The 56,119-nt window shown below is 70.2% G+C and carries 55 protein-coding genes (1 of these 55 running past the window's edge); 24 read left to right on the top strand and 31 right to left on the bottom strand.

The genetic code is table 11. The features are described 5' to 3' along the window. Window positions 1-338 carry the start of an ATP-dependent 6-phosphofructokinase gene (locus ABTX60_RS20855; protein ID WP_352098476.1) on the bottom strand. Its footprint begins 688 nt before the window's first position, so the window shows 338 of its 1,026 coding nt (coding positions 1-338); its start codon is at window positions 336-338; its stop codon lies off the left edge, out of view. Window positions 339-559: 221 nt separating this feature from the next. On the opposite strand from ABTX60_RS20855, the gene pta reads away from it, so the two are divergent. From pta to pyk, 3 genes are all read left to right on the top strand, one after another. Continuing rightward, window positions 560-2,662 (top strand): phosphate acetyltransferase, encoded by a 2,103-nt coding sequence (gene pta, locus ABTX60_RS20850; protein WP_352098475.1) that lies wholly within the window; start codon window positions 560-562, stop codon window positions 2,660-2,662. Next, window positions 2,659-3,873, top strand: a complete 1,215-nt coding sequence (locus tag ABTX60_RS20845; protein WP_352098474.1) for an acetate kinase — start codon at window positions 2,659-2,661, stop codon at window positions 3,871-3,873. The genes pta and ABTX60_RS20845 overlap by 4 nt, the downstream gene beginning before the upstream one ends. 74 nt (window positions 3,874-3,947) lie before the next feature. Next, entirely contained in the window at window positions 3,948-5,375 is a 1,428-nt protein-coding gene (pyk, locus tag ABTX60_RS20840; RefSeq protein WP_352098473.1) for a pyruvate kinase, read from the top strand. A gap of 105 nt (window positions 5,376-5,480) precedes the next feature. Here pyk and ABTX60_RS20835 read toward each other — a convergent pair whose 3' ends face one another. From ABTX60_RS20835 to ABTX60_RS20820, 4 genes are all read right to left on the bottom strand, one after another. Further along, window positions 5,481-6,854: a hypothetical protein gene (locus tag ABTX60_RS20835; RefSeq protein ID WP_352098472.1), complete on the bottom strand. Its 1,374-nt coding sequence runs from the start codon at window positions 6,852-6,854 to the stop codon at window positions 5,481-5,483. Beyond that, entirely contained in the window at window positions 6,844-7,407 is a 564-nt protein-coding gene (locus ABTX60_RS20830) for a DUF6114 domain-containing protein (protein WP_352098471.1), read from the bottom strand. The genes ABTX60_RS20835 and ABTX60_RS20830 overlap by 11 nt, the downstream gene beginning before the upstream one ends. Before the next feature lie 118 nt (window positions 7,408-7,525). Then, the gene (locus ABTX60_RS20825; RefSeq protein ID WP_352098470.1) at window positions 7,526-8,158 is read right to left on the bottom strand and encodes a DUF6230 family protein; all 633 of its coding nucleotides are present in this window, start codon (window positions 8,156-8,158) and stop codon (window positions 7,526-7,528) included. Between the two features lie 621 nt (window positions 8,159-8,779). Next, the gene (locus tag ABTX60_RS20820; protein ID WP_352098469.1) at window positions 8,780-9,754 is read right to left on the bottom strand and encodes a tetratricopeptide repeat protein; all 975 of its coding nucleotides are present in this window, start codon (window positions 9,752-9,754) and stop codon (window positions 8,780-8,782) included. Between the two features lie 236 nt (window positions 9,755-9,990). Between ABTX60_RS20820 and ABTX60_RS20815 the strand changes: the two genes are divergently transcribed. After that, window positions 9,991-10,602: a TetR/AcrR family transcriptional regulator gene (locus ABTX60_RS20815; protein ID WP_352098468.1), complete on the top strand. Its 612-nt coding sequence runs from the start codon at window positions 9,991-9,993 to the stop codon at window positions 10,600-10,602. A gap of 28 nt (window positions 10,603-10,630) precedes the next feature. Here the strand turns inward: ABTX60_RS20815 and icmA are convergent, their stop codons facing one another. The 5 genes from icmA to ABTX60_RS20790 form a co-directional block, all read right to left on the bottom strand. After that, window positions 10,631-12,331, bottom strand: a complete 1,701-nt coding sequence (gene icmA / locus ABTX60_RS20810; protein ID WP_352098467.1) for a coenzyme B12-dependent isobutyryl-CoA mutase large subunit — start codon at window positions 12,329-12,331, stop codon at window positions 10,631-10,633. 115 nt (window positions 12,332-12,446) lie between these two features. Next, window positions 12,447-12,785: a DUF3817 domain-containing protein gene (locus ABTX60_RS20805; protein WP_352098466.1), complete on the bottom strand. Its 339-nt coding sequence runs from the start codon at window positions 12,783-12,785 to the stop codon at window positions 12,447-12,449. A gap of 43 nt (window positions 12,786-12,828) precedes the next feature. Further along, window positions 12,829-13,338, bottom strand: a complete 510-nt coding sequence (locus ABTX60_RS20800) for a MarR family winged helix-turn-helix transcriptional regulator (protein WP_352098465.1) — start codon at window positions 13,336-13,338, stop codon at window positions 12,829-12,831. Between the two features lie 97 nt (window positions 13,339-13,435). After that, the gene (locus ABTX60_RS20795; protein WP_030854324.1) at window positions 13,436-13,729 is read right to left on the bottom strand and encodes an MTH1187 family thiamine-binding protein; all 294 of its coding nucleotides are present in this window, start codon (window positions 13,727-13,729) and stop codon (window positions 13,436-13,438) included. After that, on the bottom strand, window positions 13,726-14,070 hold the full coding sequence (locus tag ABTX60_RS20790) for a DUF3817 domain-containing protein (RefSeq protein WP_352098464.1): 345 nt from the start codon (window positions 14,068-14,070) through the stop codon (window positions 13,726-13,728). Before ABTX60_RS20790 ends, ABTX60_RS20795 begins: the two co-directional genes overlap by 4 nt. 227 nt (window positions 14,071-14,297) lie before the next feature. Here ABTX60_RS20790 and ABTX60_RS20785 point away from each other — a divergent pair, with 227 nt between their 5' ends. The 4 genes from ABTX60_RS20785 (at window position 14,298) to ABTX60_RS20770 (ending at window position 16,972) form a co-directional block, all read left to right on the top strand. Continuing rightward, entirely contained in the window at window positions 14,298-14,930 is a 633-nt protein-coding gene (locus ABTX60_RS20785; RefSeq protein WP_102911820.1) for an AIM24 family protein, read from the top strand. Between the two features lies 1 nt (window position 14,931). Further along, window positions 14,932-15,582 (top strand): AIM24 family protein, encoded by a 651-nt coding sequence (locus ABTX60_RS20780; RefSeq protein ID WP_352098463.1) that lies wholly within the window; start codon window positions 14,932-14,934, stop codon window positions 15,580-15,582. Next, entirely contained in the window at window positions 15,579-16,379 is an 801-nt protein-coding gene (locus tag ABTX60_RS20775) for an AIM24 family protein (RefSeq protein WP_352098462.1), read from the top strand. Before ABTX60_RS20780 ends, ABTX60_RS20775 begins: the two co-directional genes overlap by 4 nt. A gap of 116 nt (window positions 16,380-16,495) precedes the next feature. Next, entirely contained in the window at window positions 16,496-16,972 is a 477-nt protein-coding gene (locus ABTX60_RS20770; RefSeq protein WP_352098461.1) for a MarR family winged helix-turn-helix transcriptional regulator, read from the top strand. A 14-nt stretch (window positions 16,973-16,986) separates the two neighbouring features. Here the strand turns inward: ABTX60_RS20770 and ABTX60_RS20765 are convergent, their stop codons facing one another. Further along, window positions 16,987-18,396, bottom strand: coding sequence for a sensor histidine kinase (locus ABTX60_RS20765; protein WP_352098460.1), 1,410 nt, complete (start codon window positions 18,394-18,396; stop codon window positions 16,987-16,989). Then, the gene (locus ABTX60_RS20760; RefSeq protein ID WP_352098459.1) at window positions 18,393-19,061 is read right to left on the bottom strand and encodes a response regulator transcription factor; all 669 of its coding nucleotides are present in this window, start codon (window positions 19,059-19,061) and stop codon (window positions 18,393-18,395) included. Before ABTX60_RS20760 ends, ABTX60_RS20765 begins: the two co-directional genes overlap by 4 nt. Window positions 19,062-19,177: 116 nt before the next feature. On the opposite strand from ABTX60_RS20760, the gene ABTX60_RS20755 reads away from it, so the two are divergent. Next, entirely contained in the window at window positions 19,178-19,828 is a 651-nt protein-coding gene (locus tag ABTX60_RS20755; RefSeq protein WP_352098458.1) for a PepSY domain-containing protein, read from the top strand. Between the two features lie 520 nt (window positions 19,829-20,348). Here ABTX60_RS20755 and meaB read toward each other — a convergent pair. Together meaB and ABTX60_RS20745 are read right to left on the bottom strand one after the other, a co-directional pair. After that, window positions 20,349-21,305 (bottom strand): methylmalonyl Co-A mutase-associated GTPase MeaB, encoded by a 957-nt coding sequence (gene meaB / locus ABTX60_RS20750; protein WP_248504863.1) that lies wholly within the window; start codon window positions 21,303-21,305, stop codon window positions 20,349-20,351. 34 nt (window positions 21,306-21,339) lie between these two features. Then, complete coding sequence (locus ABTX60_RS20745; RefSeq protein ID WP_352098457.1) at window positions 21,340-22,554, bottom strand: acetyl-CoA C-acetyltransferase; 1,215 nt, start codon at window positions 22,552-22,554, stop codon at window positions 21,340-21,342. A gap of 148 nt (window positions 22,555-22,702) precedes the next feature. On the opposite strand from ABTX60_RS20745, the gene mce reads away from it, so the two are divergent. The 7 genes from mce (at window position 22,703) to ABTX60_RS20710 (ending at window position 32,588) form a co-directional block, all read left to right on the top strand. Then, window positions 22,703-23,143, top strand: a complete 441-nt coding sequence (gene mce / locus ABTX60_RS20740; RefSeq protein ID WP_031107947.1) for a methylmalonyl-CoA epimerase — start codon at window positions 22,703-22,705, stop codon at window positions 23,141-23,143. A gap of 233 nt (window positions 23,144-23,376) precedes the next feature. After that, on the top strand, window positions 23,377-27,324 hold the full coding sequence (gene scy, locus ABTX60_RS20735; protein WP_352098456.1) for a polarized growth protein Scy: 3,948 nt from the start codon (window positions 23,377-23,379) through the stop codon (window positions 27,322-27,324). Window positions 27,325-27,519: 195 nt separating this feature from the next. Further along, the gene (locus tag ABTX60_RS20730) at window positions 27,520-28,455 is read left to right on the top strand and encodes a coiled-coil domain-containing protein (protein WP_031140747.1); all 936 of its coding nucleotides are present in this window, start codon (window positions 27,520-27,522) and stop codon (window positions 28,453-28,455) included. An 85-nt stretch (window positions 28,456-28,540) separates the two neighbouring features. Continuing rightward, window positions 28,541-29,500 (top strand): ABC transporter ATP-binding protein, encoded by a 960-nt coding sequence (locus ABTX60_RS20725; protein WP_352098455.1) that lies wholly within the window; start codon window positions 28,541-28,543, stop codon window positions 29,498-29,500. A 3-nt stretch (window positions 29,501-29,503) separates the two neighbouring features. Next, window positions 29,504-30,274, top strand: a complete 771-nt coding sequence (locus tag ABTX60_RS20720; protein WP_344458817.1) for an ABC transporter permease — start codon at window positions 29,504-29,506, stop codon at window positions 30,272-30,274. 119 nt (window positions 30,275-30,393) lie between these two features. After that, a complete protein-coding gene (locus tag ABTX60_RS20715; RefSeq protein ID WP_352098454.1) occupies window positions 30,394-31,710 on the top strand; it encodes an ABC transporter ATP-binding protein in 1,317 nt (438 codons plus the stop codon). Beyond that, window positions 31,707-32,588, top strand: a complete 882-nt coding sequence (locus tag ABTX60_RS20710) for an ABC transporter permease subunit (protein WP_352098453.1) — start codon at window positions 31,707-31,709, stop codon at window positions 32,586-32,588. The genes ABTX60_RS20715 and ABTX60_RS20710 overlap by 4 nt, the downstream gene beginning before the upstream one ends. Window positions 32,589-32,594: 6 nt before the next feature. Here the strand turns inward: ABTX60_RS20710 and ABTX60_RS20705 are convergent, their stop codons facing one another. Continuing rightward, window positions 32,595-32,927 carry an Rv1322 family protein gene (locus tag ABTX60_RS20705; protein WP_352098452.1) on the bottom strand — a complete coding sequence of 111 codons (333 nt, stop codon included), beginning with the start codon at window positions 32,925-32,927 and terminating at the stop codon, window positions 32,595-32,597. A gap of 267 nt (window positions 32,928-33,194) precedes the next feature. Between ABTX60_RS20705 and ABTX60_RS20700 the strand changes: the two genes are divergently transcribed. Then, window positions 33,195-34,223: an LLM class flavin-dependent oxidoreductase gene (locus ABTX60_RS20700; protein WP_352098451.1), complete on the top strand. Its 1,029-nt coding sequence runs from the start codon at window positions 33,195-33,197 to the stop codon at window positions 34,221-34,223. 84 nt (window positions 34,224-34,307) lie between these two features. Here ABTX60_RS20700 and ABTX60_RS20695 read toward each other — a convergent pair whose 3' ends face one another. After that, window positions 34,308-34,700 carry an SCO5389 family protein gene (locus tag ABTX60_RS20695; protein WP_352098450.1) on the bottom strand — a complete coding sequence of 131 codons (393 nt, stop codon included), beginning with the start codon at window positions 34,698-34,700 and terminating at the stop codon, window positions 34,308-34,310. A gap of 256 nt (window positions 34,701-34,956) precedes the next feature. Here ABTX60_RS20695 and nucS point away from each other — a divergent pair, with 256 nt between their 5' ends. Continuing rightward, window positions 34,957-35,628 carry an endonuclease NucS gene (nucS, locus tag ABTX60_RS20690; protein WP_030854272.1) on the top strand — a complete coding sequence of 224 codons (672 nt, stop codon included), beginning with the start codon at window positions 34,957-34,959 and terminating at the stop codon, window positions 35,626-35,628. Window positions 35,629-35,695: 67 nt separating this feature from the next. Here the strand turns inward: nucS and ABTX60_RS20685 are convergent, their stop codons facing one another. The 4 genes from ABTX60_RS20685 to ABTX60_RS20670 all read right to left on the bottom strand — a co-directional run bounded on the left by ABTX60_RS20685 (window position 35,696) and on the right by ABTX60_RS20670 (window position 40,554). Then, window positions 35,696-38,197 carry an ATP-binding protein gene (locus tag ABTX60_RS20685; RefSeq protein WP_352098449.1) on the bottom strand — a complete coding sequence of 834 codons (2,502 nt, stop codon included), beginning with the start codon at window positions 38,195-38,197 and terminating at the stop codon, window positions 35,696-35,698. Between the two features lie 266 nt (window positions 38,198-38,463). Next, window positions 38,464-38,787 carry an STAS domain-containing protein gene (locus ABTX60_RS20680; protein ID WP_030246483.1) on the bottom strand — a complete coding sequence of 108 codons (324 nt, stop codon included), beginning with the start codon at window positions 38,785-38,787 and terminating at the stop codon, window positions 38,464-38,466. Between the two features lie 151 nt (window positions 38,788-38,938). Continuing rightward, window positions 38,939-39,787 (bottom strand): 3-hydroxyacyl-CoA dehydrogenase family protein, encoded by an 849-nt coding sequence (locus tag ABTX60_RS20675; protein ID WP_352098448.1) that lies wholly within the window; start codon window positions 39,785-39,787, stop codon window positions 38,939-38,941. Window positions 39,788-39,912: 125 nt separating this feature from the next. Continuing rightward, window positions 39,913-40,554, bottom strand: a complete 642-nt coding sequence (locus tag ABTX60_RS20670) for a TetR/AcrR family transcriptional regulator (RefSeq protein ID WP_352098447.1) — start codon at window positions 40,552-40,554, stop codon at window positions 39,913-39,915. 79 nt (window positions 40,555-40,633) lie between these two features. On the opposite strand from ABTX60_RS20670, the gene ABTX60_RS20665 reads away from it, so the two are divergent. Genes ABTX60_RS20665 through ABTX60_RS20655 form a run of 3 tightly spaced genes read left to right on the top strand, consistent with a single transcriptional unit; the run spans window position 40,634 to window position 42,784 of the window. Beyond that, a complete protein-coding gene (locus ABTX60_RS20665) occupies window positions 40,634-41,416 on the top strand; it encodes an ABC transporter ATP-binding protein (protein WP_352098446.1) in 783 nt (260 codons plus the stop codon). Window positions 41,417-41,448: 32 nt separating this feature from the next. Continuing rightward, on the top strand, window positions 41,449-42,192 hold the full coding sequence (locus ABTX60_RS20660) for an ABC transporter permease (protein ID WP_352098445.1): 744 nt from the start codon (window positions 41,449-41,451) through the stop codon (window positions 42,190-42,192). Window positions 42,193-42,211: 19 nt separating this feature from the next. Next, a complete protein-coding gene (locus tag ABTX60_RS20655) occupies window positions 42,212-42,784 on the top strand; it encodes a cob(I)yrinic acid a,c-diamide adenosyltransferase (RefSeq protein WP_352098444.1) in 573 nt (190 codons plus the stop codon). Between the two features lie 94 nt (window positions 42,785-42,878). Here the strand turns inward: ABTX60_RS20655 and ABTX60_RS20650 are convergent, their stop codons facing one another. After that, a complete protein-coding gene (locus ABTX60_RS20650) occupies window positions 42,879-43,457 on the bottom strand; it encodes a hypothetical protein (protein ID WP_352098443.1) in 579 nt (192 codons plus the stop codon). A 152-nt stretch (window positions 43,458-43,609) separates the two neighbouring features. Between ABTX60_RS20650 and ABTX60_RS20645 the strand changes: the two genes are divergently transcribed. The 3 genes from ABTX60_RS20645 (at window position 43,610) to ABTX60_RS20635 (ending at window position 47,407) form a co-directional block, all read left to right on the top strand. Then, a complete protein-coding gene (locus ABTX60_RS20645; protein ID WP_352098442.1) occupies window positions 43,610-44,800 on the top strand; it encodes a sensor histidine kinase in 1,191 nt (396 codons plus the stop codon). Then, entirely contained in the window at window positions 44,797-45,447 is a 651-nt protein-coding gene (locus ABTX60_RS20640) for a response regulator (RefSeq protein WP_352098441.1), read from the top strand. The genes ABTX60_RS20645 and ABTX60_RS20640 overlap by 4 nt, the downstream gene beginning before the upstream one ends. 133 nt (window positions 45,448-45,580) lie before the next feature. Further along, complete coding sequence (locus ABTX60_RS20635) at window positions 45,581-47,407, top strand: glycosyl hydrolase family 18 protein (RefSeq protein WP_352098440.1); 1,827 nt, start codon at window positions 45,581-45,583, stop codon at window positions 47,405-47,407. Between the two features lie 100 nt (window positions 47,408-47,507). On the opposite strand, the gene ABTX60_RS20630 is transcribed toward ABTX60_RS20635, so the two are convergent. From ABTX60_RS20630 to ABTX60_RS20585, 10 genes are all read right to left on the bottom strand, one after another. Further along, window positions 47,508-47,954 (bottom strand): DUF2550 domain-containing protein, encoded by a 447-nt coding sequence (locus tag ABTX60_RS20630; RefSeq protein ID WP_352098439.1) that lies wholly within the window; start codon window positions 47,952-47,954, stop codon window positions 47,508-47,510. A 130-nt stretch (window positions 47,955-48,084) separates the two neighbouring features. Further along, on the bottom strand, window positions 48,085-48,462 hold the full coding sequence (locus ABTX60_RS20625) for a F0F1 ATP synthase subunit epsilon (protein ID WP_033312984.1): 378 nt from the start codon (window positions 48,460-48,462) through the stop codon (window positions 48,085-48,087). Window positions 48,463-48,573: 111 nt separating this feature from the next. After that, the gene (atpD, locus tag ABTX60_RS20620; RefSeq protein ID WP_352098438.1) at window positions 48,574-50,010 is read right to left on the bottom strand and encodes a F0F1 ATP synthase subunit beta; all 1,437 of its coding nucleotides are present in this window, start codon (window positions 50,008-50,010) and stop codon (window positions 48,574-48,576) included. Continuing rightward, window positions 50,011-50,928, bottom strand: coding sequence for a F0F1 ATP synthase subunit gamma (locus tag ABTX60_RS20615; RefSeq protein ID WP_351629907.1), 918 nt, complete (start codon window positions 50,926-50,928; stop codon window positions 50,011-50,013). A gap of 20 nt (window positions 50,929-50,948) precedes the next feature. After that, window positions 50,949-52,538 carry a F0F1 ATP synthase subunit alpha gene (gene atpA / locus ABTX60_RS20610; RefSeq protein WP_352098437.1) on the bottom strand — a complete coding sequence of 530 codons (1,590 nt, stop codon included), beginning with the start codon at window positions 52,536-52,538 and terminating at the stop codon, window positions 50,949-50,951. A 126-nt stretch (window positions 52,539-52,664) separates the two neighbouring features. Then, on the bottom strand, window positions 52,665-53,480 hold the full coding sequence (locus ABTX60_RS20605; RefSeq protein WP_352098436.1) for a F0F1 ATP synthase subunit delta: 816 nt from the start codon (window positions 53,478-53,480) through the stop codon (window positions 52,665-52,667). Beyond that, window positions 53,477-54,025: a F0F1 ATP synthase subunit B gene (locus ABTX60_RS20600; protein ID WP_031140689.1), complete on the bottom strand. Its 549-nt coding sequence runs from the start codon at window positions 54,023-54,025 to the stop codon at window positions 53,477-53,479. The genes ABTX60_RS20605 and ABTX60_RS20600 overlap by 4 nt, the downstream gene beginning before the upstream one ends. A 39-nt stretch (window positions 54,026-54,064) precedes the next feature. Further along, window positions 54,065-54,301 carry an ATP synthase subunit C-like protein gene (locus ABTX60_RS20595; protein ID WP_010040161.1) on the bottom strand — a complete coding sequence of 79 codons (237 nt, stop codon included), beginning with the start codon at window positions 54,299-54,301 and terminating at the stop codon, window positions 54,065-54,067. Between the two features lie 79 nt (window positions 54,302-54,380). Next, window positions 54,381-55,196: a F0F1 ATP synthase subunit A gene (gene atpB, locus ABTX60_RS20590; RefSeq protein WP_502992358.1), complete on the bottom strand. Its 816-nt coding sequence runs from the start codon at window positions 55,194-55,196 to the stop codon at window positions 54,381-54,383. Between the two features lie 225 nt (window positions 55,197-55,421). Further along, window positions 55,422-55,859, bottom strand: a complete 438-nt coding sequence (locus ABTX60_RS20585) for a Cg1360 family ATP-synthase-associated protein (protein ID WP_352098435.1) — start codon at window positions 55,857-55,859, stop codon at window positions 55,422-55,424. Window positions 55,860-56,119: the final 260 nt, after the last annotated feature.

Raw genomic sequence — 56,119 nt, 5'->3', positions numbered from 1 at the left:
CTCAGCATGCGCGCGGCCGTCAGTGTGCCCTCGCCGCCGATCGGGATCAGCGCGTCGATGCCGAACTGGTGGATCATGTCGGAGGCGTTCTCGCAGGCCTCCCGGAGCCGGTCGCGCTCCAGCCGGGACGAGCCGAGGATCGTGCCGCCACGGGCCAGGATGCCGCTGACGGACTCCAGGTCGAGGCTCCGGTAGCGGCCGTCGAGCAGGCCTGCGTAGCCGTCCTCGAAGCCGATGACCTCGTCGCCGTAGTTGTCGACCGCCCGGTGCACGACCGACCGGATCACGGCGTTCAGGCCGGGGCAGTCGCCGCCTGCGGTGAGAACTCCGATACGCATCGTGCTGTGTCTCCTGCTCGCTGTTGACACCGGTGAGCCACTGCCGATTGTTTCACGCCCCACAGCCCCCTGTGGAACCCCTACGCTGACGGGCGCCTTATCCAGCGGCAGAGGTATTGTCAAGATGGTTCTGCTCACCTCGGTGGGCGATTTTTGTGCCCCGCGGCTGGAAAGCCGTGGGATGAGGCCTCCCCCCACTCCAGACGAAACGGAGAGCGCGCGTGACCCGCAGCGTGTACGTGACCGGCATCGACCGCGGCGACGGACGCCAGGTCGTCGAACTGGGGGTCATGGAGCTCCTCACCCGGCAGGTCGACCGGGTCGGCGTGTTCCGCCCCCTGGTCCACGACGGGCCCGACCGCCTCTTCGAGCTGCTGCGCGCCCGCTACCGGCTCACCCAGGACCCGGCGACCGTCTACGGCATGGACTACCACGAGGCCTCCGCCCTGCAGGCCGAGGCCGGCACCGACGAGCTGGTGTCCACCCTCGTCGACCGCTTCCACCTGGTCGCCCGGGACTACGACGTCGTCCTGGTCCTGGGCACCGACTACGCCGGCACCCAGCTCCCGGACGAGCTGTCGCTCAACGCCCGGCTGGCGAACGAGTTCGGCGCGTCCGTGATCCCGGTCGTCGGCGGCCGCAAGCAGACCGTCGAGTCCGTGCTCGCCGAGACGCGCAACGCCTACCGCGCCTACGCCACCCTGGGCTGCGACGTCCTGGCCATGGTCACCAACCGGGTGGCCCGCGAGGACCGCGACGAGATCGCCGGCCAGCTCGACTCCCGGCTGCCCGTGCCCTGTTACGTGCTGCCCGACGAGCCCGCGCTGTCCGCGCCGACCGTCTCGCAGATCGGCCACGCCCTGGGCGCCAAGGTGGTGCTGGGCGACGACTCGGGGCTCGCCCGGGACGTGCTCGGCTTCGTCTTCGGCGGGGCGATGCTGCCGAACTTCCTGAGCGCCCTGACCCCGGGCTGCCTCGTCGTCACCCCGGGCGACCGCTCCGACCTGGTCGTCGGCTCGCTCGCCGCGCACAGCGCCGGCACCCCGCCGATAGCGGGCGTACTGCTCACCCTGGACGAGGTGCCCGGCGACCACATCCTCACCCTCGCCGACCGCCTCGCCCCCGGCACCCCGGTGCTGTCCGTGGCCGGCACCAGCTTCCCCACCGCCGAGCAGCTGTTCTCCCTGGAGGGCAAGCTGAACGCGGCCACGCCGCGCAAGGCCGAGCGGGCCCTCGGCCTGTTCGAGCGGTACGCCGACACCGCCGACCTCGCCCGCCGGGTCTCCGCGCCGAGCAGCGACCGCGTCACGCCGATGATGTTCGAGCACAAGCTGCTGGAGCAGGCCCGTTCCGACCTGCGCCGGGTCGTCCTGCCCGAGGGCACCGAGGAGCGGGTGCTGCACGCCGCCGAGGTGCTGCTGCGCCGGGGCGTGTGCGAGCTGACGCTGCTCGGCCCGGTCGACCAGATCCGCAAGAAGGCCGCCGACCTCGGCATCGACCTCGGCGAGTCCCGGCTGATCGACCCGGCGACCTCCGAGCTGCGGGACACCTTCGCCGAGCAGTACGCGGCCCTGCGCGCCCACCGGGGCGTCACCGTGGAGCTGGCCTACGACGTCGTCTCCGACGTGAACTACTTCGGCACGCTGATGGTCCAGGAGGGCCTCGCCGACGGCATGGTGTCGGGCTCGGTGCACTCCACGGCCGCGACCATCCGCCCCGCCTTCGAGATCATCAAGACCAAGCCGGACGCCGACATCGTCTCGTCCGTGTTCTTCATGTGCCTGGCCGACAAGGTCCTCGTCTACGGCGACTGCGCGGTCAACCCGGACCCGAACGCCCAGCAGCTCGCCGACATCGCCATCCAGTCGGCGACCACGGCCGAGCAGTTCGGCGTGGAGCCGCGCATCGCGATGCTGTCGTACTCCACCGGCACCTCCGGCTCCGGCGCCGACGTCGACAAGGTGCGCGAGGCCACCGAACTGGTCCGCTCCCGCCGGCCCGACCTGAAGATCGAGGGCCCGATCCAGTACGACGCCGCCGTGGAGCCGTCGGTCGCGGCGACCAAGCTGCCCGGATCCGAGGTCGCCGGGCAGGCGAGCGTGCTGATCTTCCCCGACCTGAACACCGGCAACAACACCTACAAGGCCGTGCAGCGCTCGGCCGGCGCGATCGCCGTCGGCCCGGTGCTCCAGGGTCTGCGCAAGCCGGTCAACGACCTGTCCCGGGGTGCCCTGGTCCAGGACATCGTCAACACGGTCGCCATCACGGCGATCCAGGCCCAGTCCCCCGCCCCGTCCCCGAGCGAGAAGGCGACCGCCCAGTGAGTCCCACCCGTGTCCTCGTCCTCAACTCCGGCTCCTCGTCGGTGAAGTACCAGCTGCTCGACATGCGCGACAGCAGCCGGCTGGCGGTGGGCCTGGTCGAGCGCATCGGCGAGCAGACGTCCCGGCTGAAGCACACCCCGGCCGGCGGCGAAAGCCGGGAGCGCGGCGGGGCGATCGCCGACCACGACGCCGCCCTGAAGGCCGTCGCGGAGGAGCTCGCGAAGGACGGCCTCGGCCTGGACTCGCCCGAACTGGCCGCGATCGGGCACCGGGTGGTGCACGGCGGGAAGCAGTTCACCGAGCCGACCGTCGTCGACGACGCGGTGCTCGCCGAGATCGAACGCCTCATTCCCGTGGCGCCGCTGCACAACCCGGCCAACCTCACCGGCATCCGCACGGCCCGGGCGCTGCGGCCCGACCTGCCGCAGGTCGCCGTCTTCGACACCGCGTTCCACACCACGATGCCGGAGTCGGCCGCCCGCTACGCGATCGACGTCAAGACCGCCGACGAGCACCGCATCCGCCGCTACGGCTTCCACGGCACCTCCCACGCCTACGTCTCCCGGGCCACCGCCGAGCTGCTGGGCAAGGACCCCGCCGAGACGAACGTCATCGTGCTGCACCTGGGCAACGGGGCGTCCGCCTCGGCCGTCCGGGGCGGTCGCTGCGTGGACACCTCCATGGGCCTGACGCCTTTGGAGGGGCTCGTGATGGGTACGCGCTCGGGAGACATGGACCCGGCCGTCATCTTCCATTTGATGCGTGTTGGTGGAATGTCCGCCGACGAGATCGACACTCTTCTCAACAAGAAGAGCGGTCTGATCGGTCTGTGCGGCGACAACGACATGCGGGAGATCCGCCGTCGCGTCGACGAGGGAGACGAGCAGGCGGAGCTGGCGTTCGACATCTACATTCACCGCCTGAAGAAGTACATCGGTGCCTATTACGCCGTCCTCGGACGGGTGGACGCGGTCGCCTTCACCGCCGGTGTGGGCGAGAACGCGGCTCCCGTGCGGGCGGCAGCCCTCGCGGGCCTGGAGGAGCTGGGCCTCGGCGTGGACGACGAGCGCAACGCCGTCCGCGGCGACGAGGCACGGCTGATCTCGCCCGAGGGCGCCCGGGTCGCCGTGGCGGTGGTGCCTACTGACGAGGAATTGGAGATCGCGACACAGACCTACGCGCTGGTAATTGGTTCGGGGAATCACACCTGAGCGGCATCCCGCCCTTTTGTATTTTCCGCCAGACGGAATATTCCCTTGCGAAACAAACCGATAGGATCGCCCCCATGCGCCGTTCGAAAATCGTCTGTACTCTCGGCCCCGCGGTCGACTCCCACGATCAGCTTGTCGCGTTGATCGAAGCCGGCATGAACGTGGCCCGCTTCAACTTCAGCCACGGCAGCCACGCCGAGCACCAGGGCCGGTACGACCGGGTCCGTGCCGCCGCCAAGGAGACCGGCCGGGCCATCGGTGTCCTCGCCGACCTCCAGGGCCCGAAGATCCGTCTGGAGACCTTCGCCGAGGGTCCCGTGGAGCTGGTGCGCGGTGACGAGTTCACCATCACCACCGAGGACGTCCCGGGCGACAAGACGATCTGCGGGACGACCTACAAGGGCCTGCCCGGCGATGTCACCAAGGGCGACCAGGTCCTCATCAACGACGGCAACGTCGAGCTGAAGGTCACCGAGGTCGAGGGCCCCCGGGTGAAGACGATCGTCATCGAGGGCGGCGTCATCTCCGACCACAAGGGCATCAACCTGCCCGGCGCGGCCGTCAACGTGCCCGCGCTGAGCGAGAAGGACATCGAGGACCTCCGCTTCGCCCTCCGGATGGGCTGCGACCTGGTCGCGCTGTCCTTCGTCCGGGACGCCAAGGACGTCCAGGACGTGCACCGAATCATGGACGAGGAGGGCCGCCGCGTCCCCGTCATCGCCAAGGTGGAGAAGCCGCAGGCGGTGCAGAACATGGAGGACGTCGTGATGGCGTTCGACGGTGTGATGGTCGCCCGCGGTGACCTGGCCGTCGAGTACCCGCTCGAGAAGGTCCCCATGGTGCAGAAGCGCCTGATCGAGCTCTGCCGGCGCAACGCCAAGCCGGTGATCGTGGCGACCCAGATGATGGAGTCGATGATCACCAACTCCCGTCCGACCCGCGCCGAGGCCTCCGACGTGGCCAACGCGATCCTGGACGGCGCCGACGCGGTCATGCTGTCCGCCGAGTCGAGCGTGGGCGCGTACCCGATCGAGACCGTGAAGACGATGTCGAAGATCGTCGCCGCGGCCGAGCAGGAGCTGATGTCCAAGGGCCTGCAGCCGCTGGTGCCGGGCAAGAAGCCGCGCACGCAGGGCGGTTCGGTGGCCCGGGCCGCGTGCGAGATCGCCGACTTCCTCGGCGGCCGGGGCCTGGTGGCCTTCACGCAGTCCGGCGACACCGCCCGCCGTCTCTCGCGCTACCGCGCGGTGCAGCCGATCATCGCCTTCACCACCGACGAGGGCACGCGCAACCAGATGGCGCTGAGCTGGGGCGTGGAGCCGTACGTGGTGCCGTTCGTGAACAGCACCGACGAGATGGTCGACCTGGTGGAGCAGGAGCTGGTCAAGCTCAACCGCTTCAACGACGGCGACATCGTGGTCATCACCGCCGGTTCGCCCCCCGGCGTGCCCGGCACCACCAACATGGTGCGGGTCCACCACCTGGGCGAGGCCAAGGGCTGATCCGCACGGGCTCCGTGAGGGCCCGTACACGGCACCGAGGGCGCCCCCTGGGATCCAGGGGGCGCCCTCGGTGTGTGCGGCTCCCGAAAGGGCTCTGAGGGGCGCTCAGCCGGTGACGAAGTTGTGCAGCCCCGGCACGTGCAGGGTCCCGCCGAACTGGCCGGCCTGCTGGACCTTCACGTTGGTGAAGTAGATCAGCGGGATGTTCAGCGGCGGCGGGTGCTCCGGGTCGAACGTGATCGGTATCAGCCCGAGCAGGTTGCCCGAGATGCTCTCGGTGTACATCACGGTGTCGCCGTCGCGGATCGTGGACGTCGAGCCCTTGGCCGCCTGCACGTGGTAGGTCTTGCCGGACTGCTTGTCCTGGACGGTCTGGTGCAGGTCGCCGATGTCGGTGCCGCCGGATATGACGTACTTGAGCACCTTCTTGACGGTGCCGTTGGCGGTGCGCACCTCGACGACGCCCTTGTAGTCGGCGCCCTTCAGCGTCAGCGAGCTGGCGTTGAGGAACCACGGGTCGTCGGGCAGCGGCACCTTGTTGTCGACGCCGCCCTCGGCGTCGGTGGCGGCCGGGCAGTCGTCGGCGTCCGTGGTGGCGCTCGGGGAGGGGCTGGGCGAGGCGGTGGCCTCCTTCGCCTTCGCCGCCGCGTCCTCGGCGGCCTTCTCGACGGCCTTGGTGGTGTCCTCCACCGTCTTGCCGGTGTCCTTCACCGTGTCGGACGCCTTGCCGGTGGTGTCCTTGACGGTGTCCTCGACCGTGCCGGCGGCCTTGTCGCTCGTGTCCTGGTCGGCCCCGGAGGTGTCCTCGGCCGGCTTCTCGGTGCTCTCCGACGCCGAGGCGGACGGGGTCGGGCCGGGACTCTCCTCGGCCTTGCTCCCGCCGTCGAAGATGCCGCCGATCGCGTCGCCGATGTCCTCCAGGACGTTGCCGCCGCTCTCGGAAGGCGAGGGGGACGGCGTGGCCTCCTCCTCGTCGCCCGCGGCGGGCGCGCTCGTGGACGGGGACGGCTTCGGCTCGGCCTTGTCGTCGGAACCTGAATCCGACGAAGAAGAACCGCCGTTGTTCGCCTCCGTACCGCCCGAGGGGGACGGCTCGGGGGCGGTGCCGCCCTGGTCGTCCTTCTCGTCCGTCGCGCCGTCGCTCGCCGAGGGGGACGGCGTGGGCGAGGCGGAGTCGTCGCCCTTGGAGTCCTCGGCCTTGTCGGCGTCCTCGAGGGCCGCCACACAGTCCTTGTACTCGTCGGCCGTCAGGCTCTTGGAGGTCGGCGCCGCCGGGGTGTCGCTGTCGGCTATGGCGAGCGTCGACGTGAACCCCATGCCCATGAGCACCGCCGTCGGCATCGCCGCCATGGCTATCGCCTTGCCGGTCGGCCTGCTGAACCTGGTGAACAGCGGCTTCTTGGGTGCCGCGTGGCGCGGCCCGGTTCTCACACGGAACGCCTCCACATCAGCCCCGTGGGTCACCTCGTCAGCCGGCACTGTGCCTCCCGTTCGCCCCGTTGGCCGGGTTCGTTCCTGAAAGATCGTTCGGCTCGTCCGCCCCGTCCACGGCCTTGAGCACCGTGGTGTCGTGGTCCGTGGCCCCGGGAGTCCCGCCCATGCCCGTGCTGGCCATGGCGGCGGGCTGTCCCGCGGGCGGTGCGCCCGGCGCCCAGGCCACGGCCATCGCCCCGCCCACGAGGGCGAGGAGGAAGCCGATGAGGAAGCCGCCGATGTTGGACACGGGGAGGGACACCAGCGCCAGCAGGATCGCCGCGACTCCCGCGAAGACGCGGACGTGCTTCTGGAACCAGAGGCTCACGCCCAGTACGACGAGCAGCACGCCGATGATCAGGGACCCGGCACCCGCGGTGGTCGCCATCGCCAGCGTCAGGTGGCCGATCTGGAGGTTCGCGTACGGGAAGTAGGCGATGGGCAGTCCACCGAGGAGGACGAACATCCCGGCCCAGAACGGCCGCTCACCCCGCCAGGCGCGGAACTGCTGCCTCCGGACGGTGAACTGGCCGGTGGCGGCAGGAGTCTCGGCGCTCATGGAAAAACAGCTCCCTGGTACAGCGTTGCTGTGGTGGTGATGTGGGCCCCGCGTGAAGGCGCGGCCGGAAGGTGGACGGGCGGGGGCGCCACCGGCTCCCCCGCCCGTCAGTGAGTGCTTAGTAGCACTCCTTGACACCCGTCGACAGCGACATCTTCAGGCCGCTGAGCTTGAAGGTTCCGGCGGTGGTCGCCCACGCCGTCTGCTTCACGTCGGTCAGGGTCGCCTTGTCCGCCTGCTGGGCGAAGCCGAACGGGTTCGCCGTCTCGCCCTTCCGCATGGCCGGACCCTTGTTGGCGTCCTTGGCGGCCACACCGATGTCGATGTTCTCGAACGTCGCGTCGGCGCTGAGATCGGCGACATCGATGTAGAGGTTCTGGGCCTTGACCGGCTCCGCACCCTGACCCGCACGCAGGATCAGGCTGACGTTCCCGAGCACCGGAATGTTCGGGGTGACGACCGACTGGCACAGGTTCTTGATCGTCGCCGACTTGAACGACGAGACGGCGACCGGGTGGACGGCCTTCTTGCCGTCCATCGTGTATCCCTCGTCGAGGGCGCCGTACTGCGAGAAGCCCTCACCGACGAGCTGGTCGGTCGTGACCTTGAACGACTGGCCGGAGACACTGAACGACGCGGCGAGAGCGCCCTGCGCGAGGGCGACACCTATCGCAGCCGTGGCGGCGACGCTGGGCACCATGACCACAGCGAACCGCTTCCATCTGGTCCCGCCACGCACCTGGGACTCCATATTTCCTCCTTCTCGGACGTACATCTCCTGTCCTGGCTCGCACCGATTGGCGGCTCAGCCGGGCAGGGATGGGAGAAGTGCTACGTCCTCGGGAAGGAGAGCGCCTGCACTCGGCGGCGCAACTGCGCCCGAATCACCGGCGATCACCCCCGAGCGACAACCACTGGTCGCGCCTGACACGCATCACGCACAACCCTGCTGGACAGGCTTCGCCGGAAGGACGAAGACCCCCCTGTCCAAGAGCCGGCGCCACTGCCGCCGGCTCTGCTCGGTGGGGACCCACGTTGTCCCGTGACCCAACCGGCTGCCGGGGTACGGGAATGGACCGAGCGTGGCCGATCGTGGTGCATTCTCGCCGCCCGCACAAGGGGGTTCGTTACTCGCTAGTAACGGCCGGATAACCGAACAACGACCCATCGGTCTCGGACGACGACTCAGGGTGGTGCCGGACGGCGGTACAAAGCTGTTGATCGATGGACAGAATCCGACAGATCAACGCCCGTGACTTACTCCTAGTAACAGCGGCCGCGATTACCAAGTTTTGGTAAAACGCGGCCGCAGTGACCTGCTGTGGGCAAACTTTTCACGCGGGCACCACATGCCCGCATGTTTAACGACTGGTCAGAACAGGGCGCGCGCCAGGGCCCTGCGGGCCGCGATCACGCGAGGATCGTCGGGTCCGACGACCTCGAACAGCTCCAGCAGCCGCATCCGCACGGTGTCCCGGTCGTCACCCACCGTGCGCTGCACGGTCTCGATGAGCCGGCCGAACGCGTCCTCGACATGGCCGCCCACCAGATCCAGATCGGCGGCGGCGATCTGCGCCTGCACATCGGCCGGCTTGTCGGCGGCGTCCCGGCGCACCTGCTGCGGGTCGACACCCTGCACCCGCTGGAGCAACTCGGCCTGCGCGAGACCCAGTTTGGCCTCCTCGTTGCCCGGGTCCTCGTTCAGCACGTTCCTGTACGCCTGGACGGCACCGGACAGATCGCCCGAGTCCAGCGCCTGCACCGCGGCTTCGAGGAGCCCGTCGTGCGGGCCGGCCGGCCGCTCGGGAGCCGCCTGAGCACCGCCCGCATCGGCCTCGGGGTCGACGGTGAGACCGGTCAGGCCGAAGCGCTGCTCGCCGACCTGTACCAATTGGTCGAGGGTCTGCCGGATCTGCGCCTCGCCCGCCGCTCCCTGGAAGAGCGGCAGCGCCTGTCCCGCGACGACCGCGAACACCGCGGGGATTCCCTGGATGCCGAACTGCTGCATCAGCATCTGGTTGGCGTCGACGTCGACCTTGGCGAGCAGGAAGCGGCCGTTGTACTCGACGGCCAGTCGCTCCAGGACCGGGCTGAGCTGCTTGCAGGGCTCGCACCACTCGGCCCAGAAGTCGATGACGACGGGGACCTCGGCGGAACGCTGCAGGACGTCCCTCTCGAACCCCGCCTCATCGACGTCGATGACGAGATCGGCCGGGGAGATCGCCCCCGTCCCGCCCTCCCGGGCTGCTTGCGCGCGCGCCTGCTCCGCCTTCGCCTTGGCCTCCTGGGCCGCCTTCACCGCGGCGAGGTCGACGACTCCGCTCATGGACATGTTCCGTGGCTGCATGCGCCTATCCTCCCCCGTCCCGCGCGCGTGTGTGAAAAACGGTGTGAAAGCAAGGCCGGTCCGTGCCTTTCGGCGCCGGGTCCCCACCCCACGCCGGGTGTACCGAGGCCCGTGTACGTCCCTCACGGGCTTTCGCTACGAGTCGTAGCGTAATGCCACACCGTACCGCCGGGACACCACCCCCCGGTGATCTCCCTCACGGCGCCCCGCGGGAATGGCCGGTTTATGGTCGGGAGATGGAGAGCCGCAGCCCAGCCAGCCGCACCGGGCGCCCGCGCAGCGCCACGGCGGACGCCGCGATCCTGGCCGCGACGCGCGAGGCGCTCGTGGAACTGGGCTGGTCCAAACTCACCCTCGGAGACGTCGCGACGCGCGCCGGGGTTGCGAAAACGACGCTCTACCGCCGCTGGGCGGGCAAGAACGAACTGGTGGTCGACGCGGTCGCGGAACTCTTCGACGAGCTGGAACTCCCCGACCGCGGCTCACTGGCCGCCGACATCGAGGGTGTGGTCCTGCAGTTCGCCATGATCCTGGCTCTTCCGGAGGCGAAGAGCGGCCTGATGGCGGTCGTGGCGGAGGCCACTCGCGACGAGGCGCTGCGCGAACGCATCCGGGCCTCGGTCGTCGACCGCCAGAAGCGCCTGGTCCTGGAGGGCCGCGCGCGGGCCCAGGTCCGGGGCGAACTCCCCCCGGAGCCGGACCCTGCCTCGGCCGACCGCACGGTGGACCTGATCTTCGACATGGTGGCGGGTGCGGTGGTGCACCGGACCCTGGTGAGCGCGGAACCGGCGGACGAGGAATGGGTCCGCGGCTTCACCAGGGTGCTGCTGCACGGCCTGGGCGGCTAGGGCCCGCCGTCGCACGGCAGGCCCCGGCTCAGAACCCGGCCGGCTCGGTGTACACCCCCCACTCGTCCCGCAGCACGCCGCAGATCTCCCCGAGCGTGGCCTCCGCGCGTACCGCCTCCAGCATCGGATCGATCATGTTGGCTCCGCTGCGGGCGGCGGCCAGCATGGCGTCGAGCGCGGTGCGCACCGCGGCGTCGTCACGAGCCGCCTTCCGCCCGCCGAGCGCCCGGACCTGCTCGCGCTCCACCTCGTGGCTGACCCGAAGGATCTCCAGGTCTCCGGTGACCGACCCGTCGTGACAGTTGACGCCGACGACCCTCTTGTCGCCCTTCTCCAGCGCCTGCTGGTACCGGAAGGCCGACTCGGCGATCTCCCCGGTGAACCAGCCGTCCTCGATGCCGCGCAGGATCCCGGAGGTGATCGGGCCGATCGGGTGCTGCCCGTCGGGGTGCGCCCGCAGACCACGCTCCTTGATCTGGTCGAAGATCTTCTCCGCGTCCGCCTCGATGCGGTCGGTCAGTTGCTCGACGTACCAGGAACCGCCCAGCGGGTCGGCCACGTTGGCGACGCCGGTCTCCTCCATCAGCACCTGCTGCGTGCGCAGCGCGATCTCGGCCGCCTGCTCGCTCGGCAGGGCGAGGGTCTCGTCGAGGGCGTTGGTGTGCAGCGAGTTCGTCCCGCCGAGCACGGCCGCCAGGGCCTCCACGGCCGTCCGTACGACGTTGTTGTACGGCTGCTGCGCGGTGAGGGACACGCCCGCGGTCTGCGTGTGGAACCGCAGCCACTGCGCCTTCTCGGACTTCGCGCCGTAGACGTCGCGCATCCAGCGGGCCCAGATGCGGCGGGCCGCGCGGAACTTGGCGATCTCCTCGAAGAAGTCGACGTGCGCGTCGAAGAAGAAGGACAGGCCGGGGGCGAAGACGTCCACGTCCAGCCCGCGCGACAGGCCCAGCTCGACGTATCCGAAGCCGTCCGCCAGGGTGTACGCCAGCTCCTGCGCGGCCGTCGAGCCGGCCTCGCGGATGTGGTAGCCGGAGACGGACAGCGGCTTGTAGGCGGGGATGCCGGCCGCGCAGTGCTCCATGAGGTCGCCGATGAGCCGCAGATGCGGCTCGGGCTGGAAGAGCCACTCCTTCTGGGCGATGTACTCCTTGAAGATGTCCGTCTGGAGCGTGCCGTTGAGGACGGACGGGTCGACGCCCTGCCGTTCGGCGGCGACCAGGTACATGCAGAAGACGGGGACGGCCGGACCGCTGATGGTCATCGACGTCGTGACGTCACCGAGCGGGATGTCCTTGAACAGGACCTCCATGTCGGCCGCCGAGTCGATGGCGACCCCGCAGTGCCCGACCTCGCCCAGCGAGCGCGGGTCGTCGGAGTCGCGGCCCATGAGCGTCGGCATGTCGAAGGCGACCGACAGCCCGCCTCCGCCGTTGCGGAGGATCATCTTGTAGCGCTCATTGGTCTGCTCGGCGTTGCCGAACCCGGCGAACTGCCGGATGGTCCACGTCCGCCCCCGGTAGCCGGTCGCGTACAGGCCACGGGTGAAGGGGTACTCACCCGGCCAGCCGATCCGGTCGAACCCGTCGTAGGTGTCACCGGGCCGGGGGCCGTACACCGGCTCCACGGGGTCGCCGGAGAGCGTGGTGAAGTCGGCCTCGCGCTTGCGAGCGGCGTCGTACCGGGCCTGCCAGCGGCGGCGGCCCTCGTCGATGGCGTCAGCGTCCATACCCTCGAATTTACTTGGACGTCCTAGTAAATGTCGATGGCTGACGGGAGTGACCTGGCGAACGGGTGAGAACGACCGCCGCACGCGTGCGTGCGGCGGTGGCGCCTGCGGGCGGCTACGCCTTGGCCGGCGCGGGCGCGTCCTCGGCGATCCGGGCTTCCAGCTCGTGGCTGATCCGGCGCTCCACGAAGAAAGCGGCCGTGGGAACGGTCCCGGCGAGCAGCACCCACAGCTGCTTGCCGACCGGCCACTTCGCCTTGGAGCCCAGATCGAAGGCGAAGATCAGGTACAGGACGTACAGCCAGCCGTGCGCGATGCCGACGACGCGCGTGAAGTCATCGGCGCCGTCCATCTTCAGCAGGTACTTGGCGATGACGCCGATGGTCAGCAGGACCAGCAGGACGCCGGTGACGTAGGCCATCACGCGGTAGCGGGTCAGCACGCTCTTCTTCATGCCGTCGAGCGTAACGACCCGTTCCGGGAGATCTTGCCCCGGGTCACTCCTCCTCGAAGTCACCCGCCGAGACGCGCAGCGGCCGCAGCATCGCGAAGATCTCCGCGCATTCCTCGGCGTCGTACACCCCGAGCCCGAAGTCCATCGCCATCAGGTCGCGGGTGGCCGACTCGACGACCTCGCGGCCCTTGCCGGTGATGCTGGCGAGGGTGCCGCGGCCGTCGTTCGGGTTGGGCCGTTTGGCGACCAGGCCCGACTTCACCAGCCGGTCCACGGTGTTCGTCACGGAGGTGGGGTGCACCATGAGCCGCTCGCCGATCTTGGACATCGGCAGCTCGCCGGACTTGGAGAAGGTGAGCAGCACCAGCGCCTCGTAGCGCGCGAACGTCAGCCCGTACGGCCTGACCACCGCGTCGACCTCGGCGAGGAGGATCTGCTGGGCCCGCATGATCGAGGTGATCGCGGCCATGGACGGCACGTTTCCCCAGCGCTGCTTCCAGCGTTCGTCGGCACGCGCGATCGGATCGAAGGAGAGACTGAGCGGCTTCGGCACGGAGCCGACCTTACCGGCCGGTCACATGGTGGTCAGCTCCGTCTCGCCCTTCGGGCGCGGGCACCGCTTCACGCACCTGGGCCGCCGTTCCGGGCGGTTACTCGGCGAGGTGCCGCTCCACCGTCTCCACCTTGGACGTGAGGCCGTCCGTCACACCGGGGCGGATGTCCGCCTTGAGGACGAGGGAGACCCGGGGCGCTCGGCGCTCGACCGCGGCCACCGCACGCCGGACGACGTCCATGACTTCGTCCCACTCCCCTTCGACGGAGGTGAACATCGCGTCGGTGCGGTTCGGCAGCCCGGACTCGCGCACCACCCGCACGGCGTCGGCGACGTACTCCCCCACGTCCTCGCCGACCCCGAGCGGCGTCACGGAAAAGGCGACGATCATGCGCCCACCACGCCTTCCTTGCGCGCGCGGGAGGCGATGACCGCGTCCTCGGCCTCACGCCGGAGCCTGCGCTCGGCGAAGAACCCGCCGGCGGGCAGCACCGAGAGGACGAAGTACAGCGCGGCGGTGTTCAGCGACCACTTCGCCCGGTTCCACGCGTCGGCCCAGAAGATGACGTACAGGACGAAGAGCGCACCGTGCACCGCACCCATCACCGGCACGGCGTTGAACTCCGTGGTCCGCTTCAGCACGGAGCAGACCAGCAGGAGGAGGAAGGAGATCGCCTCGGGGGCCGAGACCAGGCGGAGGCGGCGGATGGCGGTGGCGGTCTTGAGGTCCACGGGTCACCTTCGGTGGGAGTTACGCGGCGGTCTGGTCGATCGATACGGCTGGCACGGTCCGACGGTTTGTGAACGCGCGCACAAGCGTCCCGCCCATTGTGGCAAACCACCGCGGCCCCTCCGGCCGGGGGTCCCGCCCCGGCCCCCTAAGGGTGTGATCAGGGTCGTTCTCCACCCCCGGGCCCTGTCCGCGGGGCCCGGCCTGCCGATACCTTCCAGTCGTGGCGATGTTCCGACTTCAGAGCAGCAAGGTGCTCGCCGTCGACATGACCGGAGACGCCGTCAAGGCGAAGAACGGCTCGATGGTCGCGTACGACGGTGAGATGGCCTTCAAGAAGCTCAGCGGCGGCGGCGAGGGGATCCGGGGAATGGTGACCCGGCGGCTGACCGGTGAGCAGATGACGTTGATGGAGGTGAAGGGGCGCGGGACCTGCTGGTTCGCGGACCGTGCCTCCGAGATAAACCTGGTCAGCGTCCAGGGCGACAAGCTCTACGTCGAGTCGAGCAACCTGCTCGCGACCGACGGCGGGCTGCGCACGGGCACGGAGTTCACCGGGCTGCGCGGCGCCTCGCAGGGCAACGGGCTGTTCACGACGACCGTCGAGGGCCACGGTCAGGCGGCGATCATGTCGGACGGCCCGGCGGTGGTGCTGCGGGTGAGCGCGCAGTACCCGCTGACCGTCGACCCGGGGGCGTACGTGGCACACCAGGGGAATCTGCGGCAGTCCTTCCAGTCCGGTGTGACGTTCCGCACGCTGCTCGGGGAGGGCGGCGGCGAGGCGTTCCAGATGCGGTTCGAGGGGGACGGGCTGGTGTACGTGCAGCCGAGCGAGCGGAACACGATCGCGGGAGACGTGTGACATGGCCTTCCGGGAGATCAACGGAAAGATGGTCGAGGCGACGGTCGCGCCGGGGCAGCGGCTGTTCAGTCAGCGCGGCGCGATGCTCGCGTACAAGGGCGAGGTGTCGTTCACGCCCAACACGGCGGGCGGCCAGGGCGGGATCATGTCGATGATCGGCCGCCGGGTGGCGAACGAGGACACCCCCCTGATGACCGTCGAGGGCAGCGGCACGGTCCTGTTCGGGCACGGCGGGCACCACGTCCAGGTGATCCGCCTCACCGGCGACACGCTCTACGTCGAGGCGGACCGCCTCCTGGCCTTCGAGGGCTCGCTCCAGCAGGGCACGATGTTCCTGGGCTCGCAGGGCGGCGTCATGGGCATGGTGCGGGGCCAGGTCAGCGGCCAGGGACTGTTCACCACGACGCTGCAAGGGCACGGTGCCGTGGCGGTCATGGCTCACGGCGGTGTCATCGAGATCCCGATCAGCCCGCAGCGCCCGGTCCACGTGGATCCCCAGGCCTACGTCGCCCACCACGGCGACGTCCGCAACAAGCTCTCGACCGCCCTGGGCTGGCGGGACATGGTGGGCCGCGGCTCGGGCGAGGCCTTCCAGCTGGAGCTCAGCGGCAGCGGTGCGGTGTACGTCCAGGCGTCGGAGGAGAAGCTGTGAGCACGTACGGAACCCCGGGCGCCGGCCCCGTGGTCTTCGACCCGGCGACCCTGCCGCCCGACGACAACGTCAATCCCTACACCTTCTGCGTGGAGCTCAAGGGGAGCCAGTGGTTCCTGCAGAAGGGGAAGATGATCGCCTACTACGGCTCGATCGACTTCAACGGCGTCGGACACGGCCGGCTGGACCGTCTCGTGCGCACCTCGTTCCATTCGCCACTGCACGCGAGCGACTGGGTCGTGGCCGAGGGCTCGGGCAAGATGCTCCTCGCCGACCGGGCCTTCGACGTCAATTCGTACGACCTCGAGGACGGCAACCTGACCATTCGCTCGGGCAACCTGCTCGCTTTTCAGCCAACTCTCGCACTGAAGCAATCAATCGTGCCGGGTTTTCTGACCCTCATCGGAACCGGAAAGTTCGTGGCCGCGTCCAACGGACCGGTGGTGTTCATGGAACCGCCCATCCGGGTCGACCCCCAGGCCCTGGTCGGCTGGGCCGACTGCCCCTCCCCGTGCCACCACTACGACCACGGGTACATGACCGGCGTCATGGGCGGTCTACGTGCACTGACGGGCCTCGGAGGCGCCTCCGGCGAGGAGCACCAGTTCGAGTTCGTCGGTGCCGGGACGGTGCTGCTCCAGTCGTCCGAGACCCTTATGGCCGAGCAGGCCACGGGGACCGTTCCGCACCAGGCCGGGGTGCCCGGCGGCGGGGCGCACAGCCCCCAGGCGGGGCAGCCGGGCGTACCGCGTCTTCCCGGACAGCTGGGCGACCTCCAGCGTCGCTTCGGGCTGTGAGCGGTAGTCTGCGGAGTGTGACATCGAACGTCTACGCACCCGTGTTCGGCAGGCGTGCGCTGTCACACGAAACCCCTCACTAGTTCGCCTTTCAACTTTTTAGGTAGACTTCATTCATGGAGACCGAGACGGCCACCCGCTGGCTGACCGATGCGGAGCAGTGCGCTTGGCGCACCCACCTGGAGGTCAACAGGCTGTTGACGTACCAGCTCGAGAAGGACCTGCAGCCGTTCGGCCTGACAATGAACGACTACGAGATCCTGGTGAATCTCTCCGAGTCCCCCGACCAGAGGATGCGGATGAGCGACCTCGCCTCCGCCACCCTCCAGTCCAAGAGCCGCCTCTCGCACCAGATCACGCGCATGGAGAACGCGAACCTGGTCCGGCGGGAGAACTGCGAGTCGGACCGCCGGGGCCTCTACGCGGTCCTCACCGACCATGGCATGTCCACGATGCAGAAGGTCGCGCCCCACCATGTGGCGTCCGTGCGCAGGCACTTCATCGACCTGCTGTCCCCCGAGGCCCTGACCGAACTCGACAAGGGCCTCAAGCCCATCGCGGAGCACCTGCGCGGCCAGCGCGGGCGTCCGTAACCGGCCGAAGCCGGCTAGGCGAGCGGCAGGCGGAGTTCGAACAGGGCTCCGCCTGCGGTTCCCCGCCCGGCTGTGAGGGTGCCGCCGTGCCGGACAGCGACGTCCCGGGCGATGGCGAGCCCCAGCCCGGCTCCGCCGTCGTCGCGGCTGCGGGCGGCGTCCAGTCGGACGAACCGTTCGAAGATCCGCTCCCGGTCGTCCTCGGGCACCCCGTCGCCGTCGTCCGCCACCCCGACCACGGCCCGGTCACCCTCGCGCCGCACGGTCACGGTGACGGCCGACCGGGCGTGCCGCTGGGCGTTGTCGAGCAGATTGGCCAGCACCCGCCCCAGCTGCCCCCGCGATCCGGCCACCTCCACCGGCTCCGCGTCCACGGTGACACCCGCCCGCCCCTCCGCCTCCTCGCGGGCGAGTCCGGCAAGGTCGATCTTCGCGTCACTGGGCCGCTCCCCCGCGTCCAGCCGGGCGAGCAGCAGCAGATCGGCCGCCAGCCGCTGCAGCCGGACGGTGTCCTCCACGGCCCCGTCGAGGTCCAGCAGCTCGGGGTGCGCGGCGGCCACCTCCAGTTGCGTGCGCAGCGAGGCGATCGGACTGCGCAGCTCGTGGGAGGCGTCGGCGACGAACCGCCGCTGCCGCTCCACGGACGTCTCCAGTGCCGCGAGCGTCTCGTTGGTGGTGCTGGCGAGCCGGGCGATCTCGTCGTGTGTGTCCGGCTCCGGAACGCGCCGTGCGAGGTCCTCGGAGTGGGTGATCGCGGCCATCTCGCGCCGGATCCCCTCCACGGGCCGCAGGGCCCGCCGGGTGACCAGCCAGGTCACGGCGGCGACGACTCCGAGCAGCAGCGGGAAACCGATCAGCATCACCGTCAGCGCGGTCCGTACGGCCCCGTGCTCGGCGGCCAGCGGGGAACCGGCGTAGACCTTGAGGTGCCCCCGGTCCTGGGTCTCCACCTCGACGGCGGCGAAGCGGTAGTCCTCCGGGTCGCCGTCGATCGTCGCGGACCCGTTGCTGAAGACGCTCTCCCCGGAGATCTCACCGGGTTCGAGGGCCTCGCCCGCGTCCTCGGCGTCGTCATCGTCGTCGGCCGTGGGCGTCACGGCCGGCTGCGGCTTCACCTGCCCGCTGTCGGTCCCGCTGATCTCCTCCAGATCCTCACTGGCCGCGACCAGCCGCCCGTGCTCGTCCAGGACCTGCACCGGCCCGTCGTCGCCGTCCAGCCCGGAGAGCTTGTCGTAGGGCGTTCCGGCGGCGAGCTCGGAGGCGACCGCCCGCGCGGAGCGCTCCGCCTGCGTACCGGCCTCGCCGATCAGGTTGGACCGCAGGGACAGCAGCACGGCGGCCCCGGCGGCGACGAGCGCCACCGCGACCACGAGGGTCGCTCCCAGCGTGGCCCGCGCCCGGACGGACCCGAACAACCGCCTCACGGCGAGGTCTCCAGCCGGTAGCCGGCCCCGCGCACGGTCCGGATCAGCCCCGCCCGCAGCTTCCGCCGCAGCGTGCTGACGTACACCTCGACGATGTTCGGATCGCCCTCGTACGCGAAGTCCCAGACGTGCTCCAGGATCTCCGACTTGGACACCACCTCGCCGGCCCGCAGCACCAGCTGCTCCAGCACGGAGAACTCCTTGGCGGTCAGGGCGATCTCGTCGTCCCCGAGGAACACCCGGCGCGCAGCGGTGTCCACCTTCAGATCGCCGTGCACATGCACGGGTGACGCCCCGGCCCCCTGCCCTCGCCGCCGCAGCAGCGCCTTGACCCGGGCGACGAGCACGACGTACGAGAACGGCTTGGTCAGATAGTCGTCCGCGCCGGTGTCGAGCCCCTCGGCCTCGTCGTACTCGCCGTCCTTGGCGGTCAGCATGAGGATCGGCACGTCGTGCCCGGCGGCGCGCAGGGCGGCGCAGACCCGGTAGCCGTTGAGGCCGGGCAGCATGATGTCGAGGATGACCAGGTCGTACGTGCCCTCCGAGGCCTGGTGCAGCCCTTCCCGGCCGTCGTGGACGACGTCCACGGCGTACCCCTCGGCCGTCAGGCCCCTGGCGAGCGACAGGGCCAGCCGCTTCTCGTCCTCCACGATCAACAGGCGCATGCGTAAAGAGTGGCAAAGGCAAGCTGAAGATCCCTTCAGGGGGCTTCAGGTTCCTCTCAGCCTCCGTCCGCCAGAGTCGAAGACGTCGAAAACGAAACGACTCGGGAGGAATCCGCATGAAGCGCAACATCGTGATCGCCGCTGTGACCGCTGCCGCTCTGATCGGAGGCGGTACGGCCACGGCCCTCGCGACCACGGGAGACGACGGGGGCTCGGCGCGGCAGGCGGCCACCACCCAGCTGTCGAACGATGACGTCCGGGACGACGACGGCGACCGGGACGACGACGCCGAGAAGACGGTGTCGGCGGACGTCACCGCGTCCGAGGCGATCGCCTCCGCGCTGAAGCACACCTCGGGCACGGTCGTCTCCGCGGAGCTGGACGACGAGGACGACAGCGACAAGGTGACCTGGAAGGTCGACGTCCTGTCCGGCGACAACACCTGGCACAGCGTCAGCGTCGATCCGTCCAGTGGCAAGGTCCTGGGCTCGCAGACCGACGACGAGGACGACACGGCGCGGGTGCGGGCGGCCCTGAAGGGCTCGTCGGTGACCGCCGAGGAGGCCGCGAAGGCTGCCGCCGACAAGGGTGTCGTGACGTCGGTCGACCTCGACGAGGACGGCAAGAACAAGTCCTGGGAGGCCGAGACCCGCACGTCCGGCGGCGCCGAGCAGGACTGGAAGATCGACCTCACCTCGGGCAAGGTCACGGCGGACCGCACGGACGCCCAGGACGACGACGCGGACGACGCCGACGACCAGGACTGATCACCAGCTGCCCCACTCCACGGCCCCGGCGTCCGTCTGACGCCGGGGCCGGGTGGGTCCGCAACGCTGCATCGCAAAGTGCCGCCGCGTCGGTGCCGAGGCCGGGTGGGTCCGCAACCCGGCGGAACGGGGTGCCTCCCCCAAGCTCTCGGCTTCGCTCGAGCAGGGGGGACCCCCACGCCCACCCGTGCCGCCCCTAGCGGCACGCATGCCCGCAGCTGGGCGCGCCAAGACGCTCCCGCACCCGCGCACGGCGAGAAGGGGCCGTGTCGGGGGGTGTCCGCCCGCAGCGGTTGTCGCGTCAACGGGGAGTCAGTCGGCACGCAAGTCGATCGCGACGTTCCGAGGACGGACACCCCCCGGCGCGGCCCCGACCCCCACCCGGCATCACGCGAAGACGCGCACCCCCACCGAAGCAGCCCGAGGCCGCCGCAGGCACCCGCCCGACCCGGCGATCGACGAAGACGCGCAAGAGCCTCCGGCAACAGACCCAGCGGACGCCCACCGACACGGCACCCGCTCAGCCCTCCGTCAACCCCGCGACCAGCTCGTCAGCCGCCCGGTAGGGATCCAATTCGCCCGCGATGATCCGCTCCGCCAGCGCCCCGAGGCGCCGGTCGCCGTGCAGGTCCCCGATCCGCTCCCGCAGCGCCGTCACCGCGATCGTCTCGACCTCCCGCGACGCCCGGGACAGACGCCGCTCCGCGAGGACGCCCCGCTCCTCCATCCAGGCCCGGTGCTTCTCCAGCGCCTCGACGACCTCGTCGACGCCCTCCCCCCGCGCTGCGACCGTCTTCACGATCGGCGGCCGCCAGTCACCCGGCCCCCTGGACTCCCCCAGCCCCAACATGTGGTTCAGCTCGCGAGCCGTCGCGTCCGCCCCGTCCCGGTCGGCCTTGTTCACGACGTACACGTCGCCGATCTCCAGGATCCCGGCCTTGGCCGCCTGGATCCCGTCGCCCATCCCGGGCGCCAGCAGCACGACGGACGTGTCCGCCTGCGAGGCGATCTCCACCTCGGACTGCCCGACCCCCACCGTCTCGACCAGGATCACGTCACAGCCGGCGGCGTCCAGGACCCGGATGGCCTGCGGAGCGGCCCAGGCCAGGCCGCCCAGATGCCCGCGCGTCGCCATCGACCGGATGTACACGCCCGGGTCGGACGCGTGCTCCGACATCCGCACCCGGTCCCCGAGCAGCGCACCACCCGAGAACGGTGACGACGGGTCGACGGCGAGCACGCCGACCCGCTTGTCCTGCTTGCGGTACGCGGAGACCAGCGCCGAGGTCGACGTGGACTTGCCGACCCCGGGCGACCCGGTCAGCCCCACCACGTACGCCCCACCCGTCAGGGGCGCGAGCGCCGCCATGACCTCCCGCAGCTGCGGGGACGCCCCCTCCACCAGGGAGATCAGCCGGGCCACGGCCCTCGGCCGGCCTTCCCTGGCCTGGGCCACCAGGGTGGAGACGTCCTGCATCACAGCTCCGTTCAGATAGGGGACGTACCGAAAATCAGGCCTGGGCCCCGGGCACGCGCACGATCAGCGCGTCACCCTGCCCGCCGCCACCGCACAGCGCGGCCGCACCCACGCCACCCCCACGCCGCTTCAGCTCCAGCGCGAGATGCAGCACCAGACGCGCACCGGACATCCCGATCGGGTGACCCAGGGCAATCGCACCACCGTTGACATTCACCTTTTCGGTGGACACGCCGAGATCCTTCATGGACTGCACGGCCACGGCCGCGAACGCCTCGTTGATCTCGATCAGGTCGAGGTCCGAAACCTCCAGGCCCTCCTTCTTCAGCGCGTGCAGGATGGCGTTGGACGGCTGCGACTGCAGCGAGTTGTCCGGCCCCGCCACGTTGCCGTGCGCCCCGATCTCGGCGATCCACTCGAGGCCCAGCTCCTGTGCCTTGGCCTTGCTCATCACGACGACGGCGGCGGCACCGTCGGAGATCTGCGAGGCGGAACCGGCCGTGATCGTGCCGTCCTTGGAGAAGGCCGGACGCAGCTTCCCGAGCGACTCCGCGGTCGTGTCGCCGCGAATGCCCTCGTCCTTGCTGAACAGCACCGGGTCGCCCTTGCGCTGCGGGATCTCGACGGGCGTGATCTCGGCCTCGAACAGGCCGTTCTTCTGCGCCGCGGCGGCCCGCTGGTGCGAGAGCGCGGCGATCTCGTCCTGCTCGGGCCGCGCGATGCCGAGACGGGTGTTGTGCTTCTCCGTCGACTCGCCCATGGCGACGCCGTCGAAGGAGTCGGTCAGACCGTCGTGGGCCATGGAGTCGAGCATCTGGACGGCGCCGTACTTGTAGCCCTCGCGGGACTTCGGCAGCAGGTGCGGGGCGTTGGTCATGGACTCCTGGCCACCGGCGACGACCACGTCGAATTCACCCGCGCGGATGAGCTGGTCGGCGAGCGCGATGGCGTCGAGGCCGGACAGACACACCTTGTTGATGGTCAGCGCGGGCACGTTCATCGGGATGCCGGCCTTGACCGCGGCCTGACGGGCCGGGATCTGCCCCGCGCCGGCCTGGAGCACCTGCCCCATGATCACGTACTGCACCTGGTCGCCGCCGATCCCCGCACGGTCGAGGGCGGCCTTGATCGCGAAGCCGCCGAGGTCGGCTCCGGAGAAGGACTTGAGCGAACCGAGCAACCGGCCCATGGGCGTCCGCGCGCCCGCGACGATCACCGAGCTGTTCGCTTCGGAAGTTCCAGAAGACATGAGCTGCGATCCCCTTACCGGCTGCACAGCCGAGGAGTGAACGAGGGTTTACTTCGAATGTACTGAGTGGCACTCCGTGCCGTCATCGGGCTGTCGGTGTGATCGCGCGCACGTTGCGTAACCACCCCGGGGGCGCTGCACTGAATCCATGCTGACGCGAATCGACCACATCGGAATCGCCTGTTTCGACCTCGACAAGACCGTCGAGTTCTACCGTGCCACCTACGGCTTCGAGGTGTTCCACTCCGAGGTCAACGAGGAGCAGGGCGTGCGCGAGGCCATGCTCAAGATCAACGAGACGTCCGACGGCGGCGCCTCGTACCTGCAGCTCCTGGAGCCGACCCGGGAGGACTCCACCGTCGCGAAGTGGCTCGCCAAGAACGGCGAGGGCGTGCACCACATCGCTTTCGGTACGGCGGATGTCGACGGTGACGCCGAGGAGATCAAGGGCAAGGGCGTACGCGTGCTGTACGAAGAGCCGCGAGTCGGTTCCATGGGGTCACGGATCACCTTCCTGCACCCCAAGGACTGTCATGGCGTACTGACAGAACTGGTCACTTCGGCGCCTGTTGAGTCACCTGAGCACTGACCCTCGTACATAGGGGCCGGTAGGGTTGGGGGCGGTCGCCGCTCAGTCCAGGGTGACCGCGGTCCCGCCGTGCGACGGCAGGACCACCGGGGTCCGGGTTTCGGGGGACGAGCGTCGGGGCAGCAGCCTCTGCTCCGCCGATGATCTGACACCATTCCCCGGGGGCCCCGTTCGGCGGATGGACGGAGCTCGTTCGGTAAGAGTTGCGACCAGGGGACGGATGGGACCGCGCAGTGCGGGGCTACGAGAGCCAGGAGCGAGAGCCGGCGGCTGACGTCGACCACCTCTCTCGGTTCGAAGCCGAGATGAAGCGGCTGAAGACCGAGCGGGAAAAGGCGATCCAGCACGCCGAGGACCTCGGCTACCAGGTCGAGGTGCTGCGCGCCAAGCTGCACGAGGCGCGGCGCACCATCATGACCCGGCCCTCTTTCGAGGGGGGCGACATCGGCTGGCAGGCCGAGCAGTTGCTCCGCAACGCGCAGGTGCAGGCCGACCAGATCCGTGCGGACGCCGACCGCGAGCTGAGCGAGGCCCGGGCTCAGACCCAGCGGATCCTCCAGGAGCACGCCGAGCAGGCGGCCCGGCTCCAGGCGGAGCTGCACCAGGAGGCGGTGACCCGCCGCCAGCAGCTGGACCAGGAGCTGTCAGAGCGTCGCCAGACCGTCGAATCACACGTCAACGAGAACGTGGCGTGGGCCGAGCAGCTGCGGGCGCGTACCGAGCAGCAGGCGCGCCGGCTGCTGGAGGAGTCCCGGGCCGAGGCCGAGCAGTCGCTGGCCAGCGCCCGCGCCGAGGCCGAGCGGCTGGCGACGGAGGCCCGGCAGCGGCTGACGAGCGCGGCCGAGGAGGCCCGGGCCGAGGCCGAGCAGATCCTGCGGCGCGCCCGCACGGACGCCGAGCGTCTGCTCAACGCCGCCTCCACGCAGGCGCAGGAGGCCACGGACCACGCCGAGCAGCTGCGTACGTCGACCGTCACCGAGTCGGAGTCCGCGCGCCGCGAGGCCCAGGAGCTGAGCAAGGCCGCCGAGCAGCGGATGGCCGAGGCCGAGGAGGCGCTGCGCAAGGCGCAGACCGAGTCGGAGAAGCTGGTCACGGAGGCCAAGGAGGCCGCCGCCAAGGCTCTGGCGAGCGCGGAGTCGGCGAACGAGACGCGCACGCGCACCGCCAAGGAGCAGGTCGCCCGGCTGGTCGAGGAGGCCACGAAGGAGGCCGAGAACACCAAGTCCGAGGCCGAGCAGCTGGTCGCGGACGCCAAGGCCGAGGCCGAGAAGATCGTCGCGGAGGCCTCCGAGAAGGCCCGCACGCTCACCGCCGAGGAGACCGCGACCCAGCTGTCCAAGGCGGCCAGGACCGCCGAGGAGGTCCTCGACAAGGCGTCGGAGGACGCCAAGAAGACCACGAAGGCCGCCGCCGAGGAGGCCGAGCGGATCCGCTCGGAGGCCGAGGCCGAGGCGGACCGGCTGCGGGCCGAGGCGCACGACATCGCCGAGCAGCTCAAGGGCGCGGCGAAGGACGACACCAAGGAGTACCGCGCCAAGACGGTCGAGCTGCAGGAGGAGGCCCGCCGGCTGCGCGGCGAGGCCGAGCAGCTGCGGGCGGACGCGGTCGACGAGGGCGAGAAGATCCGCGCCGAGGCCCGCAAGGAGGCCGTGGCGCAGATCGAGGAGGCGGCGAAGTCCGCCGAGGAGCTGCTCGCCAGGGCCAAGGCGGACGCGGACGAGCTGCGCACGACGGCCCAGGCGGACAGCGAGAAGGTCCGCACCGAGGCCATCGAGCGGGCGACGACCCTGCGCCGGCAGGCCGAGGAGACCCTCCAGCGCACCCGGCAGGAGGCCGAGCGGCACCGCGAGGAGGTCGTCGAGCAGGCCGAGGCGCTCAGGGAGGACGCCGAGCGCGCGGCGCGGGAGCTGCACGAGGAGACCGAGCGGGCCATAGAGGCCCGTCGGGCGGAGGCCGCCGAGGAGCTGACCCGGCTCCAGACGGAGGCGGAGGAGCGGCTGACGGCCGCCGAGCAGGCGCTGTCGGACGCCCGTGAGGAGGCCGCGCGGCTCCGCCGCGAGGCCTCCGAGGAGAACGAGCGGCTGCGTGCCGAGGCCGCCGAGCGGATCCGTACGCTCCAGCAGCAGGCCGAGGCGGAGGCCGAGCGGCTGCGCGACGAGGCCGCGTCGGACGCGTCCGCGGCGCGTGCCGAGGGCGAGTCCGTCGCCATACGGCTGCGCTCGGAGGCGGCGAACGAGGCCGAGCGGCTGAAGTCGGAGGCGCAGGACAGCGCCGACCGGATGCGCGCGGAGGCGCAGTCCGCGGCCGAGCGGCTCGCCACGGAGGCGTCCGAGACGCTGGCCGCCGCCCAGGAGGAGGCCAACCGGCGTCGCCGCGAGGCCGAGGAAGTCCTCGGCAGCGCCCGCCAGGAGGCCGACCAGGAGCGCGAGCGGGCCCGCGAGCAGAGCGAGGAGCTGCTGGCCTCGGCGCGCAAGCGCGTGGAGGAGGCGCAGACCGAGGCCGTACGGCTGGTCGAGGAGGCCGACCGTCGTGCCACGGAGATGGTGTCGGCGGCCGAGCAGCACGCCCAGCAGGTCCGGGACTCCGTCGCGGGGCTGCACGAGCAGGCGCAGGAGGAGATCACCGGTCTGCGCTCCGCCGCCGAGCACGCGGCGGACCGTGCCCGCCGGGAGGCCCAGGAGGAGGCGGACCGGGTCCGCTCCGACGCCTACGCCGAGCGGGAGCGGGCGAGCGAGGACGCTGGCCGGCTGCGGCGCGAGGCGCACGAGGAGACCGAGGCCGCCAAGGCGCTCGCCGAGCGGACGATGACCGAGGCGATCTCGGAGGCGGAGCGGATTCGCGCTGAGGTCGCCGAGCACGCCCAGCGGGTGCGCACGGAGGCGTCGGACGCGATCGCCGAGGCGGAGCAGAGCGCCTCGCGCACCCGGGCGGACGCCCGCGAGGACGCCAACCGCATCCGGTCGGACGCGGCGACGCAGGCGGACACCCTCATCACGGAGGCGCGCGCCGAAGCGGAGCGGCTCACCACCGAGACGGTCCAGGAGACCGACCGGCTGCGGATGGACACGGTCAACGAGGCCGAGCGGGTCCGCACGGAGGCCCTGTCCAAGGCCGAGCGCGTCCGGTCCGAGGCGGCCACGGAGGCCGACCGGGTGCGGGCCGAGTCCGTCGCCAAGGCCGACCAGCTGGTCGCGGAGGCCACCGGCGAGGCGGAGCGGCTGCGGGCCGAGGCCGCCGAGACGGTCGGCTCGGCGCAGCAGCACGCCGAGCGGATCCGCCGCGAGGCCGAGCGCGTCAAGAGCGACGCGGAGGCGGAGGCGGAGCGCCTCGTCGGCACCGCGCGCGAGGAGGCGGACCGCACGCTGGACGAGGCCCGCAAGGACGCCAACAAGCGGCGCTCCGAGGCGGCCGAGCAGGTCGACAAGCTCATCACGGAGACCACGGCCGAGGCGGACAAGCTGCTGACCGAGGCGCAGCAGCAGGCGCACAAGACCACCGCGGAGGCCGAGTCGCGGGCCGACACCATGGTGGGCGCGGCCCGCAAGGAGGCCGACCGGCTCGTCTCCGAGGCGACGGTCGAGGGCAACTCCCGGGTGGAGAAGGCCCGTACGGACGCCGACGAGCTGCTGGTCGGCGCGCGCCGGGACGCCACGCAGATAAGGGAGCGCGCCGAGGAGCTGCGCGACCGCATCACCTCCGAGATCGAGGAGCTGCACGAGCGGGCCCGTCGCGAGTCGGCCGAGACGATGAAGTCGGCGGGCGACCGCTGCGACGCGCTCGTCAAGGCGGCCGAGGAGCAGCTGGCGAAGGCGCAGGCGAAGGCCAAGGAGATCGTCTCGGAGGCCAACTCCGAGGCCGGCAAGGTGCGTATCGCCGCGGTGAAGAAGGCGGAGGGCCTGCTCAAGGAGGCCGAGCAGAAGAAGACCACGCTGGTCCGCGAGGCCGAGGAGCTCAAGGCCGAGGCGATCCGCGAGGCCAAGCGCACGGTCGAGGAGGGCAAGCGCGAGCTGGAGGTCCTGGTCCGCCGCCGGGAGGACATCAACGCCGAGATCTCCCGTGTCCAGGACGTCCTGGAGGCGTTGGAATCCTTTGAGGCACCCGCCGGCTCCAAGGACAACGGAGTCAAGGCGGGCGCTTCGGTCGGCGCGCCCCGATCGGGTGGCAAGTCCTCGGACGGCTAGCCGCCCGGCCGGGCCGGGGAGCCCGATTCCGGGGCCATCCGGGGGCTTTGACCAAGTTTTGGCAAGTGATCCGCCGCTTAGCCACCCAAAAGGGGTCTCATTTTCCAGATCAAACGCGCATCCGCTCGATGACACACCGTTTCGGCCCCTAGGATTCCACCTATCACCTCACCGGTCTCATTCGACAGGAACCCCATGAGCGACACTTCCCCCTACGGCTTCGAGCTTGTGCGGCGTGGGTACGACCGCGCTCAGGTGGACGAACGTATCTCCAAGCTCGTCTCCGACCGTGACAGCGCTCTCGCCCGCATCACCGCTCTGGAAAAGCGCATCGAAGAGCTCCACCTCGAGACGCAGAACGCCCAGGCCCAGATCACCGACGCCGAGCCGTCGTACGCGGGTCTCGGCGCGCGCGTGGAGAAGATCCTCCGCCTCGCCGAGGAAGAGGCGAAGGACCTGCGCGAGGAGGCCCGGCGCGCGGCCGAGCAGCACCGCGAGCTCGCCGAGTCGGCGGCCCAGCAGGTGCGCAACGACGCCGAGTCGTACTCGGCGGAGCGCAAGGCGAAGGCCGAGGACGAGGGTCTGCGGATCGTCGAGAAGGCCAAGAGTGACGCTTCCCAGCTGCGCTCCGAGGCGCAGAAGGACGCACAGTCCAAGCGTGAGGAGGCGGACGCCCTCTTCGAGGAGACCCGCGCCAAGGCCGCGCAGGCCGCCGCCGACTTCGAGACGAACCTCGCCAAGCGCCGCGAGCAGTCCGAGCGCGACCTGGCCTCCCGTCAGGCCAAGGCCGAGAAGCGCCTCGCCGAGATCGAGCACCGCGCGGAGCAGCTGCGCCTGGAGGCCGAGAAGCTGCGCACGGACGCCGAGCGCCGCGCCCGCCAGACGGTGGAGACCGCCCAGCGCCAGGCCGAGGACATCGTGGCCGACGCCAACGCCAAGGCCGACCGCATCCGTTCGGAATCCGAGCGCGAGCTGGCCGCCCTCACCAACCGCCGCGACAGCATCAACGCCCAGCTGACGAACGTCCGCGAGATGCTCGCGACGCTCACGGGCGCCGCGGTGGCCGCCGCCGGCACGCCGGCCGAGGACGAGCCGATCTCCCGTGGGGTCCCGGCCCAGCAGTCCCGGTAACACCGAGGCGTACGGAGTCTGAACCTCCGCAAAGCCCTCTGCCGCTCGGGTGGCAGAGGGCTTTGCCACGCTCTAGCGTGGCCGCATGATTGAGCTCGAGGGGCTGACGAAGCGGTACGGCGAGAAGGTGGCGGTCAACAACCTGTCCTTCACCGTCAGACCGGGCATCGTCACCGGCTTCCTCGGGCCGAACGGCGCGGGCAAGTCGACGACCATGCGGATGATTCTCGGGCTCGACCATCCGACCGCCGGCGACGTCCGTATCGACGGCAAGCACTACCCGCAGCTCAAGGACCCGCTGACGTACATCGGCGCCCTGCTGGAGGCCAAGGCCTGGCACGGCGGCCGCACCGCCTACAACCATCTGCTGTGCCTCGCGCAGAGCAACGGCATTCCGCGCAGCCGGGTGCGTGAGGTGCTGGAGACGGTCGGGCTGACGGCGGTCGCGAGGAAGAAGACCAAGGGCTTCTCGATGGGCATGGGGCAGCGGCTCGGCATCGCGGCCGCGCTGCTCGGCGATCCGCGGATCCTGATGTTCGACGAGCCGGTCAACGGCCTCGACCCCGAGGGCATCCACTGGATCCGCACCCTGATGAAGTCGCTCGCGTCGCAGGGCCGGACGGTGTTCGTCTCCTCCCACCTGATGAGCGAGATGGCCCTGACGGCCGACCACCTCGTCGTCATCGGGCAGGGGCGGCTCCTCGCGGACACCTCCATGGCGGACTTCATCGACCGCAACTCACGCTCGTACGTCCGGGTCCGCAGCCCGCAGCGGGAGCGGCTGCTCGACGTGCTGCGGCAGGCCGGGATCGTGGCCGTGGAGAGCGGCGACGGGGTGCTGGAGGTGGACGGCGGCAAGGCCGAGCAGATCGGTGAGCTGGCGGCGCAGCACCGGATCACACTGCACGAGCTGAGTCCGCAACAGGCCTCGCTGGAGGAGGCGTTCATGCGGCTGACCGCGGAGTCGGTGGAGTACCACGCACACAGCGCGACGAGCCCCGAGCCACCGCGGCAGCAGTGGGGCGACGGCTGGAAGAGGGGCTGAGGCATGGCGGTGACGCAGGTCGTACGGTCGGAGTGGACCAAGATCCGGTCGGTGGCGTCCACGGTGTGGACACTCTCGCTGGTGGTGGTCGTGACGGTCGCCCTCGGCATGCTGATCTCGGCGCTGTCGAAGAGCGAGTTCGACTCGATGAACGCGCAGGACCGGGCGGAGTTCGACCCGACGTTCATCAGTTTCGCGGGGATGAGTCTCGGGCAGCTCGCGATGATCGTCTTCGGGGTGCTGGTCGTGTCGAACGAGTACAGCACCGGCATGATCCGCACCTCGCTGGCCGCGGTGCCGCAGCGCGGCTCCTTCCTGTTCAGCAAGATCGCCGTCGCCAGTGGGCTCGCCCTCCTGGTCGGCCTCGTCACCAGCTTCGCCGCCTTCTTCCTGGGCCAGGCGATGCTGGGCTCGCACCGGGCGGAGATCGGCGACCCGGGGGTGCTGCGGGCCGTGCTCGGCGGGGGCCTCTACATGGCGCTGATCGCGATGTTCTCCATGGGCGTCGCCGCGATGCTGCGCTCGCCGATGCTGTCGCTGGGCATCCTGATGCCGTTCTTCTTCCTGATCTCCAACATCCTCGGCAATGTCGACGCGACGAAGAAGGTCGGCCGGTTCCTTCCCGACCAGGCCGGCAGCAAGATCATGCAGGTGGTCACGCCGATCGACGACGACACTCCGTACGGACCGTGGGGCGGCCTCGGGATCATGGGGCTGTGGGTGCTCGCGGCGCTCGTCGGCGGCTACGTCCTGCTGAGGAAGCGCGACGCCTAGGACGGACGCGGCCTGACCTTTTACCTCCTCTTGGAAGGAACCGTCAGCGCCTCGATATCCTCCTAACCCTTACGGGGGCGTGTGCCCCGCTGTCCTGAACCTTGCGATGGGTGCGGAGCATGATCGAAGCAGTCGGCCTGACGAAGCGCTACGGCGACAAGACCGCTGTGTACAACCTTTCCTTCCAGGTGCGGCCCGGAGCCGTCACCGGCTTCCTCGGGCCGAACGGCTCGGGCAAGTCGACGACGATGCGCATGATCCTCGGCCTGGACAACCCGACGGCCGGGCAGGTGACGATCGGCGGCTATCCGTACCGCCGGCTGCCCAACGCCGCCCGGCAGGTCGGTGCCCTGCTGGACGCCAAGGCGGTGCACGGCGGCCGGTCCGCCCGCAACCACCTGCTGTCCCTGGCCCAGCTCTCGGGCATCCCGGCCCGGCGGGTGGACGAGGTGCTCGGGGTCGTCGGTCTTCAGGACGTGGCCAAGAAGCGGTCCAAGGGCTTCTCCCTCGGCATGGGGCAGCGGCTCGGCATCGCGGCGGCGCTGCTCGGCGACCCGCAGGTGCTGCTGTTCGACGAGCCGGTCAACGGCCTCGACCCCGAGGGCATCCTCTGGGTGCGCAACCTGATGAAGGCGCTGGCGGCGGAGGGCCGCACGGTCTTCGTCTCCTCCCACCTGATGAGCGAGATGGCGCTGACGGCCGACCACCTCATCGTCATCGGGCGCGGTCAGCTGCTCGCGGACATGAGCGTCACCGACTTCATCTCGGCGAACTCGGCGGACTTCGCCCGGGTGCGGACGCCCGACACCGAGCCGCAGCAGCGCGAGAAGCTGTCGGCCGCGCTCACCGAGGCGGGCGGTCATGTGCTGCCCGAGCAGGACGGCGCGCTGCGCGTGACGGGGCTGCCGCTGCCCCGCATCAGCGACATCGCGCACGGCACCGACGTACGGCTGTGGGAGTTGTCGCCGCACCAGGCCTCCCTGGAGGAGGCGTACATGCGGATGACGCAGGGCGCCGTCGACTACCGCTCGACCATCGACCAGAAGGAAGGGCTCCAGCAGCCGCTGCCGCCCGGGGCGCAGCCTCCGATGCCGGTGCCCGGGCAGGGCCAGCCGGGCTGGTACGCCCCGCCGCCGCCCCAGCAGGGCGGCGCGCCCTTCCCGGGCCCGCAGCAGGGCGCAGCGGGCGGCGCCCCGGGCCAGGCTCCGGCAGGCCCGTACGGCTCCGCCCAGGGTGCCTCCGGCCCGGACGCTCCCAACCCGTACGCCCAACCCGCGCCCCAGACCCCTCCGGCACCCCAGGGCGCCCCGGGTCAGGCCCCGGCGGCCGCCCCGCCCGCGCCCCAGCCGGACGCCGCGCCCGCGCAGCCCGCCGCCGCACCGCCCGCGCCCGCCGCACCGACCGCCGACCTGACCAAGCCCGAGGACGCCCGATGAGCAGCCCCCAGTCCCAGATGCCGCAGGCCGCGCCCGCCTGGCAGGCGGCTCCCGGTTCCGCCCCCTACGGCGGCGGTCCCGGCTACACCTCGCCGATCCCGGTCGTGCGCACGCACCTCGGGCACGCCATCGCGTCCGAGTGGACGAAGATCAGGTCGGTGCGCTCCACCCTGTGGACGCTCGGTGTGTTCGTCCTGCTCGTCATCGGCATCGGCACGCTCACCGGCGTGGTGGTGGCCGAGTCCGACCCGGCCCTGGACGGCGAGAGCCCCCTCGGCCTGGGCTTCTTCGGGCTGCTGCTGGGCAGCATGTGCATCATCACCCTGGGCGTGCTGACCACGGCCTCGGAGTACGGCACCGGCATGATCCGCACGACGATGGTCGCGTGTCCGAGCCGCGGCAGGGTGCTGGCGGCGAAGGCCGTGGTGTTCTTCCTGACCGCGTTCGTCGTGACGCTGGTGTCCGCGTCCCTCGTCGCCTTCCTGCACGTGGCGATGCTGGAGGGCGACGGCGCCAAGTCCCCCTCCGGCGGTGAGTGGCTGAAGGGCACGGTCGGCATCTCGCTCTACATCGCGCTGCTCGGCCTGCTCTCGCTGCTCATCGGCTCGATCATCCGGCACTCGGCGGGCGCCATCACCATCATGATCGGCGCCGTCCTGGCCCCGCTGGTGATCGCGCTGTTCATGTTCTCGGAGTCCCTGCAGGAGGTGCGCGACGCGCTGTTCGAGTACTCGATCCCGAACCAGCTCAGCGTGTTCTACGCCAACTCCCTCAGCCAGTCCGGCCCGTCCGGCTGGGACCCGCTGTGGATCATCCTCGGCGTCACGGCCGTCGCCTTCGGCGGCGCCTTCGTTCTCCAGGAGAAGCGGGACGTCTGAGCCCGGTCAGAATCTCGGCGCGTTACGGGACCGCCGCACCCCCGGGGTGCGGCGGTCCCGCGCGTTCCAGCAGGCCTTGTGCCAGTGCCGCCGGTCGTCGACGCCCGTGTGGTCCGCCCAGGCCACCACGTGCGGCACCCCGTCCGGGATCATCTGGTCGCAGCCCGGGCAGCGGTACGACTTGCCCTGCGCGCTCGCGCCGGCCACGTGCCGCACGTTCCAGTTCTCGCCCTGCCAGTTCTCCGAGGACTGCCAGCCGCCGTAGCGGCCGGGGCGGTCGTCCTCGGCGCTCCGGCCGGAAGAACCGGCCTCCTTGGGTCGGTTGCGACGCGGGGACACGGGACACCTCTCGGGGCTATACAGGAAGCAAGGGCCGTATCCAGCCTACGCGGCGCGCAGAGGGGCACGCGTACGGCACGAATCGCCCTGAGTGCCCCGCGAGTCCGGCGGGCCCGCCCCGGGGCTCTCCCCTCCCCCGGCCGCCGACGGAACGGCCATTCTGCAGACAATCCGCAAAATACTCCGCCCGGCCGTGTCCTCGGCACGTGTCAGACGGTTATGCGCTGTGGGGGAGCTCCGTGTCGGAGCCAAGGAAGCAGGAAAGCGATGCGCGTTGGAAGTTTCGTGTTGGCGGCCCAGTTCCCCGGTCAGGGCGAGGGAGAGGCGCTGCACCGCGCGGTCCGCTCGGCCGAGGTGGCCGAGGAGGCCGGGCTCGACACGGTCTGGCTGGCCGAGCACCACTTCGTGCCGTACGGCACGTGCCCGTCGGCCATCACCCTGGCCGCCTTTCTGCTGGGCCGCACCCGGCGCATCCGGGTCGGTACGGCGGTCAGCGTGCTGCCCACCGTCCACCCCGTGGCCCTCGGCGAACAGGCGGCGCTGCTGCACCACACGAGCGACGGCCGTTTCACGCTCGGTGTCGGACGCGGCGGCCCCTGGGTCGACCTCGAGGTCTTCGGCGCGGGACTGGAGGCGTACGAGAAGGGGTTCCCGGAGTCGCTGGAGCTTCTGGTGCGGTGGCTGCGCGAATCATCCGTGGCGGCCGACGGGGAGCGCTTCCGCTTCCGTGAAGTCCCCGTGGTACCGCGACCGTCGGAGGCCCTGGCGGAGGGCGCGGGACCCGAGCTCGTCGTGGCCTGCACCTCACCGGCGAGCGTGCGGCTCGCCGCCGAACGGGGTCTGTCGATGCTGCTCGGGATGCACGTGGGCGACGAGGAGAAGGCCGAGATGGTCGCGCTGTGGCGGCAGCACGCGCGGGCCTGCGGCCGGTCGCCGGAGGAGATCCTGGGCGCGTCCCATGTGTCGGCCGGCGTCTGCCAGATCGCGGACCGGCGGGTCGACGCGGCGGAGACGCTGATGAAGGCGATGCCGGGCTGGCTGAAGCAGGGTCTGGAGGCGCATGTCACGGTCGACGGGCGTACCCGCCGGATGCGCGACCCGCTGGCTTACACCGAACTGCTCTGCGGGCTCCACCCGGTGGGCACTCCGCGGCTGTGCGCGGACCGGCTGGCGGCGACCAGTGAGCGGACGGGCATCTCCCGCTTCGCGCTGCTCGTCGAGGGCTCCGGGGACCTGGCGGCGACCGAGGAGAACGTGCGGCGGCTGGGCACCGAGGTGCTCCCCCAACTCGTCTGACCGCGCGGTGACTTCCTGGGGGCTTGCCGCTCCGGTACAGAACCGCACCTCCCGCGTACGGAGCGGCAAGCAAGTGGCGCCGCGTCAGCAGTCCCTGAACTCGGGAGACTGGTTCAGCACCTGACTGCGGACCGAGGTGAAACGGTCCAGCTTCTCGTCGACCGAGGAGTCGAGCGGGAACACGGCCACCCGGTGGCAGTTCTGGAAGGCCAGGCGCACACCGAAGTGCCGTTGCAGCGCGCCGCGTATCGCGTCACTCGCAAGCGCACGCAGCAGCTGACCGCGTGCCTGCTCGTCCGGCGGGGGCGTCTGGTTGTCGGCGAACGCACCGCCGTCCACCTTCAGCTGGGCCACCAGTGAGCTGACCATCTCCCACGCATAGGGCAGGGAGGTCCGGACGCAGTCGACGAATTCCGCTTCGTCGACCTCGCCTCGCTCGGCCTGTTCGAGTAGGGCCGGTGAGACGTCGAGCGACATGAGTTCTCCTCTCGCACCCCCGCCCGGCGGGCAGGGGTTGCCGGACAGATAAGGGAGTTCGCGACACCGGACACGCTGCGTACACGCACCGCGACCTCCCGTTCATACGGTAAGCAACGTAAGGTGACGGCACCAGGAAAATGCGCAGATGAGACACTCCCGATGAGCACACCCTGCACACAATCGGCCATTACCGAACACGTGTTTTCCAGGGCGAATCGCGTGGACAGGCGCCCGTCGAGTAGCGTTGCCGACCATGCGTCTCGTCATTGCCCGCTGTTCCGTGGACTACGCCGGGCGGCTCACCGCCCACCTTCCCTCGGCCCCGCGCCTGATCCTGGTGAAGGCGGACGGCAGCGTCTCGATCCACGCCGACGACCGGGCCTACAAGCCCCTGAACTGGATGTCGCCGCCCTGCACCCTGAAGGAGGGCACCGGCGAGGAGGAGGGCGTCTGGACCGTCGTCAACAAGGCGGGCGAGAAGCTCATCATCACGATGGAGGAAGTCCTCCACGACTCCTCGCACGAACTGGGCGTCGATCCCGGCCTGATCAAGGACGGCGTGGAAGCGCACCTCCAGGAGCTGCTCGCGGACCGTATCGAGACACTCGGCGACGGCTACACGCTGATCCGCCGCGAGTACCCGACGGCCATCGGGCCGGTCGACATCCTGTGCCGGGACGCCGACGGCAAGACCGTCGCGGTGGAGATCAAGCGGCGCGGTGAGATCGACGGCGTGGAGCAGCTCACGCGCTATCTGGAGCTGCTGAACCGCGACCCCCATCTCGCCCCGGTGCGCGGCGTCTTCGCGGCCCAGGAGATCAAGCCCCAGGCCCGCGTCCTCGCGACCGACCGCGGCATCGGCTGCCAGGTGCTCGACTACGACGCGCTGCGGGGCATCGAGGACGACAAGCTGCGGCTGTTCTGACAGCCCGAACGACGACGAACAGGGCCGGGTCCGCGGAACGGACCCGGCCCTGCCGTGTGTACGGGTGTCAGATCACCGTGCCCGGGCTGACCGGCGTGCCCGTGGTGCTCTGCGGCGCGCTCGCCGAGGTGCTCGTGGGAGCGCTGGGCGCCGGGCCGCTGGCCGAGTCGGAGGTGGAGGGGCTGGTCGTCGGCGGCTCCGAGGTCGGCGGCTCGGAGGTGGGCGGCTGCGACGTCGGCGGCTCGGACGTCGGCGGCTTCGACGTCGGCGGCTTCGACGTGGGCGGCTTGGACGTCGCGGGCGGCCTGGACGTGGCGGGCGGCTTCGAGGACGACGGCGGCTTCGACGGCGACGCGGAACCGCTCGGGTCCTGCGAACCGCTCGGGGATGCCGTCGGCGTCGGGTCGTCCGACGTGCCGAGGGTGCCGTCCGGGCCCGGGTCAGTCGGAGGGGCGGGCACCTCGCCGGTGTCGCCGCCGCCGTCGTTCTTCGGCCGGTCGGCGCCGATGCTGTCGTCGCTGACCCCCTGACTGGCGGACGGGTTGACACCGACCTGGCCGGAGGGCGGGTTCTTGTCCTGGTCGGAGGTGGCGCCGAGCGTCACCACCGTGCCCAGGACGGCGACGAGCAGGGCACCTGCTCCGGCGGCCACGAGATTGCGCCGGGCCAGGCCCTTGAGGCCGCCCCGGGCCGCCCGTGAGGGCGCCGGCGAGCTGCGATGGGTGACCAGGGTCGCGGAGGGCGGCTGCTGCAGCTGCGGGAAGGGCGCCGGAACACCGCCGGGCGGGGACGCCGACTCCTCGTCACGGGCGTCGGGCACCTCCTCCCCGGCGGTCGGTCCGAGCCCGATCGGTGTGCCCGAGCGGTCGGCGACCAGGGCGAGGGCACGGCGGCCGGCGACGGTGCCGCGCTTGTCGGCGAGGGCGCCGCGCAGGCCGATGGAGGCCTCCAGTTCGGCGCGGGCCCGGTCGAGCTGCCCTCCGCACAGGGCGAGGACGCCGAGCTCGTGGTGGAAGTAGGCCTCTTCGGCGACGTCCCCGGCGAGCCGGGCGGCTTCGGCGCCGGAGCGCAGGGCCCGCTCCCAGGCGCTCCAGTGCAGTCCGGCGGCGAACGCGGGGGCGGCGGTGCGGGCCAGGTGCACGGCCGCGCTCTCCTCGCCCTCGGCGGGCGGGCGGGTGACCGGCCCGAGGACGGCCAGGGCGGCGAGGACCGCGTCGGCCTCGGCGCACACGCGCTCCGGGGTGACCGAGGGGTGCCCGGCCCACCAGGAGTAGTGCTGAGCGGCGCTGCGGGCACCGGCCTCGGCCTCGTCGGCGTACCCGGCGGCCTCCAGCTGGGCCGGCACGCCGGCCGCGAGGCGGTAGCGGGAGCCGACCGGGGATACCAGACCGCAGGCGGCCAGTTCGCCGAGTGCGGCGTCCGCGTGGGTGTCGCCGACCAGGGCGGGCAGATGCGCCTGGTGCGGGACCTCGCCGCCGAGGGCGAGCGCGAACCGCAGGGTGGCGCGGGCGGAGGCACTCAGCCGGGAGGCGAGCAGCGGCGCGGGCGCGGCGGCCTCGCCGAGCGCGGGCAGCGGCACGTCGTCGCCGAGGTCGTAGGTCTCGGCGCTGTCGGCCGGTGGCGCGTCCTCGAAGACGCCGAACTCGTCGACGGCACTGGTGCCGGCGCGGAGCCGGTCGCGCTGCCGCAGCAGGGCGCCGGCCTGGACGAAGCGCAGCGGCAGGCCCTCGGACTCGAACCAGAGGTCGCCGGCCCAGTTCGACTCGTCCTCGGTGAGCGTCCGGCCGACGGCGTGTTCCAGCAGGTCGAGCCCGGCCGCGCGCTCCAGGCCGCCGAGGACGACCTCCTCGACGGCGGCGTCGGCGGAGGGGGCCGGCACGTTGGGGGTGGCGCCGAACAGGAAGGCGCACTCGGGGGTCGCCTCCAGCAGCTCGTCCAGCGCGGCGCCGCCGAACTCCAGGTCGTCGAGGACGACGACCGCGCCGATCTCACGGACGTGGGTGAGCAGTTCGTCCCGGTCCGGGCGGTGCAGCGGGGCGCTGTACACCGCGTGGAACAGGCCGTACAGCAGGTCGTCGGAGGTGCGTCCGAAGCCGTTGAGGCGGACGACGCCGTCGGGGGCGAGGTCGGAGCAGTCCTCGGCGATGAGGTCGAGGAGGCGGGTGCGGCCGGAGCCGGCCGGGCCGGTGAGGCGGGTGGAGCGGCCGCGGGCGAGCAGGCGCACGAGGCGCTCGCGTTCGTCCTGGCGGGCCAGCAGCGGCAGAGCGGGCTGCGGGGGGCCGGGCGGGACGGGCGGACGGGCCGCGCGCTCGGCCTCGGTGCGCTCGGCCGCGGTGAGCTTCACGGGCCGGGCAGGCCGTTCGGTGGGCGGGCAGGCCTCGATCTCACTGCCGTCGACGGGATTGACCGTCAGCAGGAAGTCGCCGGCGACGAGCTGCACCGTGCGGGCGAGCGCCGGCGCATGCTGGGCGAAGTCGGGTGTGAGGGATTCCCTGGGAGGGCGCTGGCGGGGCGCGGGGCCGTCGCCGTCCTGGCCGTACTCCTCGGGTCCCTGGTTGTCAGGATCCATAGGTCAAGCCCCCCAAAAGCGTCTGTGTGCTCGAAAAGCCCCTCCCGGCCTTGCTGCACACCGCGCTGTCGCTTCTGGTCCGGTCCCGCTCGAAGGGTGTCAAGGCAGCGGGCAGCCGAACCCTAAACCTTCGCACAGTATCTACGACAGTCCGGGGTACCGCTCGGTCCGTAACGTCACGGTCTCGTGAGGATTGTGCGCGTCGCACGATGCGGCGACGTGCGTCCGGGTCTCCCCGGTCGCCCGGCTCACACCCGTACGAGCCGTCACACGCGGGGAAGCGTCTCCACCCCGATGCCTCCTTCGATCGCCAGGATCCGGTGCAGGCGGGTGGCCACCAGCAGGCGCTGCATCTGCGGCGGTACGCCGCGCAGCACCAGGCGCCGGCCGCAGCGGCCGGCCCGTCGGTGGGCTCCCATGATCACGCCCAGTCCGGTGGCGTCCCAGGAGTCCAGTTCGGACAGGTCCAGCACGAGGTCCCCGACTCCGTCGTCGACTGCCGAGTGCAGGACCGTACGGGCGTCCGCCGCGCTCCGGACGTCGAGGCGGCCCCCGACGACCAGCTCGGCGTGGTCGCCCCTGATGTACATATGCGCTCCCCGTGCGTGCGAATCGTGCTCCGCGTTCTGGATGTGGGTGATGCAACCTCTGACTGTGTGGAGGAGTCAGAGGTTGCTTCTTGTAAGCGAACCGATACCGAATTCACCCTGGGGTGTGATGGGCCCCGGGGCATGTGCGGTTTCAGTGCTTGTAGAAGCCCTGCCCGCTCTTGCGGCCGATGTCACCGGCGTCAACCATCCGGCGCATCGACTCGGGAGCCGCGAACTTCTCGTCCTGGGACTCGGTGTAGATGTTGTTCGTGGCGTGCAGCAGGATGTCGACGCCGGTCAGGTCCGCCGTCGCCAGCGGGCCCATGGCGTGACCGAAGCCCAGCTTGCAGGCCAGGTCGATGTCCTCGGCGCTCGCCACGCCCGACTCCTGCAGCTTCGCGGCTTCGACGACCAGGGCGCAGATGAGACGGGTCGTCACGAAGCCGGCGACGTCGCGGTTGACGACGATGCAGGTCTTGCCGACCGACTCGGCGAACTCCCGCGCGGTGGCGAGGGTTTCGTCGCTGGTCTTGTAGCCGCGCACGAGTTCGCACAGCTGCATCATCGGCACCGGCGAGAAGAAGTGCGTGCCGACGACCCGTTCGGGGCGTTCCGTCGCCGCCGCGATCTTGGTGATCGGGATGGCGGAGGTGTTGGAGGCGAGGACCGCCTCGTCCTTCACGATCTCGTCGAGCGCGCGGAAGATCTCGTGCTTGATCTCGAGCTTCTCGAACACGGCCTCGACGACCACGTCCGCGTCCGCCACGGCGTCCAGGTCGGTGGTCGCGGTGATGCGGGCCAGGGCGGCGTCGGCGTCGTGCGCCTCCAGCTTGCCCTTGGCGACGAACTTGTCGTACGACGCCTTGATGCCGTCGGTGCCCCGCGTCAGCGCCTCGTCGGTGACGTCACGCAGGACCACCTCCCAGCCCGCCTGTGCGGAGACCTGGGCGATGCCGGACCCCATGAGGCCGGCTCCGATGACGGCAAGCTTCCGTGCCACTGTGCGACTCCCCTGACGCGCTGCTCATGTCTGCTCTCGGGCGGACACTAGCGCTCGTGAGGGGCTGTGTGACCAGTAAGTAATGCGCGTCACGTCTCACATGACGGACATCACACCGGCGAGGGTCACGGGGCGCCTCGTACGGCGTAGTTGAGCACCTTCTCCCCCAACAGCTCCTCGATGTCGTCGAGGACGACGAGGATCTCCCGTGACACTTCGTCCGGGTTGCGCCCCTTGACCATCTCGCGGCCGATCGTGACGAAAACGGTGCCGTGGATCCAGCAGATCTGACCGGCGATCAGCCCGGGCAGCGGGTCGCCGGCAGCGGCGCCGGTCTCCTCGCGGAGCGTCGCCTCCAGGTTGTCCTGGAGCTCCTGCTGGATGCTCCACAGCCGGGAGCGCAGCGGTGGCGCCTCTTCGATGCAGCTCATGAAGCGGTCGTAGCCCTCGATCAGACCGATACGGGGGGAGACGGCCTCGATCTCGGCGCGCAGCTCGCGCAGCACCGCCCGGGCGGCCGACTCCCCCTCGTTCCGGCCGCGCACCCAGCGCGAGAGCCGGTCGACGACGCTCTGGGAGCGGTCGAAGAAGAGGTCCTCCTTGGCCGGGAAGTAGTTGTAGACGGTGTTCACGGAGACGTCGGCGGCCTCCGCCACCTCCGCGATCGTCACCGTCACGAACCCGTGCTCCAGGAAGAGCCCGGTGGCGATGTCCGAGATGCGCTGCCTGGTCTCGCGCTTCTTCCGTTCCCTGAGCCCCTCAGCCATGTCCGAATCCTAGCTTCCCTGGAGGCTCTGAAAAATTGGGGTCATTGCAAAGTTTAAGAGACTCTGTTTTTCTAGGGCCATGCCAATCATCAGTACGGCCGGGCTGGCCCGTACCTTCCTGACCAAGAACGGCCCCGTGGAGGCCGTGCGCTCCATCGACCTGACCGTGCGCGAAGGCGAGATCCTCGGTTTCCTCGGCCCGAACGGCGCCGGCAAGACGACGACCCTGCGCATGCTGACGACCCTGCTGCAGCCGACCGGCGGCGCCGCCACCGTCGCGGGCCACGACCTGGCCACGGACCCGGCCGGGGCGCGGCGCGTCTGCGGCTACGTGGCCCAGTCCGGCGGGGTCGACCCGCAGATCAGCGTGCGCGAGGAGCTGGTCACCCAGGGGCGCCTGTACCGGCTGACCAGGTCCCAGGCCGTCGAGCGCGCCGCGGAACTGGCCCGCGACCTGGACCTCACGGATCTGCTCGACCGCAAGTGCGGCGCGCTCTCCGGCGGGCAGCGGCGGCGGCTCGACATCGCGATGGCGCTCACCCACCGCCCGAAGGTGCTGTTCCTGGACGAGCCGACGACCGGCCTCGACCCCGGCAGCCGCGCCGACCTGTGGGACCTGGTGCGCCGGCTGCGCGACGAGCACGGCACGACGGTGTTCCTGACCACGCACTACCTGGACGAGGCCGACGCCCTCTCCGACCGGCTGGTCGTCGTCGACCACGGCGTGGTCGTCGCCGAGGGCACCCCGAGCGCGCTGAAGCTGCGGTACGGCGGATCGCTCGACGCCTCGCTGCAGGACACGTTCCTGGCCATCACCGGCCGCAGTGCCGCCACAGCCGAGCAGGCCCCCGTCGCCGTATGAGGAATCTCCGTCTGAGAAGCAGAGGAACCCCGATGCTGCTGCACGACACCGCGCTCGTCTACGGGCGCTATCTCCGCCAGTCCCTGCGCTCCCGCTTCGCGCTGCTCTTCGGCGTGCTGATGCCCCTGCTGTACCTGCTGTTCTTCGGCCCCCTGCTCACGGATCTGCCGCTCGGCGAGAAAGGCAGCTCCTGGCAGGTGCTCGTGCCCGGGCTGTTGCTGCAACTCGGCCTGTTCGGGGCGTCGTTCGCCGGTTTCTCGATCATCATCGAGAAGGGCCACGGCGTGGTGGAGCGCATGCGCGTCACTCCGGTCAGCCGGCTGGCCCTGCTGCTCGGCCGGGTGCTGCGGGACGCCACGGTGTTCGTTTTCCAGGCCGTGCTGCTGGTGCTCGCGGCCGTGGTGATGGGCCTGCGGGCGCCGCTGGCCGGCGTTCTGATCGGCTTCGCCTTCGTCGCCCTGCTCACGCTCTCGCTGGCCGCGCTGTCGTACGCGCTGGCGATGAGGATGGACACCCCGCAGAGCTTCGGACCGGCGATCAACGCGCTGACCATGCCGTCCATGCTGCTGTCCGGCCTGATGCTCCCGATGACCCTGGGCCCGGCCTGGCTGAACGCCCTGTCCCACCTCATGCCGTTCCGCTACCTGGTGGACGCGGTGCGGGACGCCTACGTCGGCGGCTATACGACACCCCACATGCTCTACGGCGCGCTGGTGGCCGTCGCCCTCACGGCGCTGTCCGTGACAGTGGGCACACGCGTGTTCCGAACCGCCTGACCGTAACTACGCTGGCCACATGGTCAATCTGACGCGCATCTACACCAGGACCGGCGACCAGGGCACCACCGCCCTCGGCGACATGAGCAGGGTCGCCAAGACCGACCTGCGGATCTCCGCGTACGCCGACGCCAACGAGGCCAACGCGGCGATCGGCACGGCCATCGCGCTGGGCGGGCTGGACGAGGAGATCGTCACGATCCTCACCCGCGTCCAGAACGACCTGTTCGACGTGGGGGCGGACCTGTCGACGCCGGTGGTGGAGAACCCGGAGTTCCCGCCCCTGCGGGTCGAGCAGTTCTACATCGACAAGCTCGAAGCCGACTGCGACCGCTTCAACGAGCGGCTGGAGAAGCTCCGCTCGTTCATCCTCCCCGGCGGCACCCCCGGCGCGGCCCTGCTCCACCAGGCCTGCACGGTGGTCCGCCGGGCGGAGCGCTCGACCTGGTCCGCCCTGGAGGTCCACGCCGAGACGATGAACCCCCTGACGGCCACCTACCTCAACCGCCTCTCCGACCTCCTGTTCATCCTCGCGAGGACCGCGAACAAGGAGGTCGGCGACGTGCTGTGGGTGCCGGGCGGGGAGCGCTGAAAGCGCCCCGAAAGGGGCGCGGGGCTGATTCGATATGCGGCTCCGCCGCGTGGGCGCGACCAGCCACCACCGGCCCCCGGTGGAGGTACCGGCCCTAACGCTGCGCCCTCTCCTTCTCGGGCCTCACCTCGGTCTCCCCGGCGGGAGCCTTCCGCGGCCAGATCAGATAGCTCAGCGCGATCAGGCCGTGGATCCCCGCCGCACGCCAGGCCACATAGCGCCAGCTCTCCAGAGAGGTGACGCGGCCCGGGTCGTCGACGTACCAGATGGCCAGCTGGAGCAGCACGGTCGCGACGACGGCGCCCACCAGCGTGCCCAGCCAGACCCTCCCCTCGTAGCGCGCCCGGGCCATGCCGTAGCGGGGCGGGCCGATGGGTTTCGGGGCGCCGCCCAGCCGGTGGGCGGCGTGACCGTCGAGCCACTTCACCGTGCGGTGGCCGTGCCCCACGGTGTAGCCGATGTACAGCGCGGCCAGACCGTGCGTCCAGTTCGGCTCGGCGCCGTTCTTCAGGTCCAGCGCGGTGGCCACCAGCAGGACGACCTCCAGCAGCGGCTCGCACAGCAGCAGCGCCAGCCCCGTACGCGGCATGCGCAGCAGGTAGCGGACGGACAGCCCGGCCGCCAGCAGCACCCAGAAGCCGATCTCGCAGGCGGCGATCAAGGCGACGATCACGGTTCGCTCCTCTCGGTCACCCCTCAAGGCTCCCGGCCGGCGCGGCCCGCGTCGTCGTCGCCGCTGACGAACCGGAGGTACATCGAAAGATGCAGTCGGGGACCCTCCGCGGGGCTCACGCGCGGCCGGAGGCGGCCGTGTTGGATGGTGGCATGGCCGTACGACTCCCCCGCCCACGCCGTTTCGACGTGCACGTCGCCCTCGGCAGCCTGCTGGGCGGTCTGCTGCTGTGGGCGCTCGGGCTGGCCACCCGCCCCGCCACCGAGGTGTACGTGCTGCTGCCGGGCCGCTGGCCGGTACTGGTTCCGCTGTTCGTGATGGCCGGCTGCGAGCTGCTGCGGCGCACCGCCCCGCGCACCGCCCTGCTCATCGGCACCGCCGCGATCGTCCTGGACGTCCTCACCCAGGGCAACCTGGTCACGATCCTGATGTACACGGACCTGATGTACGCGGCCGTCCTGTACGGCCCGCCCGCGTCGGCCCACCGCATCCCGCGGATCACCGGGCTGCTCTCGGTGGCCGGGGCGGTGGTGCCGTTCGCGGTCTGGCGTGAGCCCGAGGCGCTGTTGATCGGCGTGGTCACCGGCATCGTGGCGTTCGGGCCGGCCGCCACCGGCCTGATCGTCCGCAATCACCGTGACGCCGCCGTGGCGGCCCGGCTGCGCGCCGAACAGACCGCGTTGCTCGCCGAGATGGACCGCACCCAGGCGGTCACCGCCGAGCGGGCCCGGATGGCCCGCGAGCTGCACGACATGGTCGCCAACCACCTGTCCGCGATCGCGATCCACTCCACCGCCGCACTCTCCCTGGAGGATCCGAGGACCTCCCAGGAGGCGCTGGTGGTCATCCGCGAGAACAGCGTGGAGGGACTCGCGGAGATGCGGCGGCTGATCGGGATCCTGCGGGACGACAGCGGCGACACCGAGCCCGTCGCGCCCACCCTCGACGGACTGGGCGCCCTGGTCGACAGCGCCCGCACCAACGGCCTCGACGTCACCCTCGACGCCGAACGGAGCGAGGTGCCCGCACCCGTCGAACTCGCCGCCTACCGCATCGTGCAGGAGTCGCTGACCAACGCCCTCAAGCACGCCGCCCCGGGCCCGGTCGCCGTGTCCCTGGCCCGGCGGGACGGCTCCCTGGTCGTCAGTGTGACCAGCCCCTACGGGGACCGGGACGGCCCGCGCGCCCCCGGCTCCGGCGCCGGTCTGGTCGGCATGAGAGAACGCGTGGCCCTGCTGGACGGCGCGTTCGAAGCCGCCCCGGAGGACTCGCCCGAGGGCAAGATCTGGGTGGTGCGCGCCACCCTCCCCGTCAGCCACGGCGTCGAAGGAGACACCGCATGAGCTCGTCCGTCCGGGTCCTCGTCGCCGAGGACCAGTCCGCCGTCCGCGCGGGTCTGGTCCTCATCCTGCGCAGCGCGCCCGACATCGAGGTGGTCGGCGAGGCGGCGGACGGTGAGCAGGCGGTGGCGCTGGCCCGTGAGCTGCGGCCGGACCTGGTGCTGATGGATGTGCAGATGCCGCGCCTCGACGGGGTGTCGGCGACCCGGCAGGTCGTCGCGGAGCAGCTCGCCGACGTACTGGTGCTGACCACCTTCGACCTCGACGAGTACGTCTTCGGGGCGCTGCGGGCGGGTGCCTCCGGTTTCCTGCTGAAGAACACCGAGGCGAAGCAACTGCTGGAGGCCGTGCGGACGGTGGCGCGCGGGGAGGGGCTGATCGCCCCGGCGGTGACGCGGCGGCTGATCGCCGAGTTCGCCTCGAAGCCCACGCGGGAGCCCGCGGCCGATCCGGCGGTCCTCGCACAGCTGACCCGGAGGGAGCGCGAGGTGCTGTCCTGCCTCGGCCAGGGCCTGTCCAACGCGGGCATCGCGGAGCGGCTCGACATGGCCGAGGCGACCGTGAAGACCCACGTCAGCAGGCTGCTCGGGAAACTGGGGCTGCGCAGCAGGGTGCAAGCGGCGGTACTCGCACAGGAGTTGGGGATCTGATCCGGCGGGGATCAGCACAGGTCGCGGCGGTCCAGACCTATTGACCGGTGGTCCAGACCTTTCTATTCTCACCGCACCATGAGTGGGCGTGAGGCTCAGTCACGCCCCCACAACTCCATCAAGGAGGCGCAGCATGCGCTTCAGACACAGAGCCGCGGCAGGGTTCGCGACCCTGTTGCTCCCGCTGGCCGGCCTCGTCGGCCTGGCGAGCCCGGCCCAGGCCGCGACGTCCGCCACCGCTTCCTACGCCAAGACCCAGGACTGGGGCTCCGGCTTCGAGGGCAAGTGGACGGTGAAGAACACCGGCACCACGACCCTCAGCTCCTGGACCGTGGAGTGGGACTTCCCCTCCGGCACGTCCGTCACCTCCTCCTGGGACGCCGACGTCACCTCCTCCGGCAGCCACTGGACCGCCAAGAACAAGTCCTGGAACGGCAGCCTCGCCCCCGGCGCCTCCGTCTCCTTCGGCTTCAACGGCAGCGGTACCGGCTCCCCCGCCAACTGCAAGCTCAACGGCGGGAGTTGCGACGGCGGCACCACCGAGCCCGGTGACAGCGTGCCCAGCGCCCCCGGCACCCCCACCGCCTCCGGCGTCACCGACAGCTCCGTGAAGCTGTCCTGGTCCGCCGCCACCGACGACAAGGGCGTCAAGAACTACGACGTCCTGCGCGACGGCACGAAGGTCGCCACGGTCACGACCACCTCGTACACGGACAGCGGCCTGACCAAGGGCACGGACTACTCCTACTCCGTCCAGGCCCGTGACACCGCCGACCAGACCGGCCCGGTCAGCGGCTCCGTACGGGTCCGCACCACCGGCGGCACCACCGAGCCGCCGCCCACCGGCGACAAGGTCAAGCTCGGCTACTTCACCGAGTGGGGCGTCTACGGCCGCAACTACCACGTCAAGAACCTGGTGACGTCGGGGACGGCGTCGAAGATCACCCACATCAACTACGCCTTCGGCAACGTCAAGAACGGCCAGTGCACCGTCGACGACACCTACGCCGCCTACGACAAGGCCTACACGGCCGACCAGTCCGTCAGCGGCACCGCTGACACCTGGGACCAGCCGCTGCGCGGCAACTTCAACCAGCTGCGCCAGCTGAAGGCCAAGTACCCGCACATCAAGGTGCTGTACTCCTTCGGCGGCTGGACCTACTCCGGCGGCTTCGGCCAGGCAGCGGCCAATGCCGCCGCCTTCGCCAAGTCCTGCAAGGCCGTCGTGGAGGACCCGCGCTGGGCCGACGTCTTCGACGGCATCGACATCGACTGGGAGTACCCGAACGCCTGCGGCCTGAGCTGCGACACCTCGGGGCCTGCGGCCTTCAGGAACCTGATGTCGGCGCTGCGTACCGAGTTCGGACCGAACTACCTGGTCACCGCGGCCATCACCGCCGACGGCTCCTCCGGCGGCAAGATCGACGCCGCCGACTACGGGGGCGCCGCCCAGCACCTCGACTGGTACAACGTGATGACCTACGACTACTTCGGCGCCTTCGACAAGGACGGCCCGACCGCCCCGCACTCGCCGCTCACCTCGTACCCGGGGATCCCACAGGCGGGCTTCAACTCGGCCGACGCGATCGCCAAGCTCAAGGCGAAGGGCGTCCCCGCGAAGAAGCTGCTCCTCGGCATCGGCTTCTACGGCCGCGGCTGGACCGGCGTCACCCAGTCCGCCCCCGGCGGCTCGGCGACCGGCGCGGCTCCGGGCACGTACGAGGCGGGCATCGAGGACTACAAGATCCTGAAGAACTCCTGTCCGGTGACCGGCACGATCGCCGGGACGGCGTACGCGCACTGCGGCAGCAACTGGTGGTCGTACGACACCCCGTCGACGATCACCGGAAAGATGAGCTGGGCCAAGAACCAGGGCCTGGGCGGCGCGTTCTTCTGGGAGTTCAGCGGCGACACCGCCAACGGAGAGCTCGCGAGCGCCATCGACAGCGGCCTGAAGTAGGCCGGACCGGAGAGAAGTTCGAAGGGTCGTAGACCCTAGGCGACATTGACGCTCCCCCAGACTTCGTCCGGGGGGACCCCCACCCAGCGGGTGAATGAGGCTACGCCACATTCACCCGCTGTCCGGGCGGGGCTGCCTCAAGCCACGCGAGGAAACCGGTCAGCGCGTCTTCGCTCATCGCGAGCTCGAGACGCGTGCCCCGGTGCAGACAGGCCAGGATCACATGGTCGGAGAGCAGTGCCAGCTCCTCCTCGCCCTCCGGGACCCGGCGGCCGGCCACCTCGATGGCGGACCGCTCCAGAGTGCGGCGCGGACGCGGCGAGTACGAGAAGACGCGGTACCACTCGACGCGGTCACCGTTGTACCGGGCCACCCCGTAGGCCCAGCCCTTGCCACCCGTGTCGCCCTCGGCCGGGGCGTCCCAGCGCATGCTGGCGTCGAAGGTGCCGCCCGAGCGCTGGATCAGCCGGCGGCGCAGGCCGAAGACGAACAGGCCCACCACCACGAGGGCCACCACGATTCCGCACACAGTCAGAGCGAGGACCATCGACACCGACCTCCTCGTCTCCTAGGTAACGGAACGTAAAAATCACCCACATCCGCCTCAGCCGCGGCGGGGCCCGGATCTCTCCGGTACCCAGCCGCGGCTGAGTGACGTCATCACACGGCGGACGGGGTCAGCGCGCCGCCGTCGCAGCCCGCAGACGGACGTCCGCGCGGCGCTGGGCCTCCGCGTCGTCCTCCGCCTTCGCGCGCTCGAGCTCCTGCTCCGCGCGCTGGACATCGATCTCGTCCGACAGCTCGGCGACCTCCGCGAGCAGCGAGAGCTTGTCGTCCGCGAACGAGATGAATCCGCCGTGGACAGCGGCGACGACCGTCCCGCCCTCGCTCGTGCGGATGGTCACCGGGCCCGACTCCAGCACACCGAGCAGCGGCTGGTGACCGGGCATGACGCCGATGTCGCCGGACGTGGTGCGCGCGACGACCAGGGTGGCCTGGCCGGACCAGACCTCACGGTCGGCCGCGACCAGCGCGACGTGCAGCTCAGCAGCCAAGGGTGGCTCCTCGGGTCACCACCCGGCAGGGCTGCCGGGTGTTGGTTACAAGTCTAGTAGGCGTGACAGAGGGGGCGGGACGAACCCCGCCCCCTCCGACGAGCACGGGGCTCAGGAGACGCCGAGCTCCTTGGCGTTGTTCTTGAGGTCCTCGAGACCACCGCACATGAAGAACGCCTGCTCCGGGAAGTGGTCGTACTCGCCGTCGCAGATCGCGTTGAACGCGGCGATCGACTCGTCCAGCGGCACGTCCGAACCGTCCACACCGGTGAACTGCTTGGCCGCGTGGGTGTTCTGGGACAGGAAGCGCTCCACGCGACGGGCACGGTGGACGACGAGCTTGTCCTCCTCGCCGAGCTCGTCGATACCGAGGATCGCGATGATGTCCTGCAGGTCCTTGTACTTCTGCAGGATGTTCTTCACGCGCATCGCGGCGTTGTAGTGCTCCGCCGAGATGTACCGCGGGTCGAGGATGCGGGACGTCGAGTCCAGCGGGTCCACGGCCGGGTAGATGCCCTTCTCGGAGATCGGACGGGACAGAACCGTCGTCGCGTCGAGGTGGGCGAAGGTGGTGGCCGGGGCCGGGTCGGTCAGGTCGTCCGCGGGGACGTAGATCGCCTGCATCGAGGTGATCGAGTGACCACGGGTCGAGGTGATGCGCTCCTGGAGGGTGCCCATCTCGTCGGCCAGGTTCGGCTGGTAGCCCACCGCGGAGGGCATACGGCCGAGCAGGGTCGACACCTCGGAACCGGCCTGGGTGAAGCGGAAGATGTTGTCGATGAAGAACAGCACGTCCTGCTTCTGGACGTCACGGAAGTACTCCGCCATCGTCAGGCCGGCCAGGGCCACGCGCAGACGGGTGCCCGGGGGCTCGTCCATCTGGCCGAAGACCAGGGCGGTCTTGTCCAGAACGCCGGACTCTTCCATCTCCGCGATGAGGTCGTTGCCCTCACGGGTGCGCTCGCCGACGCCCGCGAAGACGGAGACGCCCTCGTGGAGGTTGGCGACACGCATGATCATTTCCTGGATCAGCACGGTCTTGCCGACACCGGCACCACCGAACAGACCGATCTTGCCGCCCTTGACGTACGGGGTGAGGAGGTCGACGACCTTCAGGCCCGTCTCGAACATCTCGGTCTTCGACTCGAGCTGGTCGAACGCGGGGGCCTTGCGGTGGATGGACCACCGCTCGCCCTCGTGCACCTCGTCGGTGTTCAGCACCTCACCGAGGGTGTTGAACACCTTGCCCTTGGTGAAGTCGCCGACCGGGACGGTGATGCCCGCACCGGTGTCGGTCACCGGGGCCTGGCGGACCAGGCCGTCGGTGGGCTGCATGGAGATGGCGCGGACCAGGCCGTCACCCAGGTGCTGGGCGACCTCCAGGGTCAGCGTCTTCTTCTCGCCCGCCAGCGCCGGGTCGGCGACCTCGACGTGAAGGGCGTTGTAGATCTCCGGCATCGCGTCGACGGGGAACTCCACGTCGACGACCGGGCCGATGACCCGCGCGACGCGGCCCGTCGCCGTGGCCGTCTCAACAGTGGTGGTCATTTATCGGTCACTCCCCGCGGTCGCGTCGGCCAGGGCACTCGCGCCACCGACGATCTCGCTGATTTCCTGGGTGATTTCGGCCTGGCGGGCCTGGTTGGCAAGCCGGGTGAGCGTCTCGATGAGCTCTCCGGCGTTGTCGGTGGCCGACTTCATCGCGCGCCGCGTGGCGGCGTGCTTGGAGGCGGCCGACTGGAGCAGCGCGTTGTAGATGCGGCTCTCGACGTAGCGCGGCAGCAGGGCGTCCAGGACGTCCTCCGCCGAGGGCTCGAAGTCGAACAGCGGGAGGATCTCGCCCTTGGGCGCCGCCTCCGCCGCGACCTCGTCGAGGCTGAGCGGCAGCAGCCGGGCCTCGATCGCCGTCTGCGTCATCATCGACACGAACTCGGTGTAGACGATGTGGAGCTCGTCCACGCCGCCCTCGGCCGTCTCCGTCTCGATGGCCTCGATCAGCGGGGCCGCGACCTTCTTGGCGTCCGCGTACGTCGGGTCGTCAGTGAAGCCCGTGAACGACTCCGCGATCTTGCGCTCGCGGAAGTTGTAGTGGGCGACACCGCGGCGGCCGACGATGTAGTTGACGACTTCCTTGCCCTCGGCCTCAAGCTTCGCCGTGAGCTTCTCCGCGGCCTTGATGGCGTTGGAGTTGAAGGCGCCGGCCAGACCGCGGTCGCTCGTGAGGAGCAGGACCGCGGCGCGGGTCGGGTTCTCGGCCTCCGTCGTCAGCGGGTGCTTGGTGTTGGATCCGGTCGCCACCGCCGTGACCGCGCGGGTGAGCTCGGTCGCGTACGGGGTGGAGGCCGCCACCTTGCGCTGCGCCTTGACGACGCGCGAGGCGGCGATCATCTCCATCGCCTTGGTGATCTTCTTGGTCGCGGAGACGGATCGGATGCGACGCTTGTAGACCCGGAGCTGGGCTCCCATGAGTCAGGTCCCTTCCGTCGTCACTTACCGGCAGCCGGGGTGTCCTCGCCGAGCAGCTTGCCGTCGGAGGTCTCGAACTGCTTCTTGAACTCCGCGATGGCCTCGGCGACGGCCTGCAGGGTGTCGTCGGACATCTTGCCGCCCTCACGGATGGAGGTCATCAGACCCTGCTCCTTGCGGTGCAGGTAGTCCAGCAGCTCCTTCTCGAAGCGGCGGATGTCGGCGACGGGGACGTCGTCCATCTTGCCGGTGGTGCCGGCCCAGACGGAGACGACCTGGTCCTCGGTGGCCATCGGCTGGTACTGCGACTGCTTCAGCAGCTCGACCATGCGCTGACCGCGCTCCAGCTGCGCCTTCGACGCGGCGTCCAGGTCCGAACCGAAGGCGGCGAACGCCTCCAGCTCACGGAACTGGGCAAGGTCCACGCGCAGACGGCCGGAGACCTGCTTCATCGCCTTGTGCTGCGCGGAACCACCGACTCGGGAGACGGAGATACCGACGTTCAGCGCGGGGCGCTGACCGGCGTTGAACAGGTCCGACTCCAGGAAGCACTGGCCGTCGGTGATGGAGATGACGTTGGTCGGGATGAACGCCGAGACGTCGTTGGCCTTGGTCTCGACGATCGGCAGACCGGTCATCGAGCCGGCACCCATCTCGTCGGAGAGCTTCGCGCAGCGCTCCAGCAGACGGGAGTGCAGGTAGAAGACGTCACCCGGGTAGGCCTCACGGCCCGGCGGGCGGCGCAGCAGCAGCGACACGGCGCGGTACGCGTCGGCCTGCTTCGACAGGTCGTCGAAGATGATCAGGACGTGCTTGCCCTGGTACATCCAGTGCTGGCCGATGGCCGAACCGGTGTACGGCGCAAGGTACTTGAAGCCGGCCGGGTCGGACGCCGGGGCGGCGACGATGGTCGTGTACTCCAGCGCGCCGGCCTCTTCCAGAGCGCCGCGCACACCGGCGATCGTGGAGCCCTTCTGGCCGATGGCGACGTAGATGCAGCGGACCTGCTTGTTCGGGTCGCCCGAACGCCAGTTGTCGCGCTGGTTGATGATCGTGTCGACGGCCAGGGCGGTCTTGCCGGTCTGGCGGTCACCGATGATCAGCTGACGCTGGCCACGGCCGACGGGGGTCATCGCGTCGACGGCCTTGTAGCCCGTCTCCATCGGCTCGTGCACCGACTTGCGGACCATGACGCCCGGGGCCTGCAGCTCCAGGGCGCGACGGTCTTCGGTCTCGATCTCGCCGAGGCCGTCGATCGGGTTGCCGAGGGGGTCCACCACGCGGCCGAGGTAGCCCTCGCCCACCGCGACGGAGAGAACCTCACCGGTACGGGAGACCGGCTGGCCCTCCTCGACGCCGCTGAAGTCGCCGAGGACGATGGCACCGATCTCGCGCTCCTCGAGGTTGAGGGCGAGGCCGAGGGTGCCGTCCTCGAACTTCAGCAGCTCGTTGGCCATGGTCGAGGGCAGGCCCTCGACCTTCGCGATGCCGTCACCGGCGAAGGTGACCGTACCGACCTCCTCGCGCGAGGCCGCGTCCGGCTTGTACGCCTGGACGAAGTTCTCCAGCGCGTCCCGGATCTCCTCCGGCCGGATCGTGAGCTCCGCCATCTGGGTTCCCTGCTCTCCTTGTTGGGCCCGAAGTTTCACTTTGGGGGTCTGGGGGCGACCCCCAGGATTCTTCTGCACGGCCCAACCAGGGCCGTCGTAAGTACGTTGTGCCTATTGAGTTGCTGCTCAGCCGGCGAGCCGGCGGCTGGCGTCCTCGATGCGGTCCGCGAGCGAGCCGTTGATGACCTCGTCACCGACCTGCACCCGGATCCCGCCGAGGACCTCGGGGTCCACGTCCAGGTTGAGGTGCATCCGGCGGCCGTAGAGCTTCGCGAGGGCATCGCCCAGGCGCTGCTTCTGCGGGTCGCTCAGCGGTACCGCCGAGGTGACGATCGCCACCATGCGGTCCCGGCGGTCGGCGGCCAGCTTGGACAGGGACTCGAGTCCCGCCTCCAGGCTACGTCCCCGCGGCGCGGTCACAAGGCGCGTGACCAGACGCTCGGTGGCCGACTGCGCCCGGCCGCCGAGCAGGCTGCGCAGCAGCTCGCCCTTGGCCGAGGTGGTGGCCTTGCGGTCGGTCAGCGCGGCCCGCAGCTCGGTGCTGCCGGAGACGATCCGGCCGAACCGGAACAGCTCGTCCTCGACGTCGTCGAGCTTGCCGGTCTGCTGCGCGGCGGTGAGGTCGGCGGTGTTGGCCAGCACCTCCAAGGCGTCCACCAGGTCGCGGGACTGCGACCAGCGGGAGCGCACCATGCCGGCCACCAGGTCCGCGGCGGGGCCGCTGACCTGGGTGCCGAGCAGACGCTGGGCCAGCCCGGCCTTCGCCTCTCCGTCCTGCGCCGGGTCGGTGAGGACCCGACGCAGCGACACCTCGCGGTCGAGCAGCGCGGTGACGGCGGCCAGCTCGTCGGCGAGCGATGCCGCGTTCACGGACGTCGAGTCCGTCAGCGCGTCGAGACGCTCACGTGCGGCTGCCAGGGCCTCGCGGCTCGCTCCGTTCATCGTCCGGCCTCGGCCTTCTCCTCGAGCTCGTCGAGGAACCGGTCGATCACGCGGCTCTGGCGGGCGTGGTCCTCGAGGGACTCCCCGACGAGCTTGCCGGCCAGGTCGGTGGCGAGCTTGCCGACGTCCTGGCGCAGCGCGGAAGCGGCGGCCTTGCGGTCGGCCTCGATCTGGGAGTGGCCGGCGGCGACGATCTCCTCGCGCTGACGCTGGCCCTCGGCCCGCATCTCGGCGATGAGCGTGGCACCCTGCTCCTGCGCCTCCTGGCGCAGGCGCGCGGCCTCGTGCCGGGCCTCGGCGAGCTGTGCCTTGTACTGCTCAAGGACGCTCTGGGCCTCGACCTTCATGGTCTCGGCCTCTTCGATACCGCCTTCGATCGCCGCGCGGCGCTCCTCCAGAACCTTGTTGATGTTCGGAAGCAGCTTCTTCCAGAAGAAGAAGAACACGATGGCGAAGGCGATGGTGCCGATGAGCAGCTCGGGGCCCGGAGGAACGAGCGGGTTCTGCTCTTCCTCGGCCGCCAGCTGCACCAGGTTGGCGATCACATCAGTGCCTTTCGTCGAAACGTGTCGGTGAGCAGGTGATTACTGACCGAACACGAACGGCATAACGATGCCGATGAGGGCGAGCGCCTCACAGAAGGCGAAGCCCAGGATCTGGTTGGCACGGATCAGGCCGGCGGCCTCGGGCTGACGGGCCAGGGCCTGGGTGCCGTTGCCGAAGATGATGCCGACGCCGATGCCGGGGCCGATGGCGGAGAGGCCGTAGCCGATGGAGCCGAGCGAACCGGAGACAGCGGCGAGGGTCTCAGTGGCAGCCATGCTGAATCTTCCTTCTCTTTCACGGACCGGCGGGGGTTGGCCACCGGACGTTCTTGGGACTTGCGGGGGCGGGCGGGGCTCAGTGGTGCTCGGCCAGAGCGCCCTGGATGTACGTGCAGGCGAGGAGTACGAAGACGTACGCCTGGACGGCCTGCACGAAGAGTTCGAAGCCGATCATCGCGACGGTCATGACGAAGGAGACACCGGCCGCCGGGACCATCCAGCTGTTCAGCAGGTACCAGGAGGCGACGGTGAACATGACCAGCATCAGGTGGCCGGCGAACATGTTCGCGAACAGTCGCACCGCGTGCGTGAACGGCCGGACGAGCAGGTTCGAGAAGAACTCGATGACCATGACGAGCGGCAGCACCGGGCCGAGCGACTTGTCGTAGCCGGTGATGTTCTTGAAGAACCCGACGAAGCCGTGCCGCTTGAAGGTCAGCGAGACCCAGGTCACGTAGACGATCGCGGCGAGGACCGCCGGGAAGGCGATGATCGACGAGACCGGGAACTGCGCGAGCGGGATCACGGACCAGATGTTCATGATCCAGATGAAGAAGAAGAGCGAGACCATCAGGGGGACGTACTTCTCGCCCTCCTTCTTTCCGAGGGTCTCGTAGACGATGCCGCGGCGGACGAAGTCGTAACCGGCTTCACCGACCATCTGCAGCTTGCCCGGCACGACCTTGGCCTTGCCGAAGGCCGCGTAGAAGAAGCCGATGACGAGGACGGTGGTGATGAGGGCAAGCAGCATCACCTTGTTGAACTCGAACCCTCCAACCGTGGCAATCGGCTTGAAGAGGAACGAGTGCAGGCCCGGTGCCGGAAAACCACACCCGTCGGACATGATCCGACAGCTCCAGTCAAAGGCGAGCTGGGTCTGGTCAGCACTCACCGCGGGCTCCTTCGGCGTGACGCATAGGTACGGCAACCTCGTTGTGTCGGCGCGGCGCAGAGCCGCGGTTCGGCACGGGACTGGTGTTACGGATGTGAGGGCGGCTGGGGGGCATCGAGCCTCGCGTTCGAGCAGGCGTCAGCTCAGATGCCCGCGCCCGCGATGCCGCAGTTGGCACCGGACGATAGCAGGAGTTCCTACTGCCCTTTATCGCGCCCCTACTCGTCACGACGACGACCCGGTCTTCTCGGGCTTCTCGCTCTTCTCGGAGTCCGGGTCGATGTAGAAGATCTTGGCCTTCATATGCGCACGAGCCTGCGCGGCCATCCACACGACGGTGGCGATGACGAGCCCGAGGGCGAACGTCTTCGCATTGAAGAGAGAGGTGTCCTTGAAGAGGGCGACGAAGATCAGGAGAAGCAGGAGCTGGGCGACATAGAGCATGAGCCCCATGGCCTGGAACAACTGCGGGAGCGTTTTTGCCGTCCACTGGAGAACGTACAGACCGATTCCCATGAAGAGGATGGCCAGTACGGTGCCGACGGCCGCTCCGATCGCTCCCTTGCCTCCGGCCACCGCGCCACTGACGGCGACCACGACCACACCGGCAGCGGCTGTGGGCACAGCGCACTGCAAGAGGTTCCGGGCGTCATTGGACGGCATGGCGGCAACTCCGCTTTCGCAGGGGGCAGGGGTGTCGTCATGGACGAGCGTAGTCCCGGGCTGAGTGGAGACCTCACACCAATGGACCGTCGCACTACGGTCCTTCGGCTCTATCCGGGGGGTTCTCGTGAACCGTATCACAAACTATTTGATGCAGTCTTTACCTGAAGGTGTGCGGACGGTCACACATGAGAGTGAACCTGCGCGTCTGAGCGAGAACGGTGCCGCAATGTCTGGTATTGGGGCGCTTCGCACCCCCA

Origin of the sequence: Streptomyces sp. NPDC126510 (assembly GCF_040302345.1) — a bacterium.
Classification (GTDB): domain Bacteria; phylum Actinomycetota; class Actinomycetes; order Streptomycetales; family Streptomycetaceae; genus Streptomyces.
The sequence above is the reverse complement of the archived record's forward strand: the minus strand, read 5'-3'. Positions and strand labels throughout refer to the sequence as shown.

Coding starts and splice junctions, on each gene's coding strand:
- pyk (WP_352098473.1), top strand. CDS start 3,948: ATGCGCCGTTCGAAAATCGTCTGTACTCTCGGCCCCGCGGTCGACTCC.
- ABTX60_RS20830 (WP_352098471.1), bottom strand. CDS start 7,407: ATGAGCGCCGAGACTCCTGCCGCCACCGGCCAGTTCACCGTCCGGAGG.
- ABTX60_RS20825 (WP_352098470.1), bottom strand. CDS start 8,158: ATGGAGTCCCAGGTGCGTGGCGGGACCAGATGGAAGCGGTTCGCTGTG.
- ABTX60_RS20820 (WP_352098469.1), bottom strand. CDS start 9,754: ATGCAGCCACGGAACATGTCCATGAGCGGAGTCGTCGACCTCGCCGCG.
- ABTX60_RS20815 (WP_352098468.1), top strand. CDS start 9,991: ATGGAGAGCCGCAGCCCAGCCAGCCGCACCGGGCGCCCGCGCAGCGCC.
- icmA (WP_352098467.1), bottom strand. CDS start 12,331: ATGGACGCTGACGCCATCGACGAGGGCCGCCGCCGCTGGCAGGCCCGG.
- ABTX60_RS20805 (WP_352098466.1), bottom strand. CDS start 12,785: ATGAAGAAGAGCGTGCTGACCCGCTACCGCGTGATGGCCTACGTCACC.
- ABTX60_RS20795 (WP_030854324.1), bottom strand. CDS start 13,729: ATGATCGTCGCCTTTTCCGTGACGCCGCTCGGGGTCGGCGAGGACGTG.
- ABTX60_RS20785 (WP_102911820.1), top strand. CDS start 14,298: ATGTTCCGACTTCAGAGCAGCAAGGTGCTCGCCGTCGACATGACCGGA.
- ABTX60_RS20780 (WP_352098463.1), top strand. CDS start 14,932: ATGGCCTTCCGGGAGATCAACGGAAAGATGGTCGAGGCGACGGTCGCG.
- ABTX60_RS20770 (WP_352098461.1), top strand. CDS start 16,496: ATGGAGACCGAGACGGCCACCCGCTGGCTGACCGATGCGGAGCAGTGC.
- ABTX60_RS20760 (WP_352098459.1), bottom strand. CDS start 19,061: ATGCGCCTGTTGATCGTGGAGGACGAGAAGCGGCTGGCCCTGTCGCTC.
- ABTX60_RS20755 (WP_352098458.1), top strand. CDS start 19,178: ATGAAGCGCAACATCGTGATCGCCGCTGTGACCGCTGCCGCTCTGATC.
- meaB (WP_248504863.1), bottom strand. CDS start 21,305: ATGCAGGACGTCTCCACCCTGGTGGCCCAGGCCAGGGAAGGCCGGCCG.
- ABTX60_RS20745 (WP_352098457.1), bottom strand. CDS start 22,554: ATGTCTTCTGGAACTTCCGAAGCGAACAGCTCGGTGATCGTCGCGGGC.
- mce (WP_031107947.1), top strand. CDS start 22,703: ATGCTGACGCGAATCGACCACATCGGAATCGCCTGTTTCGACCTCGAC.
- ABTX60_RS20730 (WP_031140747.1), top strand. CDS start 27,520: ATGAGCGACACTTCCCCCTACGGCTTCGAGCTTGTGCGGCGTGGGTAC.
- ABTX60_RS20725 (WP_352098455.1), top strand. CDS start 28,541: ATGATTGAGCTCGAGGGGCTGACGAAGCGGTACGGCGAGAAGGTGGCG.
- ABTX60_RS20720 (WP_344458817.1), top strand. CDS start 29,504: ATGGCGGTGACGCAGGTCGTACGGTCGGAGTGGACCAAGATCCGGTCG.
- ABTX60_RS20715 (WP_352098454.1), top strand. CDS start 30,394: ATGATCGAAGCAGTCGGCCTGACGAAGCGCTACGGCGACAAGACCGCT.
- ABTX60_RS20710 (WP_352098453.1), top strand. CDS start 31,707: ATGAGCAGCCCCCAGTCCCAGATGCCGCAGGCCGCGCCCGCCTGGCAG.
- ABTX60_RS20700 (WP_352098451.1), top strand. CDS start 33,195: ATGCGCGTTGGAAGTTTCGTGTTGGCGGCCCAGTTCCCCGGTCAGGGC.
- ABTX60_RS20695 (WP_352098450.1), bottom strand. CDS start 34,700: ATGTCGCTCGACGTCTCACCGGCCCTACTCGAACAGGCCGAGCGAGGC.
- nucS (WP_030854272.1), top strand. CDS start 34,957: ATGCGTCTCGTCATTGCCCGCTGTTCCGTGGACTACGCCGGGCGGCTC.
- ABTX60_RS20685 (WP_352098449.1), bottom strand. CDS start 38,197: ATGGATCCTGACAACCAGGGACCCGAGGAGTACGGCCAGGACGGCGAC.
- ABTX60_RS20680 (WP_030246483.1), bottom strand. CDS start 38,787: ATGTACATCAGGGGCGACCACGCCGAGCTGGTCGTCGGGGGCCGCCTC.
- ABTX60_RS20670 (WP_352098447.1), bottom strand. CDS start 40,554: ATGGCTGAGGGGCTCAGGGAACGGAAGAAGCGCGAGACCAGGCAGCGC.
- ABTX60_RS20665 (WP_352098446.1), top strand. CDS start 40,634: ATGCCAATCATCAGTACGGCCGGGCTGGCCCGTACCTTCCTGACCAAG.
- ABTX60_RS20660 (WP_352098445.1), top strand. CDS start 41,449: ATGCTGCTGCACGACACCGCGCTCGTCTACGGGCGCTATCTCCGCCAG.
- ABTX60_RS20655 (WP_352098444.1), top strand. CDS start 42,212: ATGGTCAATCTGACGCGCATCTACACCAGGACCGGCGACCAGGGCACC.
- ABTX60_RS20645 (WP_352098442.1), top strand. CDS start 43,610: ATGGCCGTACGACTCCCCCGCCCACGCCGTTTCGACGTGCACGTCGCC.
- ABTX60_RS20640 (WP_352098441.1), top strand. CDS start 44,797: ATGAGCTCGTCCGTCCGGGTCCTCGTCGCCGAGGACCAGTCCGCCGTC.
- ABTX60_RS20635 (WP_352098440.1), top strand. CDS start 45,581: ATGCGCTTCAGACACAGAGCCGCGGCAGGGTTCGCGACCCTGTTGCTC.
- ABTX60_RS20630 (WP_352098439.1), bottom strand. CDS start 47,954: ATGGTCCTCGCTCTGACTGTGTGCGGAATCGTGGTGGCCCTCGTGGTG.
- atpD (WP_352098438.1), bottom strand. CDS start 50,010: ATGACCACCACTGTTGAGACGGCCACGGCGACGGGCCGCGTCGCGCGG.
- ABTX60_RS20615 (WP_351629907.1), bottom strand. CDS start 50,928: ATGGGAGCCCAGCTCCGGGTCTACAAGCGTCGCATCCGATCCGTCTCC.
- atpA (WP_352098437.1), bottom strand. CDS start 52,538: ATGGCGGAGCTCACGATCCGGCCGGAGGAGATCCGGGACGCGCTGGAG.
- ABTX60_RS20605 (WP_352098436.1), bottom strand. CDS start 53,480: ATGAACGGAGCGAGCCGCGAGGCCCTGGCAGCCGCACGTGAGCGTCTC.
- ABTX60_RS20595 (WP_010040161.1), bottom strand. CDS start 54,301: ATGGCTGCCACTGAGACCCTCGCCGCTGTCTCCGGTTCGCTCGGCTCC.
- ABTX60_RS20585 (WP_352098435.1), bottom strand. CDS start 55,859: ATGCCGTCCAATGACGCCCGGAACCTCTTGCAGTGCGCTGTGCCCACA.